Origin of the sequence: Amycolatopsis panacis (assembly GCF_003600245.1) — a bacterium.
Lineage (GTDB): Bacteria > Actinomycetota > Actinomycetes > Mycobacteriales > Pseudonocardiaceae > Amycolatopsis > Amycolatopsis sulphurea.
Genome location: NZ_QZFV01000102.1, coordinates 1 through 46451 on the forward strand (window position 1 = coordinate 1; position 46451 = coordinate 46451).

General features: G+C 71.5%; 40 protein-coding genes and 3 pseudogenes. 11 read left to right on the plus strand and 32 right to left on the minus strand.

The window, feature by feature from the left end:
* Positions 1–331: 331 nt before the first annotated feature.
* From nusB to D5S19_RS21895, 3 genes are read right to left on the minus strand one after another with little or no spacing between them, the layout of a single operon-like run.
* Positions 332–793: a transcription antitermination factor NusB gene (nusB, locus tag D5S19_RS21885; protein ID WP_120025254.1), complete on the minus strand. Its 462-nt coding sequence runs from the start codon at positions 791–793 to the stop codon at positions 332–334.
* Entirely contained in the window at positions 793–1356 is a 564-nt protein-coding gene (gene efp / locus D5S19_RS21890) for an elongation factor P (protein ID WP_120025256.1), read from the minus strand. Before efp ends, nusB begins: the two co-directional genes overlap by 1 nt.
* A 47-nt stretch (positions 1357–1403) precedes the next feature.
* Positions 1404–2501: a M24 family metallopeptidase gene (locus D5S19_RS21895; RefSeq protein ID WP_120025258.1), complete on the minus strand. Its 1098-nt coding sequence runs from the start codon at positions 2499–2501 to the stop codon at positions 1404–1406.
* A gap of 95 nt (positions 2502–2596) precedes the next feature.
* Here D5S19_RS21895 and D5S19_RS21900 point away from each other — a divergent pair, with 95 nt between their 5' ends.
* A complete protein-coding gene (locus D5S19_RS21900) occupies positions 2597–3184 on the plus strand; it encodes a B-4DMT family transporter (protein ID WP_120025259.1) in 588 nt (195 codons plus the stop codon).
* Here D5S19_RS21900 and D5S19_RS21905 read toward each other — a convergent pair.
* From D5S19_RS21905 to D5S19_RS21945, 8 genes are all read right to left on the minus strand, one after another.
* A complete protein-coding gene (locus D5S19_RS21905) occupies positions 3108–4628 on the minus strand; it encodes a glycoside hydrolase family protein (protein ID WP_199730627.1) in 1521 nt (506 codons plus the stop codon). The two genes, D5S19_RS21900 and D5S19_RS21905, sit on opposite strands and share 77 nt — an antisense overlap.
* A gap of 58 nt (positions 4629–4686) precedes the next feature.
* Positions 4687–5586, minus strand: coding sequence for a GNAT family N-acetyltransferase (locus tag D5S19_RS21910; RefSeq protein WP_120025263.1), 900 nt, complete (start codon positions 5584–5586; stop codon positions 4687–4689).
* The gene (gene aroQ / locus D5S19_RS21915) at positions 5583–6014 is read right to left on the minus strand and encodes a type II 3-dehydroquinate dehydratase (RefSeq protein WP_120025264.1); all 432 of its coding nucleotides are present in this window, start codon (positions 6012–6014) and stop codon (positions 5583–5585) included. Before aroQ ends, D5S19_RS21910 begins: the two co-directional genes overlap by 4 nt.
* Positions 6015–6260: 246 nt before the next feature.
* On the minus strand, positions 6261–7373 hold the full coding sequence (aroB, locus tag D5S19_RS21920) for a 3-dehydroquinate synthase (RefSeq protein WP_120025267.1): 1113 nt from the start codon (positions 7371–7373) through the stop codon (positions 6261–6263).
* A gap of 527 nt (positions 7374–7900) precedes the next feature.
* On the minus strand, positions 7901–8425 hold the full coding sequence (locus tag D5S19_RS21925) for a shikimate kinase (RefSeq protein ID WP_199730623.1): 525 nt from the start codon (positions 8423–8425) through the stop codon (positions 7901–7903).
* Entirely contained in the window at positions 8422–9609 is a 1188-nt protein-coding gene (gene aroC, locus D5S19_RS21930) for a chorismate synthase (RefSeq protein ID WP_120025268.1), read from the minus strand. The genes D5S19_RS21925 and aroC overlap by 4 nt, the downstream gene beginning before the upstream one ends.
* A gap of 49 nt (positions 9610–9658) precedes the next feature.
* A complete protein-coding gene (locus D5S19_RS33265) occupies positions 9659–10996 on the minus strand; it encodes a prepilin peptidase (protein ID WP_325050299.1) in 1338 nt (445 codons plus the stop codon).
* Between the two features lie 699 nt (positions 10997–11695).
* On the minus strand, positions 11696–12106 hold the full coding sequence (locus D5S19_RS21945; RefSeq protein WP_199730624.1) for a hypothetical protein: 411 nt from the start codon (positions 12104–12106) through the stop codon (positions 11696–11698).
* Between the two features lie 109 nt (positions 12107–12215).
* Here D5S19_RS21945 and D5S19_RS21950 point away from each other — a divergent pair, with 109 nt between their 5' ends.
* The gene (locus tag D5S19_RS21950; protein ID WP_120025271.1) at positions 12216–12671 is read left to right on the plus strand and encodes a Rieske (2Fe-2S) protein; all 456 of its coding nucleotides are present in this window, start codon (positions 12216–12218) and stop codon (positions 12669–12671) included.
* 50 nt (positions 12672–12721) lie between these two features.
* Here D5S19_RS21950 and D5S19_RS21955 read toward each other — a convergent pair whose 3' ends face one another.
* Entirely contained in the window at positions 12722–13177 is a 456-nt protein-coding gene (locus D5S19_RS21955) for a PTS sugar transporter subunit IIA (RefSeq protein WP_120025274.1), read from the minus strand.
* A complete protein-coding gene (locus D5S19_RS21960) occupies positions 13174–13413 on the minus strand; it encodes a glucose PTS transporter subunit EIIB (protein WP_098509359.1) in 240 nt (79 codons plus the stop codon). The genes D5S19_RS21955 and D5S19_RS21960 overlap by 4 nt, the downstream gene beginning before the upstream one ends.
* A 242-nt stretch (positions 13414–13655) precedes the next feature.
* Between D5S19_RS21960 and D5S19_RS21965 the strand changes: the two genes are divergently transcribed.
* From D5S19_RS21965 to D5S19_RS21985, 5 genes are all read left to right on the plus strand, one after another.
* The gene (locus D5S19_RS21965) at positions 13656–14453 is read left to right on the plus strand and encodes a GntR family transcriptional regulator (RefSeq protein ID WP_120025276.1); all 798 of its coding nucleotides are present in this window, start codon (positions 13656–13658) and stop codon (positions 14451–14453) included.
* Positions 14450–15694, plus strand: coding sequence for a PTS transporter subunit EIIC (locus D5S19_RS21970; protein ID WP_120025278.1), 1245 nt, complete (start codon positions 14450–14452; stop codon positions 15692–15694). Before D5S19_RS21965 ends, D5S19_RS21970 begins: the two co-directional genes overlap by 4 nt.
* Before the next feature lie 29 nt (positions 15695–15723).
* The gene (locus D5S19_RS21975) at positions 15724–15993 is read left to right on the plus strand and encodes an HPr family phosphocarrier protein (RefSeq protein ID WP_120025280.1); all 270 of its coding nucleotides are present in this window, start codon (positions 15724–15726) and stop codon (positions 15991–15993) included.
* A gap of 103 nt (positions 15994–16096) precedes the next feature.
* The gene (locus D5S19_RS21980; protein ID WP_120025282.1) at positions 16097–16912 is read left to right on the plus strand and encodes a serine hydrolase domain-containing protein; all 816 of its coding nucleotides are present in this window, start codon (positions 16097–16099) and stop codon (positions 16910–16912) included.
* Positions 16909–18414, plus strand: coding sequence for an alpha/beta hydrolase (locus tag D5S19_RS21985; protein ID WP_233574079.1), 1506 nt, complete (start codon positions 16909–16911; stop codon positions 18412–18414). The genes D5S19_RS21980 and D5S19_RS21985 overlap by 4 nt, the downstream gene beginning before the upstream one ends.
* A 16-nt stretch (positions 18415–18430) precedes the next feature.
* Here the strand turns inward: D5S19_RS21985 and D5S19_RS21990 are convergent.
* From D5S19_RS21990 to D5S19_RS22035, 9 genes and pseudogenes are all read right to left on the minus strand, one after another.
* Positions 18431–18991 (minus strand): annotated as a pseudogene (locus D5S19_RS21990) (GrpB family protein); the annotation flags it as partial.
* Between the two features lie 31 nt (positions 18992–19022).
* On the minus strand, positions 19023–19886 hold the full coding sequence (locus tag D5S19_RS21995) for a shikimate dehydrogenase (RefSeq protein ID WP_267901141.1): 864 nt from the start codon (positions 19884–19886) through the stop codon (positions 19023–19025).
* Positions 19873–22314 (minus strand): endolytic transglycosylase MltG, encoded by a 2442-nt coding sequence (gene mltG / locus D5S19_RS32535; protein ID WP_199730625.1) that lies wholly within the window; start codon positions 22312–22314, stop codon positions 19873–19875. The genes D5S19_RS21995 and mltG overlap by 14 nt, the downstream gene beginning before the upstream one ends.
* Positions 22311–22811, minus strand: a complete 501-nt coding sequence (gene ruvX, locus D5S19_RS22010) for a Holliday junction resolvase RuvX (RefSeq protein WP_120025320.1) — start codon at positions 22809–22811, stop codon at positions 22311–22313. Before ruvX ends, mltG begins: the two co-directional genes overlap by 4 nt.
* Entirely contained in the window at positions 22801–25464 is a 2664-nt protein-coding gene (alaS, locus tag D5S19_RS22015; RefSeq protein WP_120025288.1) for an alanine--tRNA ligase, read from the minus strand. The genes ruvX and alaS overlap by 11 nt, the downstream gene beginning before the upstream one ends.
* A gap of 91 nt (positions 25465–25555) precedes the next feature.
* Positions 25556–25858 (minus strand): hypothetical protein, encoded by a 303-nt coding sequence (locus D5S19_RS22020; RefSeq protein WP_098509353.1) that lies wholly within the window; start codon positions 25856–25858, stop codon positions 25556–25558.
* A complete protein-coding gene (locus D5S19_RS22025) occupies positions 25855–26250 on the minus strand; it encodes a DUF948 domain-containing protein (protein WP_098509352.1) in 396 nt (131 codons plus the stop codon). The genes D5S19_RS22020 and D5S19_RS22025 overlap by 4 nt, the downstream gene beginning before the upstream one ends.
* A 166-nt stretch (positions 26251–26416) precedes the next feature.
* A complete protein-coding gene (locus tag D5S19_RS22030) occupies positions 26417–27274 on the minus strand; it encodes an NAD(P)-dependent oxidoreductase (RefSeq protein WP_120025321.1) in 858 nt (285 codons plus the stop codon).
* An 83-nt stretch (positions 27275–27357) separates the two neighbouring features.
* Positions 27358–28734, minus strand: coding sequence for a replication-associated recombination protein A (locus tag D5S19_RS22035; RefSeq protein WP_120025322.1), 1377 nt, complete (start codon positions 28732–28734; stop codon positions 27358–27360).
* Between the two features lie 109 nt (positions 28735–28843).
* Between D5S19_RS22035 and D5S19_RS22040 the strand changes: the two genes are divergently transcribed.
* Entirely contained in the window at positions 28844–29599 is a 756-nt protein-coding gene (locus D5S19_RS22040; RefSeq protein ID WP_120025291.1) for a metallophosphoesterase family protein, read from the plus strand.
* Here D5S19_RS22040 and D5S19_RS22045 read toward each other — a convergent pair.
* The 5 genes from D5S19_RS22045 to D5S19_RS22070 form a co-directional block, all read right to left on the minus strand.
* Positions 29565–30416, minus strand: a complete 852-nt coding sequence (locus D5S19_RS22045; protein WP_120025293.1) for an SGNH/GDSL hydrolase family protein — start codon at positions 30414–30416, stop codon at positions 29565–29567. The two genes, D5S19_RS22040 and D5S19_RS22045, sit on opposite strands and share 35 nt — an antisense overlap.
* Before the next feature lie 348 nt (positions 30417–30764).
* Entirely contained in the window at positions 30765–31952 is a 1188-nt protein-coding gene (locus D5S19_RS22055) for a phosphotransferase (RefSeq protein WP_120025298.1), read from the minus strand.
* 88 nt (positions 31953–32040) lie between these two features.
* The gene (locus D5S19_RS22060) at positions 32041–32982 is read right to left on the minus strand and encodes a DUF389 domain-containing protein (RefSeq protein ID WP_120025301.1); all 942 of its coding nucleotides are present in this window, start codon (positions 32980–32982) and stop codon (positions 32041–32043) included.
* The gene (gene aspS / locus D5S19_RS22065; RefSeq protein WP_120025303.1) at positions 32982–34754 is read right to left on the minus strand and encodes an aspartate--tRNA ligase; all 1773 of its coding nucleotides are present in this window, start codon (positions 34752–34754) and stop codon (positions 32982–32984) included. Before aspS ends, D5S19_RS22060 begins: the two co-directional genes overlap by 1 nt.
* A 293-nt stretch (positions 34755–35047) precedes the next feature.
* On the minus strand, positions 35048–36943 hold the full coding sequence (locus D5S19_RS22070) for an intein-containing Rv2578c family radical SAM protein (protein WP_199730626.1): 1896 nt from the start codon (positions 36941–36943) through the stop codon (positions 35048–35050).
* A gap of 224 nt (positions 36944–37167) precedes the next feature.
* On the opposite strand from D5S19_RS22070, the pseudogene D5S19_RS34215 reads away from it, so the two are divergent.
* Positions 37168–37362: pseudogene (locus D5S19_RS34215) on the plus strand (alcohol dehydrogenase catalytic domain-containing protein); the annotation flags it as partial.
* A gap of 368 nt (positions 37363–37730) precedes the next feature.
* A complete protein-coding gene (locus D5S19_RS33850) occupies positions 37731–38015 on the plus strand; it encodes a zinc-binding dehydrogenase (RefSeq protein ID WP_325050300.1) in 285 nt (94 codons plus the stop codon).
* Positions 38016–38054: 39 nt separating this feature from the next.
* Here D5S19_RS33850 and sthA read toward each other — a convergent pair.
* Positions 38055–39468 (minus strand): annotated as a pseudogene (gene sthA / locus D5S19_RS22080) (Si-specific NAD(P)(+) transhydrogenase).
* Between the two features lie 136 nt (positions 39469–39604).
* On the opposite strand from sthA, the gene D5S19_RS22085 reads away from it, so the two are divergent.
* Complete coding sequence (locus D5S19_RS22085) at positions 39605–40177, plus strand: hypothetical protein (protein WP_233574081.1); 573 nt, start codon at positions 39605–39607, stop codon at positions 40175–40177.
* On the opposite strand, the gene D5S19_RS22090 is transcribed toward D5S19_RS22085, so the two are convergent.
* From D5S19_RS22090 to D5S19_RS22105, 4 genes are read right to left on the minus strand one after another with little or no spacing between them, the layout of a single operon-like run.
* Positions 40174–41472 carry a type I glutamate--ammonia ligase gene (locus D5S19_RS22090; protein ID WP_120025309.1) on the minus strand — a complete coding sequence of 433 codons (1299 nt, stop codon included), beginning with the start codon at positions 41470–41472 and terminating at the stop codon, positions 40174–40176. The two genes, D5S19_RS22085 and D5S19_RS22090, sit on opposite strands and share 4 nt — an antisense overlap.
* Positions 41469–43205: an IucA/IucC family protein gene (locus D5S19_RS22095; RefSeq protein WP_120025323.1), complete on the minus strand. Its 1737-nt coding sequence runs from the start codon at positions 43203–43205 to the stop codon at positions 41469–41471. Before D5S19_RS22095 ends, D5S19_RS22090 begins: the two co-directional genes overlap by 4 nt.
* Before the next feature lie 59 nt (positions 43206–43264).
* Positions 43265–44563 (minus strand): lysine N(6)-hydroxylase/L-ornithine N(5)-oxygenase family protein, encoded by a 1299-nt coding sequence (locus tag D5S19_RS22100; protein WP_120025312.1) that lies wholly within the window; start codon positions 44561–44563, stop codon positions 43265–43267.
* Positions 44560–46227: a pyridoxal phosphate-dependent decarboxylase family protein gene (locus tag D5S19_RS22105; RefSeq protein ID WP_120025314.1), complete on the minus strand. Its 1668-nt coding sequence runs from the start codon at positions 46225–46227 to the stop codon at positions 44560–44562. The genes D5S19_RS22100 and D5S19_RS22105 overlap by 4 nt, the downstream gene beginning before the upstream one ends.
* Positions 46228–46451 lie beyond the last annotated feature (224 nt).

The following is a 46451-nucleotide window of genomic DNA, read 5'->3' on the forward strand; positions in this document are numbered from 1 at the left end:
GTGTGTGCGACCACCTCGTGGCGTGCGCCGGACCGGTTTCGGGTCCGTGAAGGGACCCTTCACAGACTCAGAGTCCGTGAAGGACCCCTTCACGGACCTCCACACCGACTTTGCCGACACCCTGGACTCAGAAGCCGTGAAGGGACCCTTCACAGCGCCGCATTGTGTCGTACCCGGCGGGCACAATCGCCGCAGCGCCCAAGACAGGACTGCGCCGCGGCCCAGCACCTCGCGCGAACCGTCCATCGGCTCGCACCAGCGGGGTTCTCCTCGCACCGGTCGCATCTCACCAGCAGCCCGGCCCCCGACACGCGGGCACGCCGCCGAGGCGCTACAGCACCGCCCGGAGCCGGTCGGCGATGGTGCCGATCCGGCCCAGTACGCCGTTGACGAACCGGGGTGAGTCGTCCGTGGAGAGTTCCTTCGCCAAGCCCACGGCCTCGTCGATGGCGACCGGGTCCGGGACGTCGGCGGACCAGAGCATCTCGTACACCCCGGCCCGCAGCACCGCGAGGTCGACCGGGGGCATCCGCTCCAGGGTCCAGCCCTGGGAGTGTTGCGCGAGCAGCTCGTCGATGCGCTCGCGGTGGGTGGTCACGCCCTCCACGACCGTGATCGTGTAGTCCGCGACCGGGTCCACCTCCACCGCGCCGACGCGGTCGGCCAGCAGCGTGACCGCGTCGGTGTCGCGCTGGGCGGCCTCGTACAGCATCTCGACCGCGCGCCGGCGGGCCTGGCGGCGGCTGATCGGGCCGCCCCGGTTCGGGTGCGGCGGGAGCTTCCCCTCGGCCATCAGGCCGAGACGCGGCCGAGATACCGGCCGTCGCGCGTGTCGACCTTGATCTTCTCGCCGGTCGAGAGGAACAGCGGCACCTGGATCTCCGCGCCGGTCTCCAGGGTGGCCGGCTTGGTGCCGCCGGTGGAGCGGTCGCCCTGCAGGCCGGGGTCGGTGTGCTGGATGAGGATCTCGACCGAGGTCGGCAGCTCCACGTAGAGCGGCTCGCTCTCGTGCACCGCGACCTGGACCTCGGTGTTCTCCAGCATGTAGTGCGCGTTGTCGCCGACGACCTCGGCGTTCACCGTGATCTGGTCGTAGGTGTCGCCGTCCATGAACACGAAGTCCGCGCCGTCCTTGTACAGGAACGTCATGTTCCGGCGGTCCACGGTGGCCGTGTCGACCTTCGTGCCGGCGTTGAAGGTCTTGTCGACGACCTTCCCGGTCAGCACGTGCTTGAGCGTGGTGCGCACGAACGCACCGCCCTTGCCCGGCTTGACGTGCTGGAACGCGGTGACGGTCCAGAGCTGGCCGTCCAGGTTGAGGACGAGCCCGTTCTTCAGGTCGTTGGTGGTGGCCACGAGCTTTCGGTCTCCTGCTGTGTCGGTCTCTTCGTCCGCGGCCCGTCTCAGACGGCCACGAGGTCCTTGGTGCTCAGGGTGAGGAGTTCGGGCCCCCGGGCCCGCACGACGAGCGTGTCCTCGATGCGCACGCCACCGCGCCCCGCGAGGTAGACGCCGGGCTCGACGGTGACCGCCATACCGGCGGACAGTGTACCGACGCCCGTGGCAGCGAGGCTGGGCGCCTCGTGCACCTCGAGTCCGACGCCGTGCCCGAGGCCGTGCAGGAAGCGCTCCCCGTGGCCCGCTTCGGCGATCACCGAACGGGCCGCGGCGTCCACTTCGGACACCACGACGCCGGGCATGGCCGCCGCGGTGCCCGCCGCCTGCGCGCGATGCACGAGGTCGTACAGCTCGCGCTGCCAGTCGGCGGGTTCGCCGAGCACGACGGTGCGGGTCATGTCCGAGTGGTATCCGTCCACGGTCGCGCCGAAGTCGATCTTCACGAAGTCCCCCGCCCGCAGCTGCGCGCCGGTCGGCTGGTGGTGCGGGATGGCCGAGTTCGGCCCGGCCGCCACGATGGTGCCGAACGAGGGACCGCTCGAACCGTGCTCCAGCATCCGGTTCTCCAGGTCGCGGGTCACCTCCAGCTCGGTGCGCCCGGCCCGCACTCCCCCGGCGGCCAGCAGGTCCGCCAGCGCGCGGTCGGCCACGGCGCACGCCGCGCGCAGGGTCTCGATCTCGGCTTCGTCCTTGACCAAGCGCAGCTGCTCGACAAGACCGGGCGTACGGATCAGCTGTACGTCTGCGAAACGCACGGCGAGCGCCTCGTGCTCTTCGACGCTGACATGCTGGCTCTCGAACCCCGTACGGCCGTACGTCGCGCGTTCACCCGCGGCGTACGAAGCAAGCGCGCGAGCGCTGGCACGGTCGAGTACGCGCTCAAGGTCGGGCACTTCCGCTTCGGACTGCGTGATGTAGCGCCCGTCGGTACAGAACACCGTCTTCGCTTCGCCTCCGGCGTGCATCAGCAAGGCGGCGTTCGACCCGGTGAACCCGGTCAGGTAGCGGATGTTGAGCAGGTTGGTGATGAGCAGCGCGTCGACCCCGTTGTCGTCGAGCAGGGTACGCAGCGCACCACGGCGGTGAGCGTGAATTTCCGGCACCCGGCCAGCTTAACCAGCGGGTTCCGTACAGCCCGGCGGGTGCCACGTGGAAGGAGGCCACGCCGCGCTCACCCGGCGCCGCCTAGACTCCGTCCATGCTGGGTGCCTGGTTGACGCGCGGGCTGGTGATGGCCGTGGTGCACGCCGTCGCGATGACGCTGCTCGCCAAGTGGTCCGTGTTCCACCCGACCGACCAGACCGTGGCCACTTCCCTGACGCTGGCTGCGCTGGTCGGCGTCGCGGCGTTGTGGAGCGCGGTCGACGGCTGGCGCGGCAAGCCGGACCGTGGCCGGGCGTGGTTCATCGCGGGCCTGGTCTCCGGCGTGGTCTCGGGAATCCTGTACGTCATCGGGCGCGCGGTCTTCGTCGACGAAACCGGTGTGGCCGAACTCAAGTCGGCGCTGACCGGCGGGGCCGCGTTCACCGCACTGCTGGTGCTGATCCCGGCCGGGGTGGGTTTGTTCGTGGGCAGGCGGATTCGCCGTCCTGTTCGGACCGCGGACGAGGAGACCGGCGACGAGCTGCCGCCGCGCGCCGCGGAGGACGAGGAGAGGCGCCCGCGTCCCGAACCACGGCCGGAGGAACCGGCGAGGGAACCGCGGCCGGTCAGCCGCCCAGCGGCAGCCCGCGGGCGGAGGCGTCCCACTGTCGCGGGTCGATCTCCAGCACCCCGGAACCGTTGAGCGGAACGATGGAAGTGTCCGGCAGGCCGTAGAGCACGCTGTCGAGCACGATCCCGTAGCCGTGCCCGTAAGCGTGCACCACCGTGGCACCGGAGTGCAGTCTCGTCTTCACCGGCAGCTTCGCGACCTGCGGCACCGACCGGCCGAGGAGTTCCCCGGCCAGCACCCCGGCCACCGAGCGCCGGTCGACCCGGATCCGCTCGCCCCGCCGGAACAGGTCGATCATGCGGTCCGGAGAGGGCATCGCCACGCCGTCGAAGGTCGTGGTCAGCCTGGACGGCGACGAGCAGCCACCGGCACCGCGCACGTCGAGGCCGAAGTGCATCAGCCCGGTCGGGGCGCCCGCGTCGCCGATCCTGGTGGCCCGCACGACGTCCAGCGGTACCGTGCCGCACGGATCGGCGAGCGAGGTGGGCGCGTGCCCGTCCGGGCGACGAACCAGGCCCGGTCCCTCCTGCCAGGCCCCCGGCAGCACCACCGGGGCGTAGGGCTGCACGGTGAAATCGCGGTCCCAGAAGGTGATCGTGGTGCCCTGGGCGGTCTCGTGCGCGATGGCGAACGCGTCCAGCGCGCCGACCCACGCCAGATCGGCGCTGAACCCGTCCACCACCGACCGCTCACGCGGTGCGGCGGTGCCCGAGACGGAGGCGAATCCCTTGACCCCCAAGGCTTCCACCCCGCTGCGGAAGGCCGCGTCATGCGCCCGCAGGACGAACTGACCCGCGCCGTTCCAGCCCGCGGCGCGGCCGGTGGTATCGGTGAACATCAAGTAGTACCAGCCGTCGAGGAACACCGCGGCGGGCTGGCCCGCGCCGTAGACGTTGGCGCGGTGCACGTCGTGGGACGGGCCGAGAATCGGCCGGCCGCCGTTCGCCCGGGTCCAGTGCACCCCGTCGGTGCTGGTGGCCAGGCCGACCGCGTTGCCGAGCGCGTGATCGCCGGCGGCTCCGGTGTAGTACATGAAGTAGGTGCCGCCGACACGCAGGACGGACGGGTCGCAGGTATGCACCCCGTCGAAGTTGCCGGGGGAACCGGACAGGACCGCGGGCGGTGCGCCGCCGCCCGGACCGGTGAACGAGCCGTTGGCGGAGGCGGCCTCGCTGTAGAGGATGTCGTCGCCGGGTGGCGGAGCGCTGCCGTACTGGCTGCACCACCACATCCGCGTCCGGCCGTTTTCGGTCATCACCGTGGGGCCGTAGTTGTACACCGCGTCAGCCGCGCCGGCGGCCACCACTCCGCCGCTCTGCCGGGGCGAAGCGGTCGCGAGGGGGACCTTCGCGGCGCGTTGCTCGGCAGGTGTATTCGTTCCGTTACCGGCGATACCGCCGTGTGCGGTGCGGTCGGCCTGCAGCTCCGCGGCACTCTGGCTGCAGCCCGCGACCACCGCCCCGGCCAGCAGCAGGGCGGAGAAGAGACGCACGGGTCGCCGGCCCCCACGACGCATCAGGTGCACGATCGCAGAGTGTAGCGAGCGACCCACCACTCGGGTGACACCAACCAGGTCATGAGGTGTCTGTCGCGACCAGTTCGACCTCGAACCCGTCCTCGTTCTCCAGGTAGGCCGCGTAGTGCTCCGGCCCGCCGGCCCTCGGGTAGCGGTCGGCGAACAACGGCCGCCAGCCGGACCCGCCGCGCGCGAGCCGGTCCACGTCGGCGCGGCAGCCGGTGTGCAGGGCGAGATGGTTCAGCCCCGGCCGGGTGCGTTCGTGGTCCGGTCCGGTGGCCGCCGGGGACTGTTCGACCCCCAGGTAGGTGTCGCCGAGGCGCCAGCTGACTCCGGCGGACCAGCGCCGGAACTCCCGCCAGCCGAGCCCACCGAGCAGCCAGCCCCAGCTCCGCTCCGCGCGCGAAAGCTCCGGTACCCACAGTTCGACGTGATGCAGCCGCCCGCGCCGGGACGGCAGCGCGACCAGCACCCGGTGCGTCGCGCCGAAGGCCTGCCGGACGCCGACGTCGAGGAACCCGGTGTGCGCCACGACCGCGAGACTGGCCGCGTTGTCCTCGTGCACGAGGGCGAACACGGCGGGCAGCCCAAGGGCGCCGTGCGCGTGATCCAGTATCGCGGTGACCGCTTCGGTGGCGAACCCGTGGCCCGCGTGCTTCGTTGCGACGGAATAGCCGATCTCGGCGACGTGACCGGGCAGCGTGCTCGACCGGCGCAGGCTCGCCACGCCGATCAGCGCACCTGAGTGCTCGACCGCCCAGTGCCCGTACCCGGGCGGGAGGGCGGCGGCCACGCGGTCGGTCACGAGCGCGCGTGCCTGGCCGGGATCGGAGAAGTCAGCGGCGAAATACCGGCTCATCGCGGGATCGGCGAACAACGCGACCACCGCGTCACCATCGGCCGCGGCGAGGGGGCGCAGCCGGAGCCGGCCGGTCGCCAGCTCCGGTGCCGAAGTCACGACCCGTGTGCCTCGAGCCAGCGGAGGGCGAGCGCGTACCCGTCCGTGCCGAGCCCCGCGATGACCCCGGTGGCGAGGTCCGAAAGCACGCTGTGGTGCCGGAATTCCTCCCGCCGATGCACATTGCTGATGTGCAGCTCGATGAACGGCGCGCTCAGCTGCGCGGCCGCATCACGCACGGCGATCGAGTAATGCGTCCAGGCCGCCGCGTTCAGCACCACGGGCGCGCCCGCGTCGGCCGCTTCGTGCAGCCAGCCGACCAGCTCCCCCTCGTGGTCGGTCTGGCGGACCTCGACCTCGATCCCCAGCTCGGCGGCGGCGGTCTCGCACAGCCGCACGAGATCGGCGTGGCTGCCCGAACCGTAGACACCCGGCTCGCGGCTGCCGAGCCGCCCGAGATTGGGCCCGTTGAACACGAAGACCTTCACGACATCACGCTCCCCTTGCCCGCGACCGCTGCCGCCGGGTACGTCCTCGGAACCCTGTCTGCTGCTGTGTCTGCCACCGCACGTTCGCTTCGCTCGGACACGGCTGCCTCCGCAGCAACGCACTCACGTCGCGAACCTCGGCCGTACGCGCAACCCTGCGAATCGTTGGACACGGCTCCACGCCGCTCGAAGCCGATCGCGCCTGTGGGCACCGCCGGCGGCCGTGCGTGGAGCGAGGCGAGACGGTCACAGCAGGACGCTTCCGCTGCCGGAGTTGTCGGCTTCGAGCACCGAGTAGGCGGCAGCCAGCAGGGCGGGGTCAGGGCCTTCGAGGCGGCCGGGTTTGGCGAGACCGTCCAGGACGACGAAGCGCAGGACCCCGGAGCGGGTCTTCTTGTCGGTCATCATGGTCTCCACGAGCTGTGGCAGGGCGCCCTGCTCGTAGGTGGTGGGCAGGCCGAGCAGATTCAGCACCGAGGTGTGCCGGGCCGCGGTGGCGTCGTCGAGACGGCCGGCGAGGCGGGCCAGCTCGGCGGCGAACACCAGGCCGACGCTGACCGCCGCGCCGTGACGCCAGCGGTAGCGTTCCCGGCGTTCGATGGCGTGGCCGAGGGTGTGGCCGTAGTTGAGGATCTCGCGGAGGTCGGATTCACGCAGGTCGGAGGCGACCACGTCGGCCTTCACCTGGATCGAGCGGCGGACCAGTTCGGCCAGCACCTCACCGGCCGGGTCGACGGCCGCGGCCGGATCCGCCTCGATGAGTTCGAGGATCCGCGGGTCGGCGATGAATCCGGTCTTGACGACTTCCGCCATCCCGGCGACCAGCTCGTTGCGCGGGAGCGTCTCCAGCGTCGCGAGGTCGACCAGCACCGTGCTCGGCTCGTGAAAGACGCCGACCAGGTTCTTGCCGGCGTCGGTGTTGATGCCGGTCTTCCCGCCGACCGCGGCGTCGACCATGCCCAGCAGCGTCGTCGGTACGTTCACCAGCCGCACCCCGCGCATCCAGGTGCCCGCGACGAACCCGGCGAGATCGGTGACCGCCCCGCCGCCCAGCCCGACGACCACACCGCGCCGGTCGAGCCCGATCCGGCCGAGCACTTCCCAGCAGAAGCTCGCCACGGAGAAGGCCTTGCCGTCCTCGGCGTCCGGGATCTCCACCCGGTGCGCGTCGAGCCCGGCGGCGGCGAGTTCGTCCCGCACGGCCTCCGCGGTCGCGGCCAAGGTGGGCGGGTGGATGAGGGCGATCTTGGAGGCGTCGGCGAGGTGCTCGGTCAGCTCGCCGAGCAGCCCCCGCCCCACCACCACGTCGTAGGGCTGCGCGGTGGCGACCCGGATCCGGACCGGCTGCGTCTCGGGCACGGTACTCCTCACTGCTGCTCGGACTCGCTGTTCGGCGAATGGATGGGGAATCGGGCGGGTGGTCGTGGGCGGCCCGGTGCCGGGCGGCTGCGCCGACGTGGCGCTGCCGGGCGGCGGCTGATCGGGCGGCTGGGCTTCGGGTGGCTGCTCGGAGGCGACGCTGCCGGGCGGGTACGGGCTGTGTCTCGGCGACTGGGCTTCGGGGTGCGGGTAGGCGGCGGGCTGCAGGTCGGTGTCGCAAGTACGGGTTGGTGTCGGGCAGTTGCTGCTAAGCCGGGAGCGGGGTGCAGGGCTGGTGGTCGGTCGGCGGCATGGTGCTCGATGCCGGCTGGGTCGGTGGGCTCGCTTGCCAGGTGGGCGGGATGTCCGGTGCGGACGTCGCATCCGACGTCACCGGCGCTGGTCCTTCGGTCGATCTTGTCCGTCAGTCGATTATGGCTGAGGCGGGCCACGTGCCGGGCGGCCGTCGCCCGGTCGGATGTCCTGGTGGCGTGGCGACGACGACGCCCGCGGCGGAGCGGATCGGGCTACTGCTGCCGGACCTGGCCGGGCTTGAGCGCGGCGAGTACGGCAGCCACGACCTCGTCCGGGGAACGGTGGTCGGTCTCGATCTCGACAGTCGCCACTTCGCGGTACACCGGCAGGCGGGCGTCCAGCAGTGTCTTGAAGGTGGCGCGCGGGTTCACCCCGGCCAGCAGCGGGCGCGCGGTCGAGAGACCGGTCCGCTGCACCCCTGCGGCGAGGCCGACGTTCAGGAACACCACCGTGTGCTGCGCGAGGCGGGCGCGGGTGCCGGGAGTGAGCGGGGCGCCGCCGCCGAGGGAGAGCACGCCGTCGTGTTCCTCAAGCGCGGTGGCGACGACTTCCTCTTCCAGCGCGCGGAAGGCCGGCTCGCCGTCCTCGGCGAAGATGTCCGCGATCGGGCGGCCCGCGCGGGTGACGATGTCGTCGTCGCTGTCGCGGAAGGGCACGTCCAGCGCGGCGGCCAGCATCGGGCCGACCGTGCTCTTGCCCGATCCCGGCGGCCCGACCACCACCGCGCGCGGGCTCACCAGCGCTCCTCGAGCGCGGTCAGGTACGCCTGCGCGTTGCGCCGGGTCTCGGCCAGCGAGTCGCCGCCGAACTTCTCCACCGCGGCGTCCGCGACGACCAGCGCGACCACCGATTCCAGCACGACCCCGGCCCGCGGCACCGCGCACACGTCGGAACGCTGGTGGATGGCCACCGCCGGCTCACCGGTCGTGACGTCCACAGTGGACAGTGCTTTGGGGACGGTGGAGATCGGCTTCATGGCGACGCGCACACGCAGCGGCTCGCCGTTGGTGATGCCGCCCTCCAGCCCGCCCGCACGGTTCGATCGCCGGGTGACGCCGACCGGACCGGTGCCACGGTCGATCTCGTCGTGCGCCTGGCTCCCCCACCGGCGGGCGGTGGTGAAACCGTCACCGACCTCGACGCCCTTCATCGCCTGCACGCCCATCAGCGCGCCGGCGAGCCGCGCGTCGAGCCGCCGGTCCCAGTGCACGTGCGAGCCGAGGCCCGGCGGCAAGCCGTAGACGAGCACCTCGATCACGCCGCCGACCGTGTCCCCCGCCTTCCGCACCGCGTCGACCTCGGCCACCATCGCCTCGGTGCCCTCGGCGGAGAAGGCGCGCACCGGGCTCTCGTCGATCGCATCGAGGTCACCCGCCTGCGGCAACGGCCCTGCGGGCACGTCCGCGCCGCCGATGGAGACGACGTGGCTGAGCACCTCGGCGCCCAGCAGCTGACGGAGGAAGTTGCGCGCAACCGTGCCGAGCGCGGTCCGCGAGGCGGTCTCGCGGGCGCTGGCTCGCTCCAGCACCGGCCGGGCCTCGGCGAAGCCGTACTTCTGCATGCCGGGCAGGTCCGCGTGGCCCGGGCGGGGCCGGGTGAGCGGCTCGTTGCGGGCCAGGCCGGCCAGCTCGGCCTCGTCGACCGGGTCGGCCGCCATCACCTTTTCCCACTTGGGCCACTCGGCGTTCTCGATCTGCACCGCGATCGGCCCGCCCTGGGTACGGCCGTGGCGGACACCGCCGAGGAACTGCACGTGGTCGGTCTCGAAGCCCATCCGCGGGCTCCGGCCGAACCCGAGCCGCCGCCGCGCGAGCTGCGCGGTGAGGTCGGAGGTGGTCACCTCCACCCCGGCGGGCATGCCCTCGAGCACAGCGGCGAGAGCGGGGCCGTGCGATTCTCCTGCGGTGATCCAGCGCAACACCGGCTAATCCTGTCACGGCCCGTCCGCGGCCCCGGCAGAGGCCCTGGCCTCAGGCGACCCCCGATCCCGGGAAAGGGAACACCGCGCAGAGCCAGGTGGCCAGCATCAAGCCAGGCCCGTGCGGGACGAGCAGGCGCGGCGGGCCGTCTCGGGGCCGGGATCGGTGCAGGCGGCGGTGAGCGGATGGGGTGAGTGCGGCGGGTGGGGTGAGTGGGGTTGGGAAGGTTGGCGGGAAGAGTGGGGCTGGTGGGGTTGATAGGGCTGCTGGGGTGAATGGGGTTGTTGGGCTGGGCGGGGTTGGAGTGTGTGCCGGGTTGGGTGAGGAAGTTTCCGCGGATGAAGTGCCTGCCGGGACTGATGTATCTATGGGGACCGGGGCTGATGTGGCTAGTGAGACTGGTGTGATAGGGCGGGCCGCCGGGTTGAGCGAGGTTCCCGGGGCGAGCGAGGTTCCCGGGGCGAGCGAGGTTCCCGGGGCGAGCGAAGTTCCCGGGTTGAGCGAGGTTCCCGGGGCGAGCGAAGTCGTTGAGGTTGGAGTGGTTGCGAAGGCGAGGGCGGCCTTGGTGATCGCCGGGACCGCTGGAACGGGCGGGGCCGAGGAGGACGGGGCTGAGGATGTGAGCGAGCCTCCTGCCGTGGGTGAGGCCGTTGAAGCAGGCGGGGAGGCAGAGGCGGGGGAAGGGCGGGGGTGGTCCGGTCGGTCCGGAGACGAGGGCAGGAGGGGGTGCGGCCACGGCTCGGAACCGAGCGACCGCCGCGAGTTCGGATGGTCGTTCGAGGTCGTGGGGGTTGACGGCCGATGCTCAGGTGGGAGTCGAGTGGGTGAGGAGAGGGCTCGCGGGCGGTGAAAGCGTCTGCGGAGGTGGGCTGCGGCCAGGCCGGTCGTGCTGACCGCCGCCGCCAAGGCTGCGGCGGCGAGTGGGGCCGGACCGCCGAGGGCACCGAGTACCGCGCCCAGGGCGCCGGAGAGTTTCACGTCGCCTGCGCCGAGGGCGCCCGGGGAAAGTCGGTGTACGAGCAGGTGAACGCCGCCGAAGAGGAGGCAGCCGGTGAGGGCGGCGAGGAGCAGGTGGGGGCCGCCGTCCAGGGCAGCGAAGGTCAGGGCGATCGCAACGGCTGGGTAGGCGGGGCCGGTCAACACGTCGGGTAGTCGGTGGTGGCGGAGGTCGGTCAGGACCAAGGGGACTCCTAGTACGGCGACCACCCAGGGCACCGGTAGCCACCCTGCGGGGAGCGCGCCGGACTCTGCCAGGGCGGCGGGGATCGCGACGGCGACCGCCACCATCGCGAGGGCGAGGGCGGTGGAGATCGGGGCGCCGGCTCGTTTCACCGCCAGCAGCAACACGGGGGTGACTGCGACGGCTGCGAGTACTGCCATGAGGACCATGCCACCAGCGTGTCCGCGGGGCGCGGAGCTGCGCAAACGTCAGGCGTAGTGATGGTCCCGCTCGTGCGCGACACGCCGGGAGGTTCACTCGACGGAGGCGGTGGGGCGGGAATCGCGAGGGCGTTCCCATGGGAGGAGAGGGGCTGTTCGGGCTCCCGGAGGCGCGGGTCGGTTCGGGCACGTGAGAGGCGCGAAGCGACATCCAGGAGAGGCCGGACGGTTCCCGCGGAGGCGCGGGGCGGTTCCTGGACGCGACAGGCTCGAGGCGACATCCGGAAGAGACCGGACGGTTGCCGGGGAGGCGGGGCGATTGCCGGGGAGGCGGGGCGATTGCCGGCGAGACGCGGGACTGTCCCCAGGAGAAGCGGGACGGTTGCTAGGGGAAACGCGGGCCGGTTCCGGCACACGACAGGCTCGAAGCGACATCCGGAAGAGACCGGACGGTTCCCGCGGAGGCGGGGCGATTGCCAGGGAGAAGCGTCGGTTGCCGAGAAGCGCCCGGCACTTCGGGCGGCCGGCGACGAGATGCGGTCCCGGGAGGCAACCGGACGGTTCGGACGATCCGGCGTTCGGACGATCCAGGACGATTCAGCAGGAAGTCGGGCGATCCAGTACGAGAACGCGACACCGACCAGCCCGGCCAAGACGCAACCCGCCAGACAAAGACGCCACCAGCCAGGAGACAGCCGGAAACCGAAGTCACCGGCCCAGCGGCACCGTCCGGTCGCGGGAGCGACGAGTACGGCGGCTGAGGAACGCCTGCCCAAGCAGCACCAGGCCGCAGAGAACGCACACGGCCTCGGTGATCAGGCCCCAGTATTCGTAGGGGCTGGTGAACTGGTCGTGCACGCCGTAGAAGCCCACCGTCACCGAAAGCAGGTAGGCGAGTAGGGTCACGCCGCCGAAGCCGAGGGTCAGCAACGCCGGCAGCCAGTGCCGCCAGGTCAGCAGGGCCACCGCGATCAGCACTCCGGCCACGCCGTTGACCAGGAACAACGGACCCACCACGGCGATTTCCGAGTAGCCGCCGTGCCAGTACAGGATGAAGTGGACCGCTGCGGAACCTGCCAGGCCGAGAGCGCCGAGGGCGCGCATCCAGGTGGCCAGCATCGCCGTCTCCTTCCGACAAGGGGGGACACGGCTTACACGCGCGAACGGAAGGAACGGTTCACCGGAAAGTGCGGTGAACCGGAACGGGCCGGGGCTCGTTGCCCCGGATATGACTCCGGATACGACTGCCGAACAGCATTCCCGCCGTTCCGTTCTCACCGCCGGCGCCGCGGTCGCCGGGGCGGCTGTGGGCACGGTCGCGCTCGCCGCCTGTGGCGGCGGGAGCGGAGGTGGCGGCTACAGCGCGCCCACCACGGCACCGACCTCGGGCGGCGTGGTGCTCCCGTTGTCCGAAGTGCCTGTCGGGCAGGCGAAAGCCGCGAAAACGCCGGACGGGCAGGACGTGTTCGTCGCGCAGCCGACCGCGGGCACGGTCGCCTGTTTCAGCGCGATCTGCACGCATCAAGGATGCACCGTCAACCCACCGGAGAACGGTGTGGCGCACTGTCCTTGTCACGGCTCCGTGTACAACGCGCTCACCGGCGCGGTCGAGCAGGGGCCGGCGCCCCAGCCGCTGCACAAGGTGGCCGTGAAGATCAGCAACGGCCAGGTCGTCACGGCCTGACCGGGGACCGCCCTTTGTGGACACGCACCGTCCACAAAGGGCGGCCGGGTTCAGTCGTTCCAGGTGAACAGCTCCGCGCCGGCGACGACCTGCCGTCCGGCCGCCAGATCGGCCAGCACGTCGGCCGGGGCGTCCAAGCCGACCACGGGCACGATCGGCGAATAACCCTTGGCCGCCACGGCCTCCGGGTCCCAGCCCACGACCGGCTGACCGGCCCGCACCGCTTCACCCTTCGCCACGTGCAGGGTGAAGCCCTCGCCCTTCTCCTTGACCGTGTCGATGCCCAGGTGCACGAGCACCGCCCGGCCGTCCCCGGTGGCCACCACGAAGGCATGCGGGTGCAGGGTCACCACCGTGCCGTCGACCGGCGCGACCGCGTCCGCGCGCCCGCCGGACGGGCGCACCGCGACGCCCGGGCCGACCATCGCCTCGGCGAAGACCGGGTCCGGCACCTCACCGAGGGCGACCACCTCCCCCGCGACCGGGCTCAGGATCCGCAGGCTCACATCAGGTCCTCGATGTCACTGGCGATGGTGTCCGCCTCCGGCCCGACGATCACCTGCAGCGCCGTGCTGCCCATCTTCACCACGCCCATCGCGCCGGCCGCCTTCAGGCCCGCCTCGTCGACCAGGCCCATGTCGTCCACCTCGCAGCGAAGCCGCGTGATGCAGCCTTCGATCTCGGTGAGGTTCTCCGCGCCACCGAGCGCCGCGAGAATCTTCTCCGGCCTGTCATCCGCCATCGCGGCCTCCTTGTATCCCGTTCGGTTCGCCACCTGGAGCAGTGGTGTGTACCACCAGTACTACGCCGCCCGCGCGACGCGCCCCGGCCCGGCGAACACGAACGGATAACGGTGGTTGACACCCGCTCGTCCGGCGGAGCATCCTGCCCCATCAGATCAATGGTCTAGACCGGAACGTACCAATCTTCCGGCCCGGACGCGAGCACCGGTCCCCCGGTGCGCGGAGAGGGAGGGTGACGCCGATGAGCGCGGCCGCGCACGTTTCGCCACCCGAGCCCGTCGAGCAGGTGATCGAGGGCCCGACGCCGAAGCACGCCCAGCTGCGCGAAATCCTGCGCCGCTCGGTGGAGCGGGAGCTGCCGCCGGGATCGCCGATCCCGTCCGAGCGGGAGCTCGCGCAGCGCTACGGCGTGTCCCGGCTGACCGTCCGCTCGGCGATCGGGAAGCTGGTCGAGGAAGGCCTGCTGGCCCGGGTCCGCGGCAAGGGCACGTTCACCGCGGCCCGGCGGATGGAGCTGCAGCTCTACCTGATGTCGTTCACCGACGACATGCGCCGTCGCGGGCTGGTCCCGGCCACCGAGGTGATCTCGACCTCGACCGAGGTCCCGCCGGTCACCTCCGCGCACGCGCTCGGCCTCGCGCCGGGCGTGCCGGCACACCGGCTGATCCGGCTCCGCCGCGCGGACGGCGTGCCGCTGGCCGTGGAACGCGGCTGGTATCACGCCGAACGCACGCCGGGTCTGCTCGGCCTCGACCTCACCAACTCCCTGTACGCGGAACTGACCCAGGCCTACGACCTGCGGCCGGATCACGCGTACCAGACGGTGTGGGCCGAATCCGCGGACCGCGAGACGGCGCGCCTGCTGGGCATGCGCGCCGGCAGTCCGCTCCTGGTCTTCCGCCGGGTCTCCAGCGCGCACGGGGAGCCGGTCGAGGACATGACGTCCTGGTACCGGGGCGACCACTACCAGGTGACCATGCAGCTGGACCGGAGCATCCCGGGCTCCGGCGACGAACCCCACTATGGAGGTACCCGATGAGCGCCACCACCGCGGCGGCGGCCAAGGGCAAGAAGGGCGGCGGCGGCCTCGCCGGGCTGCAGCGCTTCGGCCGCAGCCTGATGCTGCCGATCGCCGTGCTGCCCGCGGCCGGCCTGCTCAGCCGGCTCGGCCAGGACGACGTCTTCGGCAAGGACGGCCTGGGCTGGGACAAGGTCTCCGCCGTGATCGGCGGGGCGGGCGGCGGCATCTTCAACTGGCTGCCGCTGATCTTCGCGATCGGCATCGCGGTCGGCTTCGCCCGCAAGGGCGACGGTTCCACCGCGGTCGCCGCCGTCGTCGGCTGGGTCGTGCTGACCCAGGTGATCCAGGCGATCGCCCCGCTCAAGGACGTGACCGGCTACGAGGCGGCAAAGGGCTGGGAGTTCCAGCCGATCCACTGGCCCTACAGCGTGCTGACCGGTGTGATCACCGGCATCGTCGCCGCGCTGCTGTGGCAGCGCTACCACCGGATCAAGCTGCCGTCCTGGCTGGCCTTCTTCGGCGGCCGCCGGTTCGTGCCGATCGTCACCGCGTTCGCGATGATCATCATCGGCGTCGTCCTCGGCATCGTGTTCAAGTACGTGGACCACGGGCTGAACTCGGTCGGCGAGGCGGTGGACGGTTCCCCGATCCTCGGTGGCGGCATCTACGGCGTGCTGAACCGGCTGCTCATCCCGGTCGGCCTGCACCAGTTGCTGAACGTGCCGGTGTGGTTCATCTTCGGCGGCGGCGACCTGACCAACTTCTTCCACCACGTGCAGGGTTCCGGCTCGTTCATGACCGGGTTCTTCCCGATCTTCATGTTCGCGCTGCCCGCCGCGGCGCTGGCGATCTGGCGGACCGCGAAGCCGGGCCAGAAGAAGATCGTCGGCAGCATCATGATCTCCGCGGCGCTGACCTCGTTCATCACCGGCGTCACCGAGCCGATCGAGTTCGCGTTCATGTTCGTGGCCTGGCCGCTGTATCTGTTCCACGCGGTCATGACTGGCGTCTCGCTGGCGTTCTGCAACTGGCTGGGCATCAAGCTGGGCTTCTCCTTCTCCGGCGGCGCGATCGACTTCGCGCTGAACTCCTCACTGGACACCGCGCACAAGGCCTGGCTGCTGATCCCGATCGGGCTCGTGCTGGCCGTGCTCTACTACGTGGTGTTCCGGTTCGTGATCACCAAGTGGAACCTGCCCACGCCGGGCCGCGAGGACGATTCGGTGGAGGCCGACCTCGAACGCTCGGCCGCCAAGTGAGCAGCCCCGACCAGCCAGAGAGGACGACCATGCCGGAGAAACGCGTCACGGTGGCCAGCAAGGTGGGCCTGCACGCCCGCCCGGCCGCGCTGGTGGCCAAGGCGGCCGCGGCCCAGCCGGTGGCGGTGCGGATCGCCAAGGCCGGTGGTGAACCGGTGGCGGCGGGCAGCGTGCTCAACCTGATGACCCTCGCCGCCGCGTTCGGCGACGAGGTGGTGATCAGCGCCGAGGGAGAGGGCGCCGAAGCCGCCGTGGACGCCGTCGCCAAGCTCGTCTCCACCGACCTCGACACTCCCTAGCTCGGCCCCGGGCAACGCTGTGAAGGGACCCTTCACGGACTCTGAGTCCGTGAAGGGTCCCTTCACGGACAGGGCGCCGGGAGCAGCCGATACGCTGGGCCACATGGAAAGCCTGCGCCTGATCGACGAGTGGCCGGTGGACGAGACGGCGGCCGGGGTGGTCGGCGCTGACGGCGTGATCCGCGGACGGCACGGGGACCCTGCCCGGCCGTACCGGCTGGCGTCGGTGACCAAGCTGCTCACCGCCTACACCGCGCACATCGCGGTCGAAGAGGGCGTCTTCGAGCTGGACACCCCGGCCGGGCCCGCGGGCTCGACCGTGCGGCACCTGCTCGCGCACACCTCCGGGCTGGCCTTCGACGCGCACAAGGTGATGGCCGAGCCGGGCACGCGGCGGCTGTACTCCAACGCGGGTTTCGAGCAGCTGGCCGAAGCGCTGAGCGAGCACGCCGGGATCACCTTCGCCGACTATCTCGCCGAAGCGCTGCTGAGCCCGCTCGGCATGACCGCGACCGAGCTGGCCGGTTCGCCCGCGGCGGGGGCCACCTCCACCCTCGACGATCTGCTCCGGTTCGCCGCCGAACTGCAGTCGCCGAAGCTGCTCGCGCCGGAGACCCTGCGGGCGGCCACCGAGGTGGCCTTCCCCGGGCTTTCCGGGGTGCTGCCCGGTTTCGGGCACCAGAAGCCGAACGACTGGGGCCTCGGCTTCGAGCTGCGCGACCACAAGAGCCCGCACTGGACCGGCGCGCACAGCTCGCCCCGCACGTTCGGCCACTTCGGCCAGTCCGGCACGTTCCTCTGGGCCGACCCGGACGCCGGGTTCTCCTGCGTGGCGCTGACCGACCGGTCCTTCGGCCCGTGGGCGGCCGAGGTGTGGCCGCCGTTCACCGACGCCGTCCTCGCCGAGCTCACCGCGTGAGAATCCGCGTCACGCTGGCGGTCGCCATGGCGCTGGCCGCCGTCGGCTGTTCGGCCCCGGCCGACCCGGCGCCCTCGGCGGAGCCTTCCCCGGCCGCCGATACTCCGGCGCCACTGGGCACGGGCGGTGCCGCCGCGCCACAGCTGAACTGGACCCGGTGCCGCGGCGGGTACGAATGCGCCACGGCACCGGTGCCGCTCAGCTACCGCGAGCCGGGTGGCGCGAAGCTGGACCTCTCGGTGATCCGGCTGCCTGCCACGGATCCCGCGCACCGCCTCGGTTCCCTGATGATCAACTTCGGGGGACCCGGCGCGGACGGGATCGGCGAGCTGACCCGGTTCGGCGGCCGGTATCCGGCCGAGCTGCGGGCGCGGTTCGATCTGGTGAGCTTCGATCCCCGCGGGATCGGCGGCAGCTCGCCGATCCACTGCCCGGGTGCCGACCGGCTGCCCGCGCCCGGTTCTCCGTTGCACGACAACGGGTTCTGGGCGGCGAGCGCGGCCACCGGCAAGGCCTGCGCGGCCGGTTCCGGCGCCGAGCTGGCCCACCTGTCCACGGCGAACGTCGCGCGGGACATGGAGCTGCTCCGGCAGTCGCTCGGCGAGCCACGGCTGAACTTCTACGGCTATTCCTACGGCACTTACCTGGGCGGCACGTACGCGAACCTGTTCCCCGACAAGCTGCGCGCGATGACCCTCGACGGCACGCTCGATCTCGTCGCCAACTCCACCGGCCAGCCCGGCACACAGAACGCTCCGGTCGACGTACGCGCCGACGTCGCGACAGCGCAGCAGCACGAGCTGGAAGCGTTCTTCGCCGCGTGCAGTGCTGCAGGGCCGGGGAAATGCGCTTTCGCCGGCGGTGATCCAAAGGAGAAATTCGCCGCTCTGTACGCACGATTGACCCACGGCGGGGTCGGCGGGGTCACTGTTGCGTCACTGATGCAGACCATGGACCGTTCCCTGTACCAGTGGTCGCGATGGCCTCGGCTCGCCCGTACGCTGGCCGCGCTCGTCCCGTCCGCACCGGTCTCGCCAGCGCCGGTGGCCGATCCGTGGGTACCCACTCACTCGCCGGGATTCCTTGCCGTGCAATGCCTTGACAGCGATCTTCCGCAGGATCCCGCACAGTACCGCGAACTCGCGGCCCGCGAGGAGCAGCGGCAGCGGTATTTCGGGCTGGCGCCGGTGTTCGCCATGGCACAGTGCGTCGGCTGGCCCGCGCGCGACGAGGACCGTTACCTCGGGCCCTGGAACCGGCCGCGCCAGCATCCGGCGCTGATCCTGTCCAACCGCCACGATCCGGCCACTCCACTGGCCAACGCCCAGGCCACGGCGAAGGAATTGGGCGACGGGAGAGTGCTCACCGTCGAAGGCGCCGGGCACACCACGCTCGACGTGCCCAGCAAGTGCGCTTCGGCGGCGATGGTGCGGTATTTCGTGGATCTCGCGGTGCCACAAGAGGAAGCCACCTGCCCGCCGGACGTGGGACCGTTCCCCTGACCGCTGGAGAGCGCTAAGCCTGCGCGCGGTCGATGATCTCGTCGATCACGTCGTTCTTCGCGTCGGCGTAGTTCTGGATGTAGTCCCAGGTGCGCGCCGCGAGTTCGCGTTTCTTCGCCAGGTACCGGGAAAGTTCCTCCGGATGGGTCCGCAGCCGGTCGCGGAAGAGCAGGTACCGCGGCGTCTGGCCATTGCCCGGCGAGTGCACGTGGAGGTTGATGTTCGTGTCAGGGCCTTTGAAACAGCGGTGCTTCTCCCATTCCGGCTCTCGGATCACCAGCCGGTAGCCGGCGCCCTCCAGCAAGGGCACGTAGGCCGCTTCGTCGTCGGAATCGGGCACTTCGAGCAGAATGTCGATGATCGGTTTGGCCGCCAGGCCCGGAACCGACGTCGACCCGACGTGTTCGAGCAGCACGATCAGGTCGCCGAGCGCCGCACGCAGGCGGGCGGCTTCGCGGTCGAACAGCCGCGGCCATTCGGGGTCGTACTCGGCGAGCGTGACCGTGGTGCCGAGGCGGGGCGGCTCCCCCACCCAGGCGGCACGGATGGCGTCCTCGTCGTTGGCCTCTCTCGACACCGGAATTCCCCTCGGGCGGCCCGACAGTGCGTCAGGAGATCGGCAGCGGCAAGACTTCGCCGGTGGCCGCCCGCAGCGCGGTGCGCATCTCCGCTCGCGGCGCGGGACGGCCGGTGAAGTGCTCGACCTGCCCGAAAGCCTGGTGCAGCAACATATCCAGCCCGGTCGCGAGCTTCCCACCGTGCGCCGCGACAGCTTCGGCCAGCGGCGTCGGCCACGGATGGTAGATCACGTCGAGCACGCTGCCGATCCTCGACAGCTCCGCGACGTGCGGCTGCACGGCTTCCGGCGGCACCGTGCTGATCAGGACCGCCGCCTCGTGCGCGAGCTTCGCGAAGTCCACTTCGGACCAGGTCAGCACGTCGACGCTCAGCCCGGCTCGTCCGGCCGCTTCGAGGGTCTCCCCGGCCCGCGCCGGATTGCGGACGACCAGCTGTGCCGAGCCGACTCCCAGCCCGGCCAGCCCGACCACCGCCGCCGCCGCGGTGCCACCCGAGCCAAGAACGACGGCATGGTCACCCGGGGCAGGCCGATAACCACCGGCCACCTGCAGGGCACCGGTCACGCCCTCGACGTCGGTGCAGTCGGCAAGCCAGCCTTCGGCGGTGCGCACCAGCGTGTTCGCCGCACCGGCGGCGGCCGCCCGCGGGGTGACCGCGGTGGCATGGTCGAGTGCCGCCCGTTTGCCGGGCATGGTGACCGACAGCCCGATCCACTCCGGACCGAGCCCGTCGACGAACCCGGGCAGCTCGCCGGCGTCGGTCTCGAACCGGTCGTAAGTCCAGCCGGACAGGCCGAGCGCGGCGAACGCGGCGCGATGCAGCACCGGGGACAGGGAATGCGCCACCGGCTTCCCGAGCACGCCCGCCCGGCGCGGGAGATCAGTAGGCGCCACGGGACTGTGCCAATGCCCGGTTCTGGTTGTGCTCCTCGTTCGTGACCGCGAAGCAGGAATGCCCGTCCTTCTCGCACTTCACGAAGTACTCCCAGTCGCCCGGCGTCGGCTTGACCGCGGCCTTGATGGCGTCTGTGCTGGGCACCCCGATGGGCGTCGGCGGGAGACCGGTGTTCGCGTACGTGTTGTACGGGCCGGCCTTGTCCCGGTCCTCCGGCTTCGTGAGCAACGTCGGGCGGTCGAGCGCGTAGTTCACGGTCGAGTCCAGCTGGAGCCTCATGTTCTTGCCCAGCCGGTTGTAGAGGACCCGCGAGATCTTACCGAAGTCGGGGGTGATCGCCTCGCGCTCGATGAGCGAGGCGATGATCAGCGTCTGGTACGGCGTCATGCCCGGGCCGGTGTTCTGCGGGCCGAGCCCGGCCGCCTGGATCGCCCCCGCGGACTGGTGCACCAGGTCCTTGACCAGCTCGTCGGCGGTCCAGCCGGGTTTCACGTCGTAGACGCCGGGCGCGATCAGGCCTTCCAGGCGCTTGTCCTTGGCGGCGGCCTTGCCGGCGTCCTCGACCGCCCAGGTGGGCACGCCGAGCGCCTTGAGATCCGCGTCGGCAACGGTCTTGCGCAGCGCGTCCACCGGAATGCAGGTGCTCTTGCCGTTCAGCGACGCGCAGGAGGCCTTCGACATCAGCGTGAACACCCCGGGGGTGACCTTGCCGTCGGCCTGGGTGATGTCGTCGAACTGCGTGTACGGGCGGATCTCCAGCCGTCCGACGCGGGCCGACGGGGAGGTGATCGCCTCCACCGCGCTGGCCCCGGACATATGCTGTTTCAGCAGGTAGTAGCCCTGCTGAATACGGCTCAGCGCGGCGTTGTCCGCACCGGCCTTGACGAACGCCTTGGTGCTCGCGACGACCCCGGCGCCGGTCAGCTTCGCGCCGATGGCCGAGGTGGTGTCCCCGTCCTCCACCTGCACGAGAGCGTCGCCTTGCCCGGAACCGTCGAAATCGTCGTAGCCGAAGAACTTCTCGTAGCCGAACCAGGCGCCGCCGGCGAGCAGCACCAGCACGACGATCGCCGCGACCCAGCCAAGTGCGCGTTTACGACGGCGGCGCGGTTTGGCCGGGGCCTCGTCCGGAGGAGGGTTCTCGTCGGCGTCTTCGTACTCGCCGTCGTAGTCGTCGTATTCCTCGTACTCGCGGTAGTCGTCGTGCTCGTCGTCGAAGAGGTCGTCGAGGTGTTCGCGGGGCTGTTCGGCGGGTTCGTCGAGCAGGCTCGGGATGACCTCGGTGGGCTGTTCCACCGGCGGGAGCCGACGGGGGTCGCGCGGCATCGAACCAGCGACGAACCGGGGGTCGGGCGGCATCGACGGGGGTGGGCCGGGGGCGGCGAACCGCGGATCGTGCGGCATGGAGCCCTCGGCGAACCGCGGGTCCGGGGGCATCGAAGCATCAGCGAAGCGCGGGTCGTGCGGCATCGAGCCTTCAGCGAACCGCAGATCCGGCGGCATCGAGCCGTCCACGAACCGGGGGTCCGGCGGCGCGATCGAGCGGCGCCGCGGCGGCCGGCCGGGCGGGCCCGGGGGTTCGGAGGCCACGGGGATGCCGACGTCCGGAGTAGGCACCTCGGCCGGCTCCCGGCGCCGATAGCCGGTGGCCCGAGGGTCTTCGGCGTATCCCTCGTTATACGGCTCGGGTTCGGGCTGGGGCGGACGGACGGGCGGACGGCGCCGTGCCGGTGGCGGGCCCTCGGCGTTCGCGGTCCGACGACGGCGTCGGGCCGCCTGTTCCCCTGCCTCGCCACGAGGACCGCGCGGCGGGGGCTGCTCGGCATCCGGCGCGCGGCGGCGGCTCGGCTGCGGAAGCGGCTCGCCCTCGTCGAGGAGACGACCCGGCGGTCCCTGTTCGCCCTCGTCGAGCAGGCGAGGACCGGGCGGCGGAAACTGCTCGGCTTCGTCCACACGACGGCGAACGGGCGGCATCTGCTCGCCTTCGTCCACACGACGGCGGACGGGCGGCGGTAGCTGCTCGCCTTCGTCAAGACGGCGGCCACCCTGCGGCGGCAGCTGGTCCCGCTCATCCGCGCGGCGACGGCGCCTGGGGGGCGGCTGCCCGGCATCCGCGCTCCGGCGGCGGGCGCGCGGCGGCGCCTGCTCGTCCTCGCCTTCGGGGCGGCCGGGCGGGGGTAGGGGCGCACCCGGCGGAGGCTGATCGGGCTCCGGCGCGCGGCGGCGCCGACCGGGGCGCGGGCCGTCCTCCGGACGGATCCGGCGAGGGGCGGCCCGGTGGGGTTCGGCAAGCTCGTCCAGCTCGGATGCCCGGCCGGGCGCGGCGCGGGGTGGCTGGCGGGTGCCGTCCGCGCGGCGCCGGACGGGAGGTTCGCCCGGCGGCCGCCTCCGGCGACCCGGGTTCTCGGGACCGCGGGGCTCGGTCATGAGTCGCCTTCCCGGGCCCGCTGCGCGGCGGCGGCGTCGAGCCAAGCCTGCAGGATCTCCACGGCAGCGGCCTGGTCGACCACCGCGCGCTGCTTACGGCCCTTGACTCCGCGCTGGGACAGCATCCGGGACGCGGTGACCGTGGTCAGCCGCTCGTCGGCCAGCCGGACCGGGACCTCGCCGACGCGGGCGGCGAGGCCGTCCGCGTACGCGAGCGCCAGGTCGGCGGCTCTGCCCTGGCGGTTCGCCAGCGTCCTGGGCAATCCCACGATCACCTCGACCACCTCGTGTTCGGTGACGAGTTCGGCAAGCCGGTCCAGATCGCTGTCGTCCTTCGCATCACGGGAGAGGGTAACCAGAGGACTGGCGAGAATGGGGGCGGGATCGCTCAGCGCCACACCGACCCGGACAGAACCGACATCGACCGCGAGGCGCCTGCCCCGGCCCGGATCGGACGCGCCGGGCCGGTCCGGGCCTCGATGCGGCTTAGCGGGCAACGCCGGCGACCGCCGCGCGCACCGCGGCCGTGGCCTGCGCCGCACCGGCCGGGTTGGTGCCCCCGCCCTGGGCCATGTCCGGCTTGCCGCCGCCCCGGCCGCCGATCGCGTCGGCGAACGAAGGCACGAGCTTGCCCGCGGCGAGCCCGCGTTCGCGCGCCGCCGCGGTCGTGGCGACCACGAACGCGACCTTCTCCCCGGCCGGGGAGAACAGGGCGACCACCCCGGGCCGCTCGCCGAGCCTGCCGCGGACGTCCGCGGCGAGCGCGCGCAGCCCGGTGCCGTCCACGTCCGGCACGACCTCGGCGACCACCGCGACGCCACCGGCGTCCTCGGCCTTGTCCGCCAGCGCGCCGGCCGAGCCGAGCACCTGCCGGGTCCGCAGCTGCTCGATCTCCTTCTCCGCGTTCTTCAGGCGGGTGAGCACGTCCTCGATCCGGGCGGGCAGCTCGTCGGAGGGCACCTTGAAGGTGTTCGCCAGCTGCGAAACCAGCAGCTGTTCCTTGCGCACGTGCTTGAGCGCGTCCGGCCCGACCAGCGCCTCGACACGGTGCACCCCGGAGCCGACCGAGGCGTCCGAGACCAGCTTGACCAGGCCGAGCTGGCCGATCCGCCCGACATGCGTGCCGCCGCACAGCTCACGCGAGTACTCGCCCATGTCGACCACACGCACGTCGTTGCCGTACTTCTCGCCGAACAGCGCGACCGCGCCCAGTTCGAGGGCCTTGTCCTTGGTGGTGGTGTAGCTGCGCACCTCGACGTCGGTCTGCAGGTAGTCGTTCACCTCCTGCTCGACCTCGGTGAGGATGTCGGAGGACACCGCGCCGGGCGTGGTGAAGTCGAACCGCATCCGGCCGGGCGCGTTGAGCGAGCCGGCCTGCGCCGCGCGCTTGCCGTAGGCACCGCGCACCGCCGCGTGCACCAGGTGGGTGGCCGAGTGCGAGCGCTCGATGGACAGCCGCCGCGTCGCGTCCACCGCACCGGTCACCCGGGTGTCCAGCCCGACCTCGCCCGAGATCACCTCGACGCGGTGCACGAACAGGCCCGGCACGATCTTCTGCACGTCGAGCACCTTCAGCTCGACACCGTCGCCGAGCAGCACCCCGGTGTCCGCGATCTGGCCACCGCTCTCCGCGTAGAACGGGGTGCGGTCCAGCACCAGCTCGGCCCGGTGGCCCGTCGCGACGCTGCGCACCGGCAGGCCGTCTTCGAGCAGGCCGACCACCTTCGCGTCCGCCTGCAGCTCGGTGTAGCCGAGGAACTCGGTCTCGCCGTGCTGTTCGAGCAGCTTGCGGTATTCCGACAGGTCGCCGTGGCCGCTCTTGCGGGCCGCCGCGTCCGCCTTCGCGCGCTTGCGCTGCTCGTTCATGAGCGTGCGGAAGCCGTCCTCGTCCACGGTCAGGCCCTGCTCGGCCGCCATTTCGAGGGTCAGGTCGATCGGGAAGCCGTAGGTGTCGTGCAGCTGGAACGCCTTGTCCCCGGCCAGCACGTCGCCGCCGCCCCGCCGGGTCTGCGCCGCGGCGAGGTCGAAGATCCGCGAACCGCTGGTGAGGGTGGCCAGGAACGCCTCCTCCTCGACCCGCACGACCTCGGAGATCCGGTCGAAATCGGTGACCAGCTCGGGATAGGTCGGCCCCATCGTCTGGCTGACGATCTTCGCGAACTCCGGCAGCACCGGCTCCTGCACGCCGAGCAGCCGGGTGGAGCGCACGATCCGGCGCAGCAGGCGGCGCAGCACGTAGCCGCGGCCGTCGTTGCCGGGGGTGACGCCGTCGCCGATCAGCAGCACGCCGGTGCGCGCGTGGTCGGCGATCACCCGGAAGCGCACGTCGTCGGCGTGGTTGGCGCCGTAGCGGCGGCCGGAGAACTCCTCGGCGCGGCCGATCACCGGGCGCACCAGGTCGGTCTCGTAGACGTTCTCGACGCCCTGCAGGATCGTCGCCACCCGCTCGACGCCCATGCCGGTGTCGATGTTCTTCTCCGGCAGCTCGCCGATCGGCGGGTGGCCCAGCTTCGGGCTCAGGTCACCGCGCACGTCCTGCATGAAGACGAGGTTCCAGATCTCGATGTAGCGGTCCTCGTCGGCGACCGGGCCGCCCTCGCGGCCATAGTCCGGGCCGCGGTCGTAGTAGATCTCCGAGCACGGGCCGCCGGGGCCGGGCACGCCCATGTCCCAGTAGTTGTCCTTGCCGTCGCGGACCTGGATGCGCTCGCCCGGCAGGCCGGTGATCTTGCGCCACAGCCCGGCCGCCTCGTCGTCGTGCTCGTAGACGGTGGCCCAGATCCGGTCCGGGGCGAGGCCGAAGCCGCCGTCGGCCTGGGACCGGGTGATCAGGTCCCAGGCGTTCTCGATCGCGCCGTCCTTGAAGTAGTCGCCGAACGAGAAGTTGCCGGCCATCTGGAAGAACGTGTTGTGCCGGGTGGTCTTGCCGACCTCGTCGATGTCCGGGGTGCGCACGCACTTCTGCACGCTGGTCGCCCGCGGGTAGGGCGGCGGCACCTCGCCGAGGAAGTACGGCTTGAACTGCACCATGCCGGCGTTGACGAACAGCAGGTTCGGATCGTCCAGGATCAGCGGGGCACTCGGCACCCGGGTGTGGCCGCGGCTCTCGAAATGCCGCAGGAACCGATCGGTGATCTCGTGTGTGTCCACGGGGTGTCCTCAGGATGGGTCCGGCCCGCACGCGCGGCGGCCGGGAAAGACGGGAAGGGAACGGCGGCGGCGGAGGGCGCGCGGAAGCGGCTCAGCCCTCCGCCCGGCGAGCTCGCCGGACGGGGCGCTGGGCGGCGTGCCGGCCCGCGCCCGCGGGCGGTGCGGTGAACCCGGTGCGTTCCTCGACCATGTCGTGCAGCTCCTGTTCCCGTTCGCTCATCCCGGCGCGCACGTCCGCGCCGAACGAGCCGACGGCGCCCGCGAGTTCCCGCACGGCGTCGCCCACGTTCGATGCTAACCCGGCGGGCGTGGCCTGACGAGCGGCTTCGGAGGTCTTGCGGCTGAGCGCGACCCCGGCGACCACGCCGAGCCCGAGCCAGAAGAGGCGCTTCACTTCTTCCCCCGGCGCGACGAGCGCTCGGCCTTGGCCGCGCGGCGCTTGCGCCGGGCGCGGATCGCCTTGCTGACCCCATAGGACACCGCGGCGGTCTTCACCAGCGGCCCGCCCAGCGTCGCGGTGAACACCGAGGACAGCGCGGACACGTTGCCGCTGACCGCCTGTGCGTTGGCGGTGATCCCGTCCACGCGCTCCAGCTGGGTGTTCACGTGCGTGATGGTCTCGTTGGCGCCGATCAGCAGCGGATCGGTGTTCTCGTGCGCCTTGCGGATCGCGATGGTCGCCTCGTCCAGCGTGCGGCCGAGCTTGAGCAGCGGGATCGCGAGCAACAGGACCAGCAGTACGAAAGCACCTGCGGCGATCAGCGCGGCGATCTGCCCTGCCGACACGGGCCCTCCTCGGGTGGTACGGGGTCTTCGAGTGCCAGTGAGGTTACCGCCTGGCCCGCTGTTCGCCGGGGTCGCCCCGCCGGTGTGGTCACGCAGCGCAGCCACCCGGGGAAAATCGGTTTCGTACCAGCGGCCCGGACCCCGCGATTCACCTTTGCAGGTGTACTCAGCGACCTGTCTTGACGATCGCCTCGTACAGCACGGCCATGTCGTCTTCGCCGTGCCCGGCCTCCACTGTGGCCTGTAGATGCGCGAGAGTCGCACTGATACCGGCGACATCCACCGCATCACCGGCCGCCGCGACGACAAGGCTCGCGTCCTTCGCCGCGAGTGAAGCGGGGAAGCTGGCCGGGTAGTCGCCGGACAGCATCATCGGTCCCTTCATCCGGGCGTAGTCGACGTCGAATGTGGTGCCCTCCATGACGTCGAAGAACAGCTGTGGGTCCACGCCGAGCGCGTGGGCGAGCCCGAGGCTTTCGCCGGTGGCATTGGTGAGCGCGAGCACCCAGGCGTTCATGACCAGCTTCAGGCGGGTGGCAGTGCCGTGCTCGGCGCCGAGCCAGCGCGTACGCGAACCTATGGCGGCGAACACCTGCTCCGCGCGCTCGCGCACTTCTTCCGGACCGGCTGCGAGTATCTGCAGCTTCGCCTGCTCCGCAGGCACTTTCGTGCCCATCACCGGGCAGTCGACGAACGGCACACGCGCTGCGGCAGCGTCTTCGGCGAGCTTGGCCACCCACTCGATCCCCACGGTGCTGGTCTGCAGCCACACCGTCCCAGGCGCGGGCGCGGCCTGTGCGAACACCTCGGCGACGACCAGGCCGTCCGACAGCATGGTCACGAGCAGGTCCGCTCCCTCAGCCGCTTCGCGCGGCGAGGAGGCCACGACGGCCCCTTCCGAGGCGAGCGGTTCGGCGTTCGCCCGGGTGCGGTTCCAGGCTCGCACCTCGAATCCCGCGCGGACGAGGTTGGCGGCCATCGGGCGGCCCATGATTCCGGTGCCGAGGAAAGCGATTGTGGTCATGCCCGCCATCATCGGCCGGTCGGTCGCTGCGCGCAGGTCGACCGGAAGCCGTTCGGCCACCAGGGTTTCGAAACCCGCGTGGCTCAGCGCTCGCCGCGGACGGTGCGGCGCAGCCTCGGCACCCGCTCGGCCAGCGGCCGTTCCCCGCCACGCTGGGTGGGCTCGTAGTAGTCCCGGCCGACGAGTTCGTCCGGCGGGTATTGCTGGGGCAGCACGCCTTCCGCGACGTCGTGCGGGTACCGGTAGCCCTTCGCGTTGCCGAGTTTCTGCGCACCCGCGTAGTGCCCGTCGCGCAGATGCGCGGGGACGGTGCCGGCCGCGCCGGAGCGGACGTCGGCGAGCGCCGCATCGATGGCCGTGATCACTGCGTTGGACTTCGGCGCGGTGGCCAGGTGGATGGTCGCCTGCGCCAGCGCCAGCCTGCCCTCCGGCATGCCGATGAAGCTCACCGCATGTGCCGCGGCCACGGCGGCCTGCAGTGCGGTGGGATCGGCGAGCCCGATGTCCTCGCTCGCGTGCACCACCAGCCGCCGGGCGAGGAAGCGCGGGTCCTCCCCCGCCTCGATCATCCGGGCCAGGTAGTGCAGCGCGGCGTCCACGTCCGAGCCGCGGATCGACTTGATGAACGCGCTGATCACGTCGTAGTGCTGATCGCCGTCGCGGTCGTAGCGCACCGCTGCTTTGTCCACAGTGGACTCGACGATGGCGAGGCCGATGGTCTTGTGCTCGGTCGCCGAAGCCGCGTCGGCCGCCGCTTCCAGTGCGGTGAGCGCCCGCCGCGCATCGCCGCCGGCCAGCCGGACCAGGTGCGCCCGCGCCTCGTCGGTGAGCTTCAGCGCACCGCCTAGACCACGTTCGTCGGCGAGCGCGCGCTCCAGCAGGGCGACGATGTCGTCCTCGGTGAGCGAGCGCAGCTGCAGCACCAGCGAACGGGACAGCAGCGGCGAGACCACCGAGAACGACGGGTTCTCCGTGGTCGCGGCCACCAGCAGGACCGTGCGGTCCTCCACCGCGCCGAGCAGCGCGTCCTGCTGGGTCTTGGAGAACCGGTGCACCTCGTCGATGAACAGAACGGTGTTCTCGGCGTTGTACTGGCGTCGCCGCCGCGCCTCCTCGATCACGCCGCGGACTTCCTTGACCCCGGCCGAGAGCGCGGACATCGCGACGAACCGGCGTCCCGTGGCGATGGAAACCAGGTTGGCGAGGGTGGTCTTGCCGGTCCCCGGCGGACCGTAGAGCAGCACGGACGCGGGCGCGGCACCCTCCACCAGCCGGCGCAGCGGCGCCCCTTCGCGCAGCAGGTGCTGCTGGCCCACCACCTCGTCGAGCGTGCGCGGGCGCATCCGCACCGCGAGCGGGGAACTCGCCGGGGCGGCCTGAACCGCGCTGCCGCCCGCGCCGGCAGGCTCCGGCGGCGGCCCCAGATCGGGGTTCACCGTGAAGAGTTCGTCCTGTGCCACACCGATGACGGTAACAGTGCCCAGGTCGTCGGCCGGAGAACGTACCGAGCGGACTCCGCCGTCCGCGAACGGGCCGACGCCACCGCGCCCGGCCGCGCACACTGGGCGGATGGTGTCCTCGGTCGCGGTGCTCTCCGACATCCACGGCGTGCTGCCCGCCCTCGAAGCGGTGCTGGCCGAACCGGACGTGGCCGCGGCGGAGGTCGTGGTGCTGTGCGGTGACCTCGCCGCCGGCCCGCTTCCGAGGCAGACTCTCGACCGGCTCGCCGCGCTGGGCGAGCGGGCGGTATGGGTGCGCGGCAACGCCGACCGCGCACTCCTCACGCTGGCCGCCGGCGGGCACATCACGATCCCGGACCCGATCGCCGGGTGGGCAGCCGGAGAACTCCGGCCGGACCAGCTCGCCGTGCTGGCCGGGTTGCCGTTGTCGGTGACCATCGAGGTGGACGGGCTGGGCGAGGTGCTGTTCTGCCACGCCACCCCGCGTGACGACGAAGAAGTGGTGCTGGTGGACAGTCCGCCCGAGCGGTGGCTGGAGGTCCTCGCCGGTACCGAAGCGGAGACCGTGGTGTGCGGGCACACCCACATGCCCTTCGCCCGGCTGGCCGGACGGCGCCGGATCGTCAACCCCGGCAGCGTCGGAATGCCTTATGGCACAACGGGTGCGCACTGGGCACTGCTGGGGCCGGGAGTACAGCTGCGACGGACCGTGTTCGACGCCGAGGCGGCCGCCCGCGCGCTTGAGGAGACGTCGGCTTACCCCGGAATCGCGGCGTGGGCAACGGATTTCCTCCGGAACCCGGCCTCCGATCTTGAGGCGCTCCGGGTCTTCAGCCCGCGTGCCCGCGGAACGACCGCCACATGATCACCGCGGCGTAGGGCAGGAACTCCCGTCCGCGCCGCCACAGCCACGGCACACCCTTGGCGACCAGCCAGCCGAGGTGCCCGGCGGTGCTCGGTTCCACCCCGCCGGAACAGGTCAGGCTCACCGGTTCCGGCACTGCGAAGCCGGCCTCCGCGAGCAGCGTGGTGAAGCCCCGGGCGAGCATCCGGTGCCCCAGTTCCGACGGGTGCAGCCGATCGACGCTCCACGCCGTGAGGTCGTACGCCCCGGGCAGCGCGTCGAGATCGAGACACGCGATCCCCTCCGCCTCGACCACCCGGTCGATCGCGTCGTTCAGCTCGGCGACACGCGCGCTCAGCGCCCGCTTCAGCGACTGCGGCAGGCGGAAAACCTTGCTGTGGTCGTGGAATCGCACCGGCAGCACCGTGGTGCCGACGGCGGCGACCGCGCGGACGATCTCAGTGAGATCCTCGGCGATCCGGTCCGGATCGAAGTCCGGCCGGAGGGTGTCATTCATCCCGACCACGAGCACCGCGACGTCCGGCCGGTGCGCGAGCGCGGCGGGCAGCTGATCGGTGCGCACGCACTTCATCCGCGCGCCGGTGAACGACAGGTTGAGGTAGCCCTCCTCGCCGACCCCGAGCGCGGCCGCCACCAGCGGCCCCACTCCCCGCCAGCCACCCCGCCGCGGCAGCGGATCGCCGAGGCCGACGGCAGTGGAATCGCCCAGCACCACCATCCGCGCCGCCCGGCGCGGCTCGGCCGGGGGTACGGGCAGGCCTCGGACCTCGGGTGCGGGCTCGGGGGCAGAGGTGACTCCGACACTGATCACGGTCACCCCCCGACCATCGGGCACCCAGACTCACCCCTGGTGATGGCGAGGTAACGCGGCATGGACGAGGCTGGGAACTTCCGGTTCCGCGGCCGCTCGCCGATGCCAGTAGCTGTGAAGGGTCCCTTCACGGCATCTGGGTCCAGGGTTCCGGCAAAGTCGGTGTAGAGGTCCGTGAAGGGACCCTTCACGGACTCTGAGTCTGTGAAGGGACCCTTCACAGACCCGAAACCGGTCCGGCGCACGCCACGAGGTGGTCGCACACACCTCCGCATCGCCCACCGCCGGGTCCCCGACCAACTTTGCCGACACCCTGGACTCTGCGGCTGTGAAGGTTCCCTTCACAGCCCTCGATCAGCGGAAGGCGGGATAGAAAGCGAGGTCGGCGTGCGGGCCGAGGCGGGCACCGAGTGCGGCGGCGACCCGAGCGGCATGCTCGGTGACGTCGGTGTGGCGGGCGTACCCGGCGTGTTTGGCCAGCTCTCGCCACCACGTGACCAGCGCGGCCTCGCGGCTGAGCGGGGTCGCATGCCGGGTCAGGTCGAGCGTGGGCAGGACCCTCCGCGTAATCCGCCACACCAGCAGCAGCTCGCTCACCGTCAGCTGATCGGCCAGCTCCGCATCGTCGGCGAAGGACGGCCACACCGACACCACCTCGGCACGCCAGGCGGCGATCATCGCCTCACTCATCCCGGCGGGCAATGCCAGCGCATCGGGCCAGAAGGCGAACGGCAGACGCAGATAGGCCGCGTCGACCAACGCGGTGCGCACGCGGCCGCGTTCGAAGTCGAGGAACCGCACGCCGGATCCGGTGACCAGGTTGTTGTCCGGGCTCAGCTCCACCGGGCTGAACGCACCGAAGGCCGCCGACCGGGCCTGGGCCACCGCCGTGGCGACGCGCTCGCGCACCGGGTCGGACACCGTCACCCCGAGCAGCCCGGCCAGCATGCGCGGGACCTCGGCGGTCTCCGAGGCAAGGTCCGGGTCCTCGATCCGGCCCGGTCCGCCGAGCCGGCGCAGCAGCGCGTGGAAATCGGCCTCCCGCCCGGCCGTGCCAGCATGCAGCCTGCCGAGTGAGCGCGCCCAGGACAGCAGCGCCCGTTCGGCGGCGCGGGAATCCCGCGCGGTGAGCTTGTCCTGCAGGGTGGGCGCCCGGCCGAGGTCCTCGATCACCAGCACCCGGGCCCGCCCGTCGTGCGCGAGCAGCTCCGGGCACATCCGCTCGTCCGGGGCGAGCGCGGTGAACAGCTGGTAGCTCACCGCCTCCTGGGCGAACGGATCGGCGCGGCCGGGCACCGCCGGGTCCGGATAGTGCTTGACCACGAGGGTGCGCGGCAGCGCGAAGGAGGAGGACACCACGCGGGCCCGCACGACCGTGGCCGGGCCGCTGCCTTCGAGGTGCTCGGGCTGCACGAGCGTGATCGAGCTGCCGAACCGGCGTGAAAGCACTGCCTCACCGGCCGCGACCGCCGCGGCGAGGGCGAGCTCCCCGGCTTCCGCCCGCACTCCGGCGTCTCCGGCGGAAGAGGTGTCGACTGTCATTGGCACCGACCCTACTCGTGACTGAGCAACCATGACCACCAGCTATCGGGTAGGAGAACGCGGATGGCCGCGCTTCCCGCGCTCGTCCTCACCCTCGCGAAAGCGGACGTAACAGCGGCGCGGAACGTTGCCTTCGCCAGCGAACGATCAGCACAATGGCCGCCGCGAGTACGATCCCGGCGAGGTTCACCACCAGCTGCAGCAGCGAGAACCCGGCACGGTCCCAGCGCCCGGCGACCGCCGCGACCACCACGTACCCGGCAGCGGGCACGGTGGTCACCGAGATGAACACGCCGACGAGCGCAGCGGATTTCGCCGAGGTCATCGCGAGCATCCCGGCCGCGCCGGCGAGCAGCGCCACCACGAAGGACGCCGGTCCCACCTGGTAGACGAAATCGACGTCGTGGTTGCCATCGATCGTTCCCGGGTCGAAGATCCCGGCCGCGCTGCCGGCCAGGACCCCGGCCAGGGTCACCGCCATCGCCACCGGGAACCCGACCAGCAGGGCCAGCCCGGCCCGGCGCACCAGATCGCCCCGGTGCAGCACCAGCCCCACCGCGATCGCGGCCAGCGGGCCGAACTCCGGGCCGACCACCATCGCGCCGACCACGGTGACCGGCGAGTCGGTGAGCACCCCCACCGCGGCCAGCAGGCAAGCGATCGCGAGGAAGCCGAGGAAGGTGGCGTTCACGCGGGATTCCTCCCCGGTGCGGCCGAGCAGCTCCTGCCACACCACCGCGTCCGCGGCCTCACCCGGGGCCGCTTCCTCCGCCGCGTCAGCCGCGTCGGACACCGCGGTGTCCAGCGCTTCCAGGGTGATCCCACCGGTGCGATCGAGCCCCAGTCCGCAGAGGCCGTCGACGATCTCGTCGGCGGCCTCGCGCGCCACGTCGGCCTCGACCAGGTCACCCTCCGGCGACACCGCCGCCCCACGGTGCAGCACCAGGTGCGCGGCGCCCGGATGCTCGCGCAGCAGCTCCACTACCTCTGCCGTGTGCTCCGCCGGGCACACCGCTCGCACGTGCAGCACTATTTCGCCGGGGCCGGCGGCTTCGCGTCGATTCCGGCTTCCTTGCGCTGCTGCGCGGTGATCGGCGCGGGCGCCGCGGTGAGCGGGTCGTAGCCGCCGCCGGTCTTCGGGAAGGCGATGACCTCGCGCAGCGATTCGGCGTGCGCCAGCAGCATCACGATGCGGTCCCAGCCGAAGGCGATGCCGCCGTGCGGCGGGGCGCCGAAGGCGAAGGCGTCGAGCAGGAAGCCGAACTTCTCCTGCGCCTCCTCCTCACCGAGCCCCATCAGCGCGAAGACCCGCTTCTGCACGTCCCCGCGGTGGATACGGATCGAGCCGCCGCCGATCTCGTTGCCGTTGCAGACCAGGTCGTAGGCGTAGGCGAGCGCGTTGCCCGGGTCCTGCTCGAACTTGTCGATCCACTCCGGGGTGGGCGAGGTGAACGCGTGGTGCACCGCGGTCCACTTGCCGGAGCCGACCGCCACATCGTCGCCGATGTCCTCGACCGGCGCGAACAGCGGCGCGTCCACGACCCACACGAACGACCAGGCGTTCTCGTCGATCAGGCCGAGGCGCCGGCCGATCTCGTCACGCGCGGCGCCGAGCAGCGGCTGCGCCGCGGAGATCTTGCCCGCGGCGAAGAAGATGCAGTCGCCCGGCTTCGCCCCGGCGGCCGCGGCGACGTTCGCGCGCTCGGTCTCGGACAGGTTCTTCGCGACCGGGCCGCCGAGCGTGCCGTCCTCGCCGACCAGGACGTAGGCCAGTCCCTTGGCGCCGCGCTGCTTGGCCCACTCCTGCCAGGCGTCGAGCTGGCGGCGCGGCTGGTCCGCCCCGCCGGCCATCACGACCGCGCCGACGTAGGGGGCCTGGAACACCCGGAACGGGGTGTCGGCGAAGAACTCGGTCAGCTCGGTGATCTCCAGATCGAAGCGCAGATCCGGCTTGTCCGAGCCGTACTTGGCCATCGCGTCGCGGTAGGTGATGCGCGGGATCGGCCGCGCGATCTCGTGCCCGATCAGCCGCCACAGCGCGGACACCACGGCCTCGCCGACCGCGATCACGTCGTCCTGCTCGACAAAACTCATCTCGATGTCGAGCTGGGTGAACTCGGGCTGCCGGTCGGCGCGGAAGTCCTCGTCGCGGTAGCAGCGGGCGATCTGGAAGTAGCGCTCCAGCCCGCCGACCATGAGCAGCTGCTTGAACAGCTGCGGCGACTGCGGCAGCGCGTACCAGGAGCCGGGCTTGAGCCGGGCGGGGACGAGGAAGTCGCGCGCGCCCTCCGGGGTGGACCGGGTCAGCGTCGGCGTCTCGACCTCGACGAAGCCCTGGTCGTGCAACACGTTCCGGGCCGCGCGGCTGACTTCGCTGCGCAGCCGGATCGCCGCCGCCGGACCGCTGCGGCGCAAGTCCAGATAGCGGTAGCGGAGCCGGACCTCCTCGCCGACGTCAACCCGGTCGTCGATCGGGAACGGCAGCGGGGCGGCCTCGGACAGCACCTCGAGCCCGGTGGCGAGCACCTCGATGTCACCGGTCGGGATCTCGGGGTTCGCGTTGCCCTCGGGCCGCTGCGCGACCTCGCCGACGACCCGCACGCAGAACTCGGAACGCAGCGCGTGCGCCCGCTCGGCCATCTCGCCCTCGCGGAAGACGACCTGGGCGACGCCGCCGGCGTCCCGGAGATCGATGAAGATGACCCCGCCGTGATCGCGCCGCCGGGCCACCCATCCGGTGAGGGTGACGGTCTGTCCGGCCTGCCCGGCACGCAGGGTGCCGGCTTCATGAGTGCGGAGCACTGCGACTGCTCTCCTTAAGCCCACGGGGTCGCCGGCGGGGTGCGCCGGAGGCGGTTTTTCGCCGAACACAGAGGTTAACGAACCCACCACCGAGGTCCGCGACCAGGTTTGACTCGGGTCCCGTCGCCCGGGGCGCTGCGCGGGCCGTCGCCGCGGCGGGTTCGGGCACCAGTGTGTGCGACCCGACCAAGCCGTCCGTCGCGACTGCCGGCTGGCTTTTCCTTGGCTGTGAAGGGACCCTTCACAGCCACTGCGTCCGTGAAGGGTCCCTTCACAGCTACCCCGGGGGCGGGTCACAGCAGCCGCAGCTGGGTGGTCTCCGTGCGGGGCGGGGGCGGTTCCGGTTCGCGGTGGTCGTTCGCGGTCCGGGGGGCGAGGCCGTGGCGGCGGAGCAGCGGGCCGGCGCGGGTGGCGAGGAGTTCGCGGTAGCCGCGGTCGACATAGCTGCCCCGCGTGTAGAGGCGCCGGTATCGGGGGACGAGGGCCGGATGCGTGCGGCCCAGCCAGGACGCGAACCATTCCCGGGCACCGGGACGCAGGTGCAGTGGCAGCACCGTCGCGCTGGTGACGCCGGCCTCGGCGAGTTCGGCGAACAAGGCGTCGAGGGCTTCGGCGGAATCGGTCAGGTAGGGCAGCACCGGGGCGACCATCACCGAGCACGGCAGGCCCGCCGCGGCCGCTTTGCGCAGCAGGTCCAGCCGGGCCTGGGGGCTCGGGGTGCCGGGCTCCAGCCGCCGTTGCAGGTCCCGGTCGAGCAGCGCGAGCGACACCGCCAGCCGCACCGGGACGTCCTTTCCGACGTCGCTCAGCAGCGGCAGATCCCGGCTCAGCATCGTGCCCTTGGTCAGGATGGAGAGCGGAGTCCCGGACCGGGCGAGCGCGCGGATGATGCCGGGCATCAGCCGGTACCGGCCTTCGGCCCGCTGGTACGGATCGGTGTTCGTGCCCATCGCCACCGGTTCGCGGCGCCAGCTCGGGTGTTTGAGCTGTGCGGCAAGCACTTCGGGCGCGTTCACCTTGACCACGACCTGGGTGTCGAAGTCGTGCCCGGCGTCGAAATCGAGGTAGGTGTGCGTGTGCCGGGCGAAGCAGTTGTGCGAGACCACCCCGTCGGCGACGAAATCGCCGGTGCCGGTGGTGATGTCGAACAGCGGCAGCGACAGGCCCATCGGCTCGACCGCGGCGACCCGGCGCCGCACCGAGCCGATCACGGTGCCCTCCAGTGAACGCTTCCAGGCCACCGCCGGATCGGTCAGATGCAGGAAGCGCAGCACCTCACCGGCGCCCCCGCCCAGCCGCGCCTGCCTGCGGCCGGGGTGCCCGCGATGCCCGACCGTCTCGTAGGAGAAGGAGAACCGGTCCAGCGCGGCGAACAGCGCCTCCACCACTTCGGTCTCGTCGTGGGCCAGCGTCAGCGCGCCACGCCGATACCCGCCGGCCAGGTCGAACAGCCCGGCCAGGAACCCGCGCGCCCAGTGCGCGTCCGGCTCCCGCGGGATCCGCATGAACCCCGCCGACGAACCGAAATCCGGCAGGTAGGCCAGCGCCCGCGCGGCCGCGTCCGGCTCCGCGGCGAACCCGCCGGAGCGCAGCATTCCGCACAGGTACCCGGCGCGGTAGCCGAGCGTGTCGTCCGGAGTGCGCACGAACCGGCCCGCGCCGACCAGCTCCATGCCGGGCTCCAGATGCGGCCGCTGCGCGGTGCCCAGCCTGCTGCCGGTCACGTACTTCCAGCCGCGGGCGCTGAGGAACCGGTGATCCGCCCCGGCCACCAGCCGGGTGCCGTCCTCCAGCGTGATCCGGTAGGCCTCGCGCACCGTGCTCCACTGCGCCAGCACCTCGGTGGGCACCAGGCGCCGCGCGATCCCGTGGCCGCGCGTGCCGAGGATCCGGTCCCCCGTGCGCAGCTCGGCGATCGGCTTCGCCCGCCCGTCCGCAAGCAGGACCGGCGTGCTGCCCTCGAGGCAGTACGTGCAGGCATGCGAGCACCCGCGGTACGGGTTCACCGACCACCGGAACGGCACCGCCGACTCCCCGGGCACCCGGTTCAGCACCGACCGGGCCCGCACCTCGTGGAACGTGATCCCCCCGAACTCCGGCGCCCGCACCGACCGCACGGCCTCGCCGAACGCACCGAGACCGGGCAGGACCGGCTCTCCCTTCCCCGCACGCAACTGCTCCCATCGCACCCGTCAAGTCGAACACATGTTCTAACCCGGTGTCAAACACACGTTCGAACGAAATCCCGCGGGGCAAGGTGGCGAGCAGTTCGACAGATATCCAACAAAGAGAACCGGCGAGGGAGGCGAAGGCTGTGCGAGCGATCGGCCTGACCGAGTACGGCGGACCCGAGGTGCTCCAGGTGCTCGAACTGCCCGATCCGGTGCCGGGCACCGGCGAAGTGCGCATCCGGGTGCACGCCGCGGCGGTCAACCCCAGCAACACATTGCTGCGTTCCGGCGCCACGCACGAGCGATTCGAGGGCCGTCCCGGACCGTACATACCGGGGATGGACGCGGCGGGAGTCGTCGACGCGATCGGCCCGGACACCGAGACCACTCTCCGGCCGGGCGACGCGGTGATCGCGATCGTCCGTCCTTATCGGACACACGGTGGCGCGTACGCCGAGTCGATCGTGGTCCCCGCCGAGTCGGTCGTGCCGATGCCGTCGGGCGCCGGCTTCGCGGCGGCCTCGACGCTGCTGATGAACGCCCTCACCGCGCGGATCGGACTGGACCTGCTCCCCATCCCGCCCGGGGGCACGGTCGCGGTGACCGGCGCGGCCGGCGCCTTCGGCGGATACGCCGTCCAGCTGGCCAAGAGCGACGGCCTGCGCGTACTCGCCGACGCCGCGCCGGCAGACACCCAGCTCGTCTCCGGCCTCGGCGCGGACGAAGTCGTCACACGCGGCGACGACGTGGCCGACCGGTTCCGCGCGCTCGCACCGGGTGGGGTCGAGGTGCGCTCGACGGGGCGATGCTGCACGAGCTGGTCGTCCCGGCCATCCGGGACCAGGGCGGGATCGCGGTCATCCGCGGCTGGGCGGGCCCGGCAGGCCGCGGGATCCGGGTACGCCCGGTGTGGGTCACCGAATCCGCGACCGACCATTCCCGGCTGCTCCGGCTGCGAGACCAGGCCGAAGCAGGCGAACTCACCCTGCGCGTGGCCGACGTCCTGCCCGCCGCAGAGGCGCCCCAGGCACACCGCAGGCTCTCCAAGGGCGGTGTGCGAGGCCGTCTCGTCCTGGACTTCACGGCTTGATGAGCGCTTCCCGGCCCCGGCTGGAGTCGGGGAGCGACGTCACCCGGGGAAGTGCTCCAGCGCGCGGATCTTGTTGGTCGCGTCGAGCGCGGCGACCTTGTACGCCTCGGACAGCGTCGGGTAGTTGAAGACCGCGTCCACCAGGTAGTCCACCGTGCCCCCGCAGCCCATCACGGCCTGTCCGATGTGTACGAGGTCGGTCGCGCCGGTGCCGAACACGTGAACACCGAGCAACTTCCGGTCCGTTGTGGACACCAGCAGCTTGAGCATTCCGTAGCTGTCCCCGGTGATCTGCCCGCGGGCCAGCTCCCGGTACCGCGAGATGCCCACCTCGTACGGCACCGACGAAGAGGTCAGCTGCGCCTCGGTCGCGCCGACGTAGGAGATCTCCGGAATGGTGTAGATCCCGATCGGCTGCAGCGCGCCCAGCCCGTTCGCCGGCTCGCCGAACGCGTGGTACGCGGCGAGCCTGCCCTGGTCCATCGAGGTGGCGGCGAGCGCCGGGAAGCCGATCACGTCGCCGACCGCGTAGATGTGCGGCACCGAGGTGCGGTAGTACTCGTCCACCTCCAGCCGTCCGCGCGGATCGGCGGCGAGCCCGGCGTTCTCCAGCGCGAGTTCCCCGGTCATGCCCTGACGCCCGGCCGAGTACATCACCGCCTCGGCCGGGATTCGCTTGCCGCTGACCAGGGTGGTCACGGTGGCCTCGGCCGACACCGCCACGTTCGACACCTTCTCGCCGAACCGGAACGTCACGCCGAGGTCGCGCAGCTGGAACTTCAGCGATTCCACGATCTCCGGATCGCAGAAGCCGAGCATCTGGTCCCGCTGCTCGACCACGGTGACCCGCGCGCCGAGCGCGGCGAACATCGAGGCGTACTCGATGCCGATCACACCCGCGCCGACCACCACCAGCGACGACGGGATCTCCTCCAGCGCCAGCACCTCGTCCGAGTCGAGTACCCGGGCTGCGTCGAAGTCGACGTGGTCCGGCCGGGCGGGCCGGGTCCCGGTGGCGATGACGAGGTGGCCGGCGGTCAGCGTGCGCCGGTCGCCGGGATGCAGTCCCGTCCACCACCACGGTGTTCGGATCGGCGAAGGAACCGGTGCCGACCACCAGGTCCACGTGGTTGCGCAGCAGCTGGGCGCGCACCACCTGTACCTCGCGGCCGATCACGTGCTGGGTGCGCGCCATCAGGTCGGCGACGGTGATGTCGTGCTTGACCCGGTAGCTCGCGCCGTACAGTTCGCGCTGGTTCATGCCGGTCAGGTAGAGGACCGCTTCGCGCAGGGTCTTGGACGGGATGGTGCCGGTGTTGACGCACACTCCGCCCACCATGTCGTGGCGATCGACGACCGCCACCCTCTTCCCCAGTTTCGCGGCCGCGATGGCGGCCTTCTGCCCACCCGGGCCCGAACCGATGACGATGAGATCGTAGTCGTGTTCGCTCACGCCAAGAGCCTGCGCACTCGGCCGCGCGGGCGCAAGCCCGGGTTGCCCGGAAGGCCACTTCGGACGAGTCGGACCGCGCTTGTGCGAAGGTCCACATCGGGCTAAATTTTGTCCAGACCACTCTTCAGCATTGGTTGTGTCTCCACCAGGTATCCCCACGCCGCCGTGGCGGCAGGCAGCGCTGCCGCCGCCGGGCCGGTGTCCCCACTCCGACGACTGCGAGGTCGCCTTGAAGTATTCCCGCCGTGTTTCCGTCCTGTCCGGACTGGTGGTGTCCGGCGCGGTGCTCGCCGCCCCGATGGCCACCGCGAGCACCGCCGAGCAGCAGCGCGGCTGTGCCTACCAGAGCACCCTGGCCGGCACGCAGCTCAGTGATGTCCAGCTCGCCCAGCAGGCGCGCAACGTCGGCCTGCACGGTCAGAGCCTGGTCCTGTCCGTCGCGGTCGGGATCGCCGAGAGCGCGGGCTGGACGCACGCCCAGCTGATCAACACCGACTGCAGCCGCGACCGCGGTCTCTGGCAGATCAGCGATCGCTGGCACCCCGAGGTGTCCGACGGGCAGGCGTTCGACCCGGCCGGCGCGGCGAGGGCCATGTACGCGATCTCCTCGAGCGGCAGCAACTGGTCGCCGTGGGTGGCCTACAACAACGGGTCCTACCAGCAGCACATGTCCCGTGCGCAGGACGCGGCCCGCCAGGCCGGCGGCTAAGCCCGAAGTATGCCGCGACGGCGCTGCAGATCGGTCACGGTCTGCAGCGCCGCTTCGAGTTCTTCCCTGAGCAGGGCAGCCTGCTGGGCGGCCACGTCGTCGCCCAGCAGCTCGGCGGGCCGGCCCTGCTCCAGCAATGCCAGCGATTCCCACGGCGAAGCCGCGAGTTCACCCACCCGTGTAAGGGCGGGCGGCGGCGCCAGTTCGTCGGCGATCCCGGCCGTCCCGGCGGCGAGCAGCGCGGCCACGACGAGATGCGGCTGCGCGTCCGCTCCGGCGAAGCGGAACTCCAGCCGTGGCGCGGTCTCCGTGCCGCACCAGCGGATCGCGCACGTGCGGTCGTCCCGGCCCCAGCGCAGCACGCGCGGCGAGAACGGCCCGGTGCGCAGCCGGACGTAACTGTTCCAGGTCGGCGCCCACACCGCGGTCAGGGCCCGCGCGTCACGCAGGACTCCGGCCAGGAACGCACCCAGCACGGTCGAGTCCGATGTGGACAGTGACAGGTGCACGTGACACGAGTTGCCCTGGCCGGATTCCGGCGCGGCCAGGTAGTCCGCGCTCGCCCCGTGACCGGCTGCGACCCGGCGGGTCAGCAGGTGCAGCAGCAGTGCGTCGTCGCAGGCGGCGAGAGCGTCCCGATGCCGGAGGACCACCTCGTACTGCCCGGGATGGCACTCCGCCCGGGCCGACTCGACGCCGAGCCCGACCGCTGCCGACCGCAGCTCGGCCAGCATCGGCGCCAGCCGTTCTGTGCCGCCCACGGCGTAGTCGACCCCGCGCGAGGTGAGCGGAACCCCTTCCACATCACGGAAAACGACCTCGTGCTCCAGCCCGATCGAGGGCACCAGACCCCGTTCTTCCAGCACAGCCAGTTGCTTCCGCAGGACTGTGCGCGGGGCCAGCCCGGCCGGTTCGCCGGACGCGAACTCAGCGTCGCCGACCACCGCCCAAGTGCGCTCGTCGAGCGGAAACGCGGTCGCCGCGTCGGGCCGTACGCGCAGGTCGCCGAAGCCGTCGAGGTAGCGGCTCACCGGGCCGTCGTCCGGCAGCGGTACACGCTCGGGGGTCCAGGCGAATACGTAGCTGCACATGCCGTAGCCGGTGTCCACGACCTCGGCGGCGAACGGCGCGGTCAGCTCCACGGCGGCGAACCGTGCGTGGGGGTCGGGCACGAGCAACGTCAGCCGGTTCCCGTCCTCGGCGAGCACGCGGCGCAGCACCTCGGCTCCCTCTCGGTGCGCCGCTGCGCGGGTCGCGAGGGAACGCGGACCTACCGGACGAGCGAACGGCGTCACCAGGCACCGTCCGGATCGGGCGCGTGCAACGGATTCGGTACGCGACCCCAGCGAACGTCGAACTCGTCGTCGCGCTCCACCTTGTCGAAGCCCTGCCCCGCGAAGTGCTCGCGGTTGAGCGTGACACGCTCGACATCCGTCGCGAAGAGACGGCAGGCGTCGAACCGTTCGGCGACGTCCGGGTTCTCGTCGCGATAGCGGCCGACGACAGTGCGTACCAGCGCCCAGAAATCGCCACGTGCGAGCCCCAGATCGTCCAGCAGGATCTCGGCCCAGAAGCGCAACTGTCCAGAAAAGACCGAGCTGAACAACGACTGCGCGAGCAGGTGCGCCGGCCAGCGCAGCATGTCCGCGGCGGCTTCCGGCGGGAGATCCGCGTACGCGGGCAACTGCTCGTCCAGCAGATCGACGCCTTGCGCGAAGTCCTTGATCGCGACCCGCAGCGGGCGGCCCTCGGCGTCCACGACGAGGACGAGATTCTGGCCGTGCGGGCAGAATCCCACGCCGTAGCGCAGCAACCATTGCAGCAACGGGGTGAGCAACAGGTCGAACAACCGCGAAAGCCATGCCTCGGCGCCTTCGCCGGAGCGGGTGATGAGCCGGGTCAGCACGGCTTCCCCCGCAGTGTCCCGATAGGGCAGTGCGGCGAACGATATTGCCTGCTCCCCCACCCCAAGCCGCGCCACGAGCGGCTCCCGCCAGAGCGCGCCGAGCGTCTCGTGGAACCGGTAGGGCAGCTCCTCCAGCACGCCGAACAGCGGATGCCGCACCGAGACGCTGGCGACTTCGCCCAGCAACTCGAACCGGTACTTCCCCGACAACAGCGGATCGGCCGCGTCGATCCCGCGCAGCCATTCGGTGACGGACGGACCGGCGAGCGTGGCAGCGGAGTTCAGCCCGCGGTAGACAAGGGTGTTGCGCACCGATACTGCGGTCTTCACGTCGTGACGGTCCGGGCGCGAGCAGTTGGCCAGAGTACGTATGGTCTGATGTGGACGGTAGACGTCGGTGCTCTCCCCCAGCTCGGCCATCTGCCCGGTGGCCAGCTCGGCGGCATAGAGCGTGCCGACGATCTCGTCCGCCTGCCAAGGATGCACCGGAACCCACACGTAATCCACCGGATCGCCCAACCTGGCCACCCGCGTCTCGAAAGCCTCGCGGGTCGCATCGTCGAGTTCCTGGCGCAGCAACGCTTCCGCGTCGAGACCGGCGACGCTGCGGAACTGTGCCAGGTCCCGATGCACGGCGTACCAACGCAGCCTCACATCGGTCCCGGACTCGGGCGCGTAACGGGCACGGTCCCGGGCGGAGAAGCCCACGCGGCCCTTGTTCAACACGAGCCGGGGATGCCCGGCGAGATGCCCTTCGGCCAGGTTGTAGTCCATTTCGGACAGGTGGGCGACAGTGGGCGCGCGGCGCAGGCGGATCGCTTCGTTGGTGACCGTAGCGGTCAGCTCGGCCAGCACGTCGGCCAGCCGGAGCCCGGTGAGGCCCAACGTCTCGCGTGCGTCGGCCACGAGGGTGCGCGGGTCGTCCGCAGGTTCCTCGGCACCTGCGGCCAAGCGGATTGCGCTGCCGGGCAACACGGTCCAGGACTCGAAGGCGCCCCGGCGTGCTTCGAAGCGGTACGAGACGCCGTTCGGCAGCTCCAGCAGCCATTGGCGGTGCCCGGCCTGAGTCGTCTCGCCCGCCTGCGGGACGAGCATCGCCTCGTAGGACAGCTCGCCAAGCATCTTGTGCGTGACAAGTGAACCCGCGGCCCGCCAGGCGGCGGTATCGGTCAAACGGTCGGTCACTGGTCCTCCGTTTCGTGCAGGCCGAAGGTGGTGAAGGCAGTGCGCTCCGGTAGTTCGTACACCGGTTTCCCGCACACCGAGTTGAGAATCGACGCAGCCCGCCAGGCGCCGAGCCCGAGATCCGGCGCGCCGGGTCCGTGCGTGTGCCGCTCCGCGTTCTGCACGTACAGCGAGCCACGCACCGGCTCGTTCAGCTGCACGCGGTAGTCGGCGTCGATGATCAGCCGCCTCTGTTCGTCGCGACGGACCGCCTCTCCGAGGCCGGAAAGTAGTGGCCCCAAAGGCGTTTCGGTGTATCCCGTGGCCGCGACCACCGCCGACGTCCGATACTTCGCGGTGCTGCCCTGCTGGACGTGCCGCAGGTGCAGCAGGATTCCCTCGGCATCGGCGGTTGCGGAGGTAACCTCGACGCCCGGGGTCAGCACCGCACGCGGCCAGCCGTCGCCGATGCTACGGCGGTACAGCTCGTTGTGGATCTCGCCGATGGTCTCGGCGTCGATCCCCCGGTACAGCTGCCATTGCGCGGGCAGCAGGCCGTCGCGGACGGATCCGGGCAACCGATGGAAGAACTCGGTGTAGTCCGGAGTGAACTGTTCCAGGCCGAGTTTCGAGTACTCCATCGGCGCGAACGCCGGCGTCCGCGCCAGCCAGCGCAGACCATCCACTGTGGAACGACTCCGCAGCAGATCAAGAAAGACTTCGGCGCCGGACTGCCCGGACCCCACGACCGCTACCCGATCCGCGGCAAGCAGCTCGGCCCGGTGTGCGAGGTAACCGGCAGAGTGCGCAGCCAGGACGTCCGGGTCGTTCACCAATCCCTGCAACGGTTCCGGCACGCTGGGCACCGTGCCGACCCCGAGTACCACCGCAGTGGCGAGCACCGGTTCCGTCCCGGTCACGGTGAGTTCGAACGCTTCCTCGTCCGGCCTCCAGCGCAGGCCGGTGACCTCGTGGCCGAACCGGCAGGAGGGGAGCCTCTCGGCCGCCCAGCGGGCGTAGTCGTCGTATTCCGCACGCGGCATATGGGAACGCTCCGCGAAGTAGAACGGCAGCAGGCGGCCGCGTTCGCGCAGGTAGTTCAGAAACGAATACCGGCTCGTGGGATCGGCCAGCGACACCAGGTCGGCAAGAAAGGGCACCTGCAGCGTCGCGCCGTCCACCAGCATCCCCGGATGCCACCGGAACTCCGGGCGCACGTCGAACAGGACCACGTCCAGATCCAGCGGGTCGGCCAGCGCGGCGAGCGACAGGTTGAACGGGCCGATCCCGACGCCCGCCAGGTCGTAGCGCCTCACGACGCGACCGGGCTTTCCTGCGTCACCACGGATTTCGCGGCGACGGCGGCCACTGCGTCGAGCAGCGGGCGGTAGTCGGCCTCGGTGGCGTGCGGGTGCAGGAGCGTGAGTTTGAGCCACCGCTGCGGGCTGCCGTCCCCTCCGGTGGGCAGCACGCCGCGGCCGATCACCGCGGTACCCTCCTCCATCAGCGTCCGCCGCACCCGGGCGACCAGTTCGTCCCCGGCGGCGCCCGGCAGCTCGTCCGCGACCTTGGGACGGAAGACCACTGTGGACAGTTCCGGCGGTCCCCAGGAACGCAGGTCCGGATGTGCCTGCACCAGCTCGTGCAGTGCGGAAGCGTTGGCACAGCAGCGTTCCACCAGCTCACCGAGACCCTGCACACCGAGCGCCCGCACGGTGACCGCCATGCGGAACGCGTCCGGACGGCGGGAGGTGTGCAACGACCGGCCGAGCAGGTCCGGCAGGCCCGCCTCGGTGTCGTCGTCGGCGTTGAGATACTCGGCGCGGACGGTCAGCGCGCGAAGGTCGGTGGCCTCGCGGGCGGCGAACAGCCCCGCCGCGACCGGCTGCCAGCCGAACTTGTGCAGATCGAGCGCGACCGAATCGGCCAGCTCCAGCCCGGCGACGCGTCCCCGCAACGCCGGGCTGCACAACGCAAGTCCGCCGTACGCGGCATCGACGTGCAGCCTCGCCCCGGCACGGCGGCAGATCTGCGCGATCTCCGGCAGCGGATCGATCCGGCCGGTGTTGGTCGTGCCCGCGGTCGCCACCACCACCGCGCGGGCGCCGAGCGTGCCCAGCACTTCGGCCAGCGCCGAGGGCACCATCCGATCGTCCACACAGGACACCACGACCGGCGCGGGCAGCCCCAGCAACCAGGCCGCGCGGGCGACGCTGTGGTGGGAATTCGCCCCACACACCGGGCGGAGCGCATCACCCGTGGTCTCCCGCGCGAGCAGCAACCCGAGGAGATTCGACTCCGTACCCCCCGACGTGACGACCGCGTCCGGCCGCTCGTCCCGCGGATAGCACAGCCGCGCGATCCCCGTGGTGAACTGCCGCTCCAGCTCACTCGCGACCGGCGCCTGATCCCACGAATCCATGGACGGGTTGAGCGCCGACGCCACCACGTCCGCCGCCACCGCCACGGCCAGCGGCGGGCAGTGCAGATGCGCGGCACACGCGGGTTCTGCTGGATCGGCCGCCCCTGCGGCGAGCAGCGTCCCCAGCTCCTCCAGCGCGCGTTCGGCCCCCACGCCCTGCCAGGGCAACCCGGACGGTGGGGCCGCGTTCTCGGGGTGCTCCGGGCGAGTTCTGCGGCCGTCGTCCGCCAAGGACGGCTGGGTGCCTCCCGGAACAGGCGAGTCCAGACCGCTCCCAGGTGGGCTGAAATCCCTTGCGGGGCTTGGATCGGGAGCGGAGAGGTCCGACGCGTGAGCACTTCCGGAAGAACTGAAATCCCCAGCGACCCCCGCCCGGTCCACGCCCGCGCTGCCCACCGTCGCCAGCGCGGCCACCGCGGCCGGCCCGCCGGACGGGATGGGGCCGCCTCGTTCTGCCGTGCCGGCGGCCAGCGCACGCAGGGCGACCGGGATCAGCCGCGCGAGCCGGTCCGCGCCGTCCGGACCGCCGGCCAGCCAGGCCGAGGACTCACCCTCCATGGAGCCGCCTTTCTTAGGGTAACCTTTCCTAACCCTACGCAACGATACGGGCACCCGCCGCCCGTCCTCGCGCGGGTACCGTGCCGTCGTTCCCAGCATGCTGGGCGGACGCGGCTGCACGCGTCGGCCATTCGGGAGATCCGGTTCCCCCGAACGCCGACCCGAACGTCGTCCGGGGCACAAAAGGCCGGTGGGCCGGGGTACGCAACCCCGGGCCACCCGCC

What these genes read in the sequence shown, in the direction of transcription:
- D5S19_RS21945 (WP_199730624.1), bottom strand. Translation starts at nt 12,106, where the DNA reads ATGCTGGCCACCTGGATGCGCGCCCTCGGCGCTCTCGGCCTGGCAGGT.
- D5S19_RS33265 (WP_325050299.1), bottom strand. Translation starts at nt 10,996, where the DNA reads ATGGTCCTCATGGCAGTACTCGCAGCCGTCGCAGTCACCCCCGTGTTG.
- D5S19_RS21975 (WP_120025280.1), top strand. Translation starts at nt 15,724, where the DNA reads ATGCCGGAGAAACGCGTCACGGTGGCCAGCAAGGTGGGCCTGCACGCC.
- D5S19_RS21970 (WP_120025278.1), top strand. Translation starts at nt 14,450, where the DNA reads ATGAGCGCCACCACCGCGGCGGCGGCCAAGGGCAAGAAGGGCGGCGGC.
- mltG (WP_199730625.1), bottom strand. Translation starts at nt 22,314, where the DNA reads ATGACCGAGCCCCGCGGTCCCGAGAACCCGGGTCGCCGGAGGCGGCCG.
- D5S19_RS21905 (WP_199730627.1), bottom strand. Translation starts at nt 4,628, where the DNA reads ATGCGTCGTGGGGGCCGGCGACCCGTGCGTCTCTTCTCCGCCCTGCTG.
- D5S19_RS21960 (WP_098509359.1), bottom strand. Translation starts at nt 13,413, where the DNA reads ATGGCGGATGACAGGCCGGAGAAGATTCTCGCGGCGCTCGGTGGCGCG.
- D5S19_RS22105 (WP_120025314.1), bottom strand. Translation starts at nt 46,227, where the DNA reads ATGGAGGGTGAGTCCTCGGCCTGGCTGGCCGGCGGTCCGGACGGCGCG.
- D5S19_RS22095 (WP_120025323.1), bottom strand. Translation starts at nt 43,205, where the DNA reads ATGCTTGGCGAGCTGTCCTACGAGGCGATGCTCGTCCCGCAGGCGGGC.
- nusB (WP_120025254.1), bottom strand. Translation starts at nt 793, where the DNA reads ATGGCCGAGGGGAAGCTCCCGCCGCACCCGAACCGGGGCGGCCCGATC.
- D5S19_RS21950 (WP_120025271.1), top strand. Translation starts at nt 12,216, where the DNA reads ATGACTCCGGATACGACTGCCGAACAGCATTCCCGCCGTTCCGTTCTC.
- D5S19_RS21965 (WP_120025276.1), top strand. Translation starts at nt 13,656, where the DNA reads ATGAGCGCGGCCGCGCACGTTTCGCCACCCGAGCCCGTCGAGCAGGTG.
- D5S19_RS22040 (WP_120025291.1), top strand. Translation starts at nt 28,844, where the DNA reads ATGGTGTCCTCGGTCGCGGTGCTCTCCGACATCCACGGCGTGCTGCCC.
- D5S19_RS21900 (WP_120025259.1), top strand. Translation starts at nt 2,597, where the DNA reads ATGCTGGGTGCCTGGTTGACGCGCGGGCTGGTGATGGCCGTGGTGCAC.
- D5S19_RS33850 (WP_325050300.1), top strand. Translation starts at nt 37,731, where the DNA reads ATGCTGCACGAGCTGGTCGTCCCGGCCATCCGGGACCAGGGCGGGATC.
- D5S19_RS22030 (WP_120025321.1), bottom strand. Translation starts at nt 27,274, where the DNA reads ATGACCACAATCGCTTTCCTCGGCACCGGAATCATGGGCCGCCCGATG.
- D5S19_RS21980 (WP_120025282.1), top strand. Translation starts at nt 16,097, where the DNA reads ATGGAAAGCCTGCGCCTGATCGACGAGTGGCCGGTGGACGAGACGGCG.
- D5S19_RS22055 (WP_120025298.1), bottom strand. Translation starts at nt 31,952, where the DNA reads ATGACAGTCGACACCTCTTCCGCCGGAGACGCCGGAGTGCGGGCGGAA.